59 protein-coding genes (2 of these 59 cut by a window edge) are annotated in these 57246 nt (G+C 50.3%); 14 read left to right on the top strand and 45 right to left on the bottom strand.

What is annotated here, in order from left to right:
* From FGB90_RS08490 to FGB90_RS08475, 4 genes are all read right to left on the bottom strand, one after another.
* On the bottom strand, window positions 1-580 hold the start of the coding sequence (locus tag FGB90_RS08490) for a polysaccharide biosynthesis protein (protein WP_138810396.1). Its footprint begins 1241 nt before the window's first position; the window shows 580 of its 1821 coding nt (coding positions 1-580); its start codon is at window positions 578-580; the stop codon falls past the left edge of the window.
* A gap of 401 nt (window positions 581-981) precedes the next feature.
* Window positions 982-1746: a tyrosine-protein phosphatase gene (locus FGB90_RS08485; RefSeq protein WP_138810395.1), complete on the bottom strand. Its 765-nt coding sequence runs from the start codon at window positions 1744-1746 to the stop codon at window positions 982-984.
* A 108-nt stretch (window positions 1747-1854) separates the two neighbouring features.
* Window positions 1855-2565, bottom strand: a complete 711-nt coding sequence (locus FGB90_RS08480; RefSeq protein WP_306419230.1) for a CpsD/CapB family tyrosine-protein kinase — start codon at window positions 2563-2565, stop codon at window positions 1855-1857.
* On the bottom strand, window positions 2546-3292 hold the full coding sequence (locus tag FGB90_RS08475) for a YveK family protein (RefSeq protein WP_138810393.1): 747 nt from the start codon (window positions 3290-3292) through the stop codon (window positions 2546-2548). The genes FGB90_RS08480 and FGB90_RS08475 overlap by 20 nt, the downstream gene beginning before the upstream one ends.
* 234 nt (window positions 3293-3526) lie before the next feature.
* Here FGB90_RS08475 and FGB90_RS08470 point away from each other — a divergent pair, with 234 nt between their 5' ends.
* Window positions 3527-4483 carry an LCP family glycopolymer transferase gene (locus FGB90_RS08470; protein WP_138810392.1) on the top strand — a complete coding sequence of 319 codons (957 nt, stop codon included), beginning with the start codon at window positions 3527-3529 and terminating at the stop codon, window positions 4481-4483.
* A gap of 77 nt (window positions 4484-4560) precedes the next feature.
* Here FGB90_RS08470 and FGB90_RS08465 read toward each other — a convergent pair whose 3' ends face one another.
* Window positions 4561-4833: a hypothetical protein gene (locus FGB90_RS08465; RefSeq protein ID WP_138810391.1), complete on the bottom strand. Its 273-nt coding sequence runs from the start codon at window positions 4831-4833 to the stop codon at window positions 4561-4563.
* A 284-nt stretch (window positions 4834-5117) separates the two neighbouring features.
* Here FGB90_RS08465 and FGB90_RS08460 point away from each other — a divergent pair, with 284 nt between their 5' ends.
* Entirely contained in the window at window positions 5118-5972 is an 855-nt protein-coding gene (locus tag FGB90_RS08460; RefSeq protein ID WP_138810390.1) for an SGNH/GDSL hydrolase family protein, read from the top strand.
* 149 nt (window positions 5973-6121) lie between these two features.
* Here FGB90_RS08460 and FGB90_RS08455 read toward each other — a convergent pair whose 3' ends face one another.
* From FGB90_RS08455 to pgsB (FGB90_RS08435), 5 genes are all read right to left on the bottom strand, one after another.
* Window positions 6122-6655 (bottom strand): DUF4115 domain-containing protein, encoded by a 534-nt coding sequence (locus FGB90_RS08455; RefSeq protein WP_138810389.1) that lies wholly within the window; start codon window positions 6653-6655, stop codon window positions 6122-6124.
* Window positions 6656-6665: 10 nt separating this feature from the next.
* Window positions 6666-8351, bottom strand: a complete 1686-nt coding sequence (locus FGB90_RS08450; protein ID WP_138810388.1) for a gamma-glutamyltransferase family protein — start codon at window positions 8349-8351, stop codon at window positions 6666-6668.
* Between the two features lie 6 nt (window positions 8352-8357).
* Window positions 8358-9527, bottom strand: coding sequence for a CapA family protein (locus FGB90_RS08445; RefSeq protein ID WP_138810387.1), 1170 nt, complete (start codon window positions 9525-9527; stop codon window positions 8358-8360).
* A 332-nt stretch (window positions 9528-9859) separates the two neighbouring features.
* The gene (gene pgsC / locus FGB90_RS08440) at window positions 9860-10309 is read right to left on the bottom strand and encodes a poly-gamma-glutamate biosynthesis protein PgsC (RefSeq protein WP_138810386.1); all 450 of its coding nucleotides are present in this window, start codon (window positions 10307-10309) and stop codon (window positions 9860-9862) included.
* Window positions 10310-10336: 27 nt separating this feature from the next.
* Entirely contained in the window at window positions 10337-11536 is a 1200-nt protein-coding gene (gene pgsB / locus FGB90_RS08435; protein WP_138810385.1) for a poly-gamma-glutamate synthase PgsB, read from the bottom strand.
* An 852-nt stretch (window positions 11537-12388) separates the two neighbouring features.
* Between pgsB (FGB90_RS08435) and pgsB (FGB90_RS08430) the strand changes: the two genes are divergently transcribed.
* The 4 genes from pgsB (FGB90_RS08430) (at window position 12389) to FGB90_RS08415 (ending at window position 17703) form a co-directional block, all read left to right on the top strand.
* Window positions 12389-13711, top strand: a complete 1323-nt coding sequence (gene pgsB / locus FGB90_RS08430; RefSeq protein WP_138810384.1) for a poly-gamma-glutamate synthase PgsB — start codon at window positions 12389-12391, stop codon at window positions 13709-13711.
* A 114-nt stretch (window positions 13712-13825) separates the two neighbouring features.
* A complete protein-coding gene (gene pgsC, locus FGB90_RS08425) occupies window positions 13826-14293 on the top strand; it encodes a poly-gamma-glutamate biosynthesis protein PgsC (protein ID WP_138810383.1) in 468 nt (155 codons plus the stop codon).
* A 15-nt stretch (window positions 14294-14308) separates the two neighbouring features.
* Complete coding sequence (locus FGB90_RS08420; RefSeq protein WP_138810382.1) at window positions 14309-15781, top strand: CapA family protein; 1473 nt, start codon at window positions 14309-14311, stop codon at window positions 15779-15781.
* A 5-nt stretch (window positions 15782-15786) separates the two neighbouring features.
* Window positions 15787-17703 carry a gamma-glutamyltransferase family protein gene (locus FGB90_RS08415; protein ID WP_138810381.1) on the top strand — a complete coding sequence of 639 codons (1917 nt, stop codon included), beginning with the start codon at window positions 15787-15789 and terminating at the stop codon, window positions 17701-17703.
* A gap of 162 nt (window positions 17704-17865) precedes the next feature.
* On the opposite strand, the gene FGB90_RS08410 is transcribed toward FGB90_RS08415, so the two are convergent.
* The 14 genes from FGB90_RS08410 to FGB90_RS08340 form a co-directional block, all read right to left on the bottom strand.
* A complete protein-coding gene (locus FGB90_RS08410; protein ID WP_138810380.1) occupies window positions 17866-18450 on the bottom strand; it encodes a VanZ family protein in 585 nt (194 codons plus the stop codon).
* A 259-nt stretch (window positions 18451-18709) separates the two neighbouring features.
* Window positions 18710-19759 carry a nuclease-related domain-containing protein gene (locus FGB90_RS08405; RefSeq protein ID WP_138810379.1) on the bottom strand — a complete coding sequence of 350 codons (1050 nt, stop codon included), beginning with the start codon at window positions 19757-19759 and terminating at the stop codon, window positions 18710-18712.
* A gap of 83 nt (window positions 19760-19842) precedes the next feature.
* Window positions 19843-20043 (bottom strand): hypothetical protein, encoded by a 201-nt coding sequence (locus tag FGB90_RS08400; protein ID WP_138810378.1) that lies wholly within the window; start codon window positions 20041-20043, stop codon window positions 19843-19845.
* A gap of 59 nt (window positions 20044-20102) precedes the next feature.
* The gene (locus FGB90_RS08395; RefSeq protein WP_138810377.1) at window positions 20103-20426 is read right to left on the bottom strand and encodes a gas vesicle protein; all 324 of its coding nucleotides are present in this window, start codon (window positions 20424-20426) and stop codon (window positions 20103-20105) included.
* A gap of 48 nt (window positions 20427-20474) precedes the next feature.
* A complete protein-coding gene (locus tag FGB90_RS08390; RefSeq protein WP_138810376.1) occupies window positions 20475-20792 on the bottom strand; it encodes a gas vesicle protein K in 318 nt (105 codons plus the stop codon).
* Window positions 20789-21094 (bottom strand): gas vesicle protein, encoded by a 306-nt coding sequence (locus FGB90_RS08385; protein WP_246056109.1) that lies wholly within the window; start codon window positions 21092-21094, stop codon window positions 20789-20791. Before FGB90_RS08385 ends, FGB90_RS08390 begins: the two co-directional genes overlap by 4 nt.
* A 198-nt stretch (window positions 21095-21292) precedes the next feature.
* A complete protein-coding gene (locus tag FGB90_RS08380) occupies window positions 21293-22108 on the bottom strand; it encodes a GvpL/GvpF family gas vesicle protein (RefSeq protein ID WP_138810375.1) in 816 nt (271 codons plus the stop codon).
* An 18-nt stretch (window positions 22109-22126) separates the two neighbouring features.
* Window positions 22127-22384, bottom strand: a complete 258-nt coding sequence (locus FGB90_RS08375) for a gas vesicle protein GvpG (protein WP_138810374.1) — start codon at window positions 22382-22384, stop codon at window positions 22127-22129.
* Window positions 22381-23145: a GvpL/GvpF family gas vesicle protein gene (locus tag FGB90_RS08370; protein ID WP_138810373.1), complete on the bottom strand. Its 765-nt coding sequence runs from the start codon at window positions 23143-23145 to the stop codon at window positions 22381-22383. The genes FGB90_RS08375 and FGB90_RS08370 overlap by 4 nt, the downstream gene beginning before the upstream one ends.
* Window positions 23146-23160: 15 nt before the next feature.
* Window positions 23161-24675, bottom strand: coding sequence for a gas vesicle protein GvpN (gvpN, locus tag FGB90_RS08365; RefSeq protein ID WP_138810372.1), 1515 nt, complete (start codon window positions 24673-24675; stop codon window positions 23161-23163).
* Between the two features lie 7 nt (window positions 24676-24682).
* Window positions 24683-24955 carry a gas vesicle protein GvpO gene (locus tag FGB90_RS08360; protein WP_138810371.1) on the bottom strand — a complete coding sequence of 91 codons (273 nt, stop codon included), beginning with the start codon at window positions 24953-24955 and terminating at the stop codon, window positions 24683-24685.
* Window positions 24956-25045: 90 nt separating this feature from the next.
* Complete coding sequence (gene gvpA / locus FGB90_RS08355; RefSeq protein ID WP_138810370.1) at window positions 25046-25309, bottom strand: gas vesicle structural protein GvpA; 264 nt, start codon at window positions 25307-25309, stop codon at window positions 25046-25048.
* Window positions 25310-25324: 15 nt separating this feature from the next.
* On the bottom strand, window positions 25325-26059 hold the full coding sequence (locus FGB90_RS19645; protein WP_171051757.1) for a YtxH domain-containing protein: 735 nt from the start codon (window positions 26057-26059) through the stop codon (window positions 25325-25327).
* 111 nt (window positions 26060-26170) lie between these two features.
* Window positions 26171-26824 carry a YtxH domain-containing protein gene (locus FGB90_RS08340; protein ID WP_138810367.1) on the bottom strand — a complete coding sequence of 218 codons (654 nt, stop codon included), beginning with the start codon at window positions 26822-26824 and terminating at the stop codon, window positions 26171-26173.
* Window positions 26825-27072: 248 nt separating this feature from the next.
* Here FGB90_RS08340 and FGB90_RS08335 point away from each other — a divergent pair, with 248 nt between their 5' ends.
* On the top strand, window positions 27073-27630 hold the full coding sequence (locus tag FGB90_RS08335) for a MerR family transcriptional regulator (RefSeq protein WP_138810366.1): 558 nt from the start codon (window positions 27073-27075) through the stop codon (window positions 27628-27630).
* Window positions 27631-27922: 292 nt separating this feature from the next.
* Here the strand turns inward: FGB90_RS08335 and FGB90_RS08330 are convergent, their stop codons facing one another.
* Together FGB90_RS08330 and FGB90_RS08325 are read right to left on the bottom strand one after the other, a co-directional pair.
* Window positions 27923-29569 (bottom strand): glutathione ABC transporter substrate-binding protein, encoded by a 1647-nt coding sequence (locus FGB90_RS08330; RefSeq protein WP_306419229.1) that lies wholly within the window; start codon window positions 29567-29569, stop codon window positions 27923-27925.
* Between the two features lie 235 nt (window positions 29570-29804).
* Window positions 29805-31418: a glutathione ABC transporter substrate-binding protein gene (locus FGB90_RS08325; protein WP_138810365.1), complete on the bottom strand. Its 1614-nt coding sequence runs from the start codon at window positions 31416-31418 to the stop codon at window positions 29805-29807.
* A 343-nt stretch (window positions 31419-31761) separates the two neighbouring features.
* On the opposite strand from FGB90_RS08325, the gene FGB90_RS08320 reads away from it, so the two are divergent.
* From FGB90_RS08320 to FGB90_RS08295, 6 genes are all read left to right on the top strand, one after another.
* The gene (locus FGB90_RS08320; protein ID WP_138810364.1) at window positions 31762-32661 is read left to right on the top strand and encodes an ABC transporter permease; all 900 of its coding nucleotides are present in this window, start codon (window positions 31762-31764) and stop codon (window positions 32659-32661) included.
* A gap of 18 nt (window positions 32662-32679) precedes the next feature.
* The gene (gene nikB, locus FGB90_RS08315) at window positions 32680-33603 is read left to right on the top strand and encodes a nickel ABC transporter permease (RefSeq protein ID WP_138810363.1); all 924 of its coding nucleotides are present in this window, start codon (window positions 32680-32682) and stop codon (window positions 33601-33603) included.
* 17 nt (window positions 33604-33620) lie between these two features.
* Window positions 33621-34664: an ABC transporter ATP-binding protein gene (locus tag FGB90_RS08310; protein WP_138810362.1), complete on the top strand. Its 1044-nt coding sequence runs from the start codon at window positions 33621-33623 to the stop codon at window positions 34662-34664.
* Window positions 34630-35646 carry an ABC transporter ATP-binding protein gene (locus FGB90_RS08305; RefSeq protein WP_138810361.1) on the top strand — a complete coding sequence of 339 codons (1017 nt, stop codon included), beginning with the start codon at window positions 34630-34632 and terminating at the stop codon, window positions 35644-35646. The genes FGB90_RS08310 and FGB90_RS08305 overlap by 35 nt, the downstream gene beginning before the upstream one ends.
* A 295-nt stretch (window positions 35647-35941) precedes the next feature.
* Complete coding sequence (locus FGB90_RS08300) at window positions 35942-36958, top strand: nuclease-related domain-containing protein (protein ID WP_138810360.1); 1017 nt, start codon at window positions 35942-35944, stop codon at window positions 36956-36958.
* 146 nt (window positions 36959-37104) lie between these two features.
* Window positions 37105-38283: a pyridoxal phosphate-dependent aminotransferase gene (locus tag FGB90_RS08295; protein ID WP_138810359.1), complete on the top strand. Its 1179-nt coding sequence runs from the start codon at window positions 37105-37107 to the stop codon at window positions 38281-38283.
* 49 nt (window positions 38284-38332) lie between these two features.
* On the opposite strand, the gene FGB90_RS08290 is transcribed toward FGB90_RS08295, so the two are convergent.
* The 5 genes from FGB90_RS08290 to pgsB (FGB90_RS08270) form a co-directional block, all read right to left on the bottom strand.
* Window positions 38333-38539 (bottom strand): hypothetical protein, encoded by a 207-nt coding sequence (locus FGB90_RS08290; RefSeq protein WP_138810358.1) that lies wholly within the window; start codon window positions 38537-38539, stop codon window positions 38333-38335.
* A gap of 195 nt (window positions 38540-38734) precedes the next feature.
* Window positions 38735-40645 (bottom strand): gamma-glutamyltransferase, encoded by a 1911-nt coding sequence (locus FGB90_RS08285; protein WP_138810357.1) that lies wholly within the window; start codon window positions 40643-40645, stop codon window positions 38735-38737.
* Window positions 40646-40690: 45 nt separating this feature from the next.
* Window positions 40691-41893 carry a CapA family protein gene (locus tag FGB90_RS08280; protein ID WP_138810356.1) on the bottom strand — a complete coding sequence of 401 codons (1203 nt, stop codon included), beginning with the start codon at window positions 41891-41893 and terminating at the stop codon, window positions 40691-40693.
* A 12-nt stretch (window positions 41894-41905) separates the two neighbouring features.
* Complete coding sequence (pgsC, locus tag FGB90_RS08275; protein WP_138810355.1) at window positions 41906-42355, bottom strand: poly-gamma-glutamate biosynthesis protein PgsC; 450 nt, start codon at window positions 42353-42355, stop codon at window positions 41906-41908.
* 181 nt (window positions 42356-42536) lie between these two features.
* Complete coding sequence (gene pgsB / locus FGB90_RS08270) at window positions 42537-43727, bottom strand: poly-gamma-glutamate synthase PgsB (RefSeq protein WP_138810354.1); 1191 nt, start codon at window positions 43725-43727, stop codon at window positions 42537-42539.
* 477 nt (window positions 43728-44204) lie between these two features.
* Here pgsB (FGB90_RS08270) and FGB90_RS08265 point away from each other — a divergent pair, with 477 nt between their 5' ends.
* The gene (locus FGB90_RS08265; protein ID WP_138810353.1) at window positions 44205-45200 is read left to right on the top strand and encodes a C40 family peptidase; all 996 of its coding nucleotides are present in this window, start codon (window positions 44205-44207) and stop codon (window positions 45198-45200) included.
* 370 nt (window positions 45201-45570) lie between these two features.
* On the opposite strand, the gene FGB90_RS08260 is transcribed toward FGB90_RS08265, so the two are convergent.
* The 14 genes from FGB90_RS08260 to spoIID form a co-directional block, all read right to left on the bottom strand.
* Window positions 45571-47133 carry a C40 family peptidase gene (locus FGB90_RS08260; protein WP_138810352.1) on the bottom strand — a complete coding sequence of 521 codons (1563 nt, stop codon included), beginning with the start codon at window positions 47131-47133 and terminating at the stop codon, window positions 45571-45573.
* 516 nt (window positions 47134-47649) lie between these two features.
* Entirely contained in the window at window positions 47650-47901 is a 252-nt protein-coding gene (locus tag FGB90_RS08255; protein WP_138810351.1) for a DNA primase, read from the bottom strand.
* 261 nt (window positions 47902-48162) lie between these two features.
* Window positions 48163-48318, bottom strand: coding sequence for a hypothetical protein (locus FGB90_RS19640; protein ID WP_171051756.1), 156 nt, complete (start codon window positions 48316-48318; stop codon window positions 48163-48165).
* Window positions 48319-48442: 124 nt separating this feature from the next.
* Window positions 48443-48598: a hypothetical protein gene (locus FGB90_RS19635; RefSeq protein WP_171051755.1), complete on the bottom strand. Its 156-nt coding sequence runs from the start codon at window positions 48596-48598 to the stop codon at window positions 48443-48445.
* A 188-nt stretch (window positions 48599-48786) separates the two neighbouring features.
* On the bottom strand, window positions 48787-49020 hold the full coding sequence (locus FGB90_RS08250) for a DNA primase (protein ID WP_138810350.1): 234 nt from the start codon (window positions 49018-49020) through the stop codon (window positions 48787-48789).
* A gap of 168 nt (window positions 49021-49188) precedes the next feature.
* A complete protein-coding gene (locus tag FGB90_RS08245) occupies window positions 49189-49521 on the bottom strand; it encodes a hypothetical protein (RefSeq protein ID WP_138810349.1) in 333 nt (110 codons plus the stop codon).
* A gap of 389 nt (window positions 49522-49910) precedes the next feature.
* Complete coding sequence (gene fabZ / locus FGB90_RS08240; RefSeq protein ID WP_138810348.1) at window positions 49911-50348, bottom strand: 3-hydroxyacyl-ACP dehydratase FabZ; 438 nt, start codon at window positions 50346-50348, stop codon at window positions 49911-49913.
* A 164-nt stretch (window positions 50349-50512) separates the two neighbouring features.
* A complete protein-coding gene (locus FGB90_RS08235; protein WP_246056107.1) occupies window positions 50513-50827 on the bottom strand; it encodes a DNA-directed RNA polymerase subunit beta in 315 nt (104 codons plus the stop codon).
* A 42-nt stretch (window positions 50828-50869) separates the two neighbouring features.
* Window positions 50870-51697: a flagellar hook-basal body protein gene (locus FGB90_RS08230; RefSeq protein ID WP_138810347.1), complete on the bottom strand. Its 828-nt coding sequence runs from the start codon at window positions 51695-51697 to the stop codon at window positions 50870-50872.
* Between the two features lie 109 nt (window positions 51698-51806).
* The gene (locus tag FGB90_RS08225; protein WP_138810346.1) at window positions 51807-52613 is read right to left on the bottom strand and encodes a flagellar hook-basal body protein; all 807 of its coding nucleotides are present in this window, start codon (window positions 52611-52613) and stop codon (window positions 51807-51809) included.
* 122 nt (window positions 52614-52735) lie between these two features.
* On the bottom strand, window positions 52736-53740 hold the full coding sequence (locus FGB90_RS08220) for a rod shape-determining protein (protein WP_138810345.1): 1005 nt from the start codon (window positions 53738-53740) through the stop codon (window positions 52736-52738).
* Window positions 53741-54054: 314 nt separating this feature from the next.
* Window positions 54055-54339, bottom strand: coding sequence for a sporulation transcriptional regulator SpoIIID (gene spoIIID / locus FGB90_RS08215; RefSeq protein ID WP_138810344.1), 285 nt, complete (start codon window positions 54337-54339; stop codon window positions 54055-54057).
* A gap of 819 nt (window positions 54340-55158) precedes the next feature.
* Window positions 55159-55941, bottom strand: a complete 783-nt coding sequence (gene spoIIQ, locus FGB90_RS08210) for a stage II sporulation protein SpoIIQ (RefSeq protein WP_138810343.1) — start codon at window positions 55939-55941, stop codon at window positions 55159-55161.
* Between the two features lie 447 nt (window positions 55942-56388).
* Window positions 56389-57246, bottom strand: partial view of a stage II sporulation protein D gene (gene spoIID / locus FGB90_RS08205; RefSeq protein ID WP_138810342.1) — the 3' portion only. Its footprint extends 174 nt past the window's final position; 858 of the gene's 1032 nt are visible here — the last part of the coding sequence; its start codon lies off the right edge, out of view — the gene reads right to left on this strand; it ends in the stop codon at window positions 56389-56391.

Below are 57246 nucleotides of genomic sequence, written 5' to 3'. Positions count from 1 at the left end.
GTTCGGCGATCTGTTCCGATGTGCCGAGTACCGGGCACCCCATCATTTCTAGGTGCTGTTTGGATTCGTCATCGTCCACAAACGCCACCGGCTCAAGCTCGGATGTCTCGCTGTTTTTCAACTGGCGTGCAACCATCGTGCCTCCGTTGCCGGCACCGACGATGAGCGTTCGCTTTTTGTCTGTGCGAACTTTAAGCTTCGAATCACGGTACAGACGCCACGAGAATCGGGAGGCGCCTATGAGGAGAATGTGAAGCATCCACGTAACGAGAAGTGTACGGGCATAAAAGCCCTGGTAGGCGACGAACAACAGAATTCCGACAACAACGATGGAAAGCGTAATCGCTTTAAAGATGGCACTCAGTTCCTGAATGCTCGCATACTGCCAGACCCGCTGATAGAGTTTAAAGTAATAGGCAAAAATATGATGACTGATAATCAAAGCGATGGAACTGACGAAAATAGCAGCCGGGAAAATGTCGGCACTGCCGCTGAGCATCCAGTACCCCACGTAAATCGAAAACATCACAATAATTGAATCGACCGTCATCAGTAAACCGAGCCTTTTTTTATAACTCAATGCCCTTCCTCCTTTTTAATTCTGGTCACATATGTAAAGCATAAAAGCAGTAAACAATAGATACTCCTGGTGCAGAATACATATTGGTTAACACTCTTACTTGCTTTAGGCTGTCTGACTTGTCCAACTGCATTTCTTTCAAAACACTTTTGAAATTACAAAGATAATAGAAAACCAGGCATTTAACCTGACCTCACACCCCACCGGTGACAACGAGCGTCTAAGGTTGTTCACTATTAAGAACAAACCCACAGCGTGGCCGAGTACCTCCGTTGATAAAGGTGAGGAGGCATTACCTGGATGTCATCATGTTGTAACAATTGTTTACACTCATATAACAGTTACTTAAAACGAAAGTAGTATTATAAAAAAGTAACAAGTATATAACTTGATCTCTTCCTTTAAAATAGGCCAAGGAATTTTTTCTGCTTTACTTTCTGTGGCGGTTCGATCATCACCTGACTGTTTTCTATGATCAGTTCCGCGTTTTCCTGAAATAGATAGACCATCTGGTTTCCAAATTCCTGCTCAATCCGGTCATAGGCTTCTCTCATGGCAAATCCTCTGCCCTCCATACTGTGGGCATCACTTGCGACAATGTGCGTAAGGTTGGCTTCTATGAGATCTTCGGATAGTTTCTGAATCTTCTTCCCGAAACGTCCGGCCACACTGGTTGCAGTCACCTGGGTAAGTGCGCCATTTTTCACAAGCTCATAGAGTCGCTCCGGATGCTTCATGATTTCCTGGTTCCGCTCAGGGTGAACGATGATCGGCTGCAGGCCTTCGACTTGGATATCGTAGAAAAGCTGATTGGTAAAACGGGGAATCCGGTTTGAAGGCAGTTCAACAAAAAGGTACTTGCTCTCGTTCAGAGGCAGAATCTCTCCATTTCTGAAATCCTCGATCAATTCTCCGTAGATGCGATTTTCCTGACCCGGGAGTACGTCCAATTCAATATGGTTGTCCTTCAAAACAACATTCAGCTCACGGACAGCGTCTATAATTTCAGTTCTTTCGTTGGTATATTTTCCATTTTGATGGTGTGGGGTGGCTACTATAGTCCTAATACCTTCCTGTGAAGCAGCCCGGGCCATTGCGAGGGCATCCTCCATCGTGGCGGCTCCGTCATCAACCCCGGGCAGTATATGGGAGTGGAGATCAATCACGCTGATCGTCCCCTTTCGTACATAGTAATTTCCAAATCTATCATAACACGTCCAGACAAAATATGTTTAATTTGCCTATAAATACAACAAAAGGTGCGTGTCTTTTGTCTATTTTTCTGCGTAATAGTAGGAATAGCTCTTATCTTCCATTTCTCTGTCGTTCAGGACAGCACCGATGATATGAGCGTTCGCTTTCTTCAGTGACTCCACTGCTTTTTTCGCTCCATCCACCTCGGTTTTACCGCTTCTCACTACGAGTACGACTCCATCGCACTGACTGGAAAGAATCTGGGGATCTGTCACCAGGTTTACAGGGGGCGCATCAAGGATGACGTAATCGTAGATGCCTTCCACTTTTGCAAGCAGATCCCGCATAGACTTGGAGCCGATCAGTTCACTTGGATTCGGCGGCACCGGTCCTGATGGAAGCACTTCGAGATAAGGGATCTCCGTTTCCAGGACAGCTTCCTCAAACGTGGCCTGGCGGGTGAGAACGTTCGTAAGCCCCGTCTGGTTTGGCAGCTGAAACGTAAAGTGTACCGTCGGTTTCCGGAGGTCGGAATCGATGAGGAGAACCCGTTTCTGCTGCTGGGAAAGGACGACACCAAGGTTTGCGATCGTCGTCGATTTCCCTTCCCCGGGCCCGGAGGAACTGACCATGATCTTACGGATCTCTTTATCAACGCTCGCGAACTGAATGTTTGTCCGCAGTGTCCGGTACTGCTCACTTACAGCTGATTTTGGATCCACCTGCGTAATCAGGCTTCTCTGTTTATCGGTTAACTGGTTTTTGTTTCGTTTACGCGCCAATCGAATCACGCCCTTTTTTTGCTCGAGAGTTGATGTTTGCCTGCTTCACCTGAACTTTGTCCGCATCGATCGTTGGGATCGTACCGATCACCGGCACTCCGAGAGCCTCTTCAAGATCGTCCTCTGTTTTGATCGTGTTATCGAGGAATTCAAGCAGGAATGCAAGCCCCACAGCACCCATGGCCCCTACAACAAACGCAATCGCCATGTTCAGTGGCGGATTCGGGCTGACAGGTGAAGGATTTTCTGAGAGTTCTGCTGCTGACAGGATGGAAACGTTGTCCACACTCATAATCTCCACGATTTCCTGCTGAAACGTTGTGGCGAGTGTATTGGCAATCTGAACAGCCATAGCCGGGCTTTCGTCTTCTACTCTAATCGATACAACCTGTGAATCTCCTTCACTTCCAACGGAAATCTGGTTTCTGAGGGAACTGACGGAACGCTCAAGGTTGAGTTCAGTAAGGACGGGCTCAATGATTCGCGGGGATTCAATAATGACGTTGTATGTATTGATGAGTTCCAGGTTCGTCCGGAGGTCACCCTGGGTATACTGCTGTCCTTCTTCATTGGACTGGTTCACGAGAAGCTGTGTTGAGGTCTGGTACGTAGGCGTTAGATAAAAGTATGAGATAAGTGCACTAATTAAAACAGCCGCTGCAGTAATTCCGACAATTAACGATATTCTTTTTTTCAATGTTTGTATAATTTCTTTTAAGCTGATCGTCTCTTCCATTGTTTCCTCCTGCTTCCTCTTGTATGTTCTCAAACTATCATAAGGGGAAAGGCAACTTATGTAAATGGGTTTGTGTGAAAATGTCGGAAAAAGGAAGGACGCTTTTACATGTAAGGGCTTTCTTGTGGAAATTGCAGAGATTTGGTCTGGTAATTCAAAGTTCATATTGTAGTTTCTGGAATTCCTTACTATAATCAAATTATTAGGAATTCAATGACGAGGAGATATGAAAAAATGAAAAAGTTCTTTCTAATCAGCGGACTGATCCTGCTGCTTGCCATCGGATCGGTTGCCGGTTACGGGTACTACATGTACTCAAGCGTCCAGAGTACAGTGGACAAGAAGATGCACGTGACGACCGACCGTGAGAAGTCCGAGCGACGTGAAGTGGAAGTTAATATAGAAGAAAAGGAACCACTCTCGTTTCTTCTCATGGGCGTGGATACCGGGGCCGGTAGAACCGACCGCGGGCGAACGGATACGCTTATGGTAGTGACGGTGAACCCCAACGATGAATCTATGAAAATGATGAGCATTCCCCGGGATACAAGAACGGAAATGGTGGGGCGCGGTCACGATGATAAAATCAACCACGCCTACGCGTTCGGCGGCGCTGAAATGGCTATGGCATCAGTGGAGAACTTCCTCGATATCCCGATTGATTACTTCATGACCGTTAATATGGATGGTTTTCAGGAAATGGTTGACGCTGTTGGAGGCGTCACGGTGAACAATAATTTCTCCTTCAGACAGAGCGGCTATAATTTTGATGAAGGCGAAATCTCACTTGATGGATCCCAGGCGCTTGCATATTCCAGAATGAGAAGCCAGGATCCCCAGGGGGACCTTGGCCGTAACGAACGCCAACGGCAGATCGTGGATGCCATGATTCATGAAGGAGCCCAGTTCTCTTCAATTACTAGAGCAGGCGACATTCTCGATGCTCTGGGCAATAATATTCGTACGGACCTTACTTTCGATAAGATGATGACGATTCAGAACAACTACCGCAGTGCCCGCCACAATTCCGAAACGCTGGATCTGGCAGGGTCAGGAGCGCGAATCAATAATATCTGGTACTACATTGTGGAAGAAGATGAGCGCCAGCGGGTTTCCAGTGAACTCCGGGCTCACCTTGGGCTTGAAGGGGAGCAGGTTGTCGTAAACGATGAAAATGATGAAGACTCATAATTAAAAACGAGGGTGTCCCTGTCGTGCGGGCACCCTCGTTTTATAAGTTCATAACGTATGTAGTCGATACTGTTTTATTATGTTTCAATTGTCTTCTGAATTGAAACAGGTGATTTTCTTTCACTGTATTCAAGCTGATGGGCGGAATAGCCCATGAAGCAGGTCGGACATTGGTAGGGAAACGTATTCGTATTGTCCGCTGCAGCTGTCAGGATATCCGGGCTGTCTTCCCCGTAAACACGGGTTGCCGATTCATTCCATTCAGCGGTTGTATGCGTAGCTCCGCAGCTGGTGCATGTGACATGGGTACAGGATTCAAGTTTCTTCTTTTTCAACGCCTTTAAAAACAACCTATTCACCTCATAACCGTTTTAAAACCCTCGTTTGCTAACTAGAGTTATACCCCCGATTCATCAGCAGTGAAACCCTTTACACAAAATAAGGCGGAAATTACCTACCCGAAATGTCCAATTGTACTAATTTTGGACCTACAGGCTCTGTGCCCCACCTGAATATCGCACTATTTTCTATAGAAGATCCCCCGCCCGCTTCCAAATCCTGCTGTATTATGTCGAGAGAGGTAGTATAATGGGATTCAGAAGTTTTAACAGATTGTATTAAGGGGTTTAATAGGATGATGAAACGTTGGGTATTTATTATTTTTATCGTAAGTACGATTGTGATTATTGCTCTGTCAAAATGGCAGTATGAAAGCCGGCTTGCTGCCATATCCGATCAGGCAGCGGAAGAACTGAATACGGTTATGGCTGACAACGGGGAAAGTACCGCGGATACAGGTGCAGTCGAGGAGAATGTATCGGTGGAGGACGAAGTTGGCGAGGCTGATGAAGAGTTCGTGGATATGGATGTTCATCCGTTACTCGAGGATGTGATGGAACAGGCCCTTGCTGACAGTAGACCAGTAGAGATCGTTGCTTTCGGCTCCCGTGCCCTGACCGATTACGATGACACCGGGGTAACCCCCTGGCCGGAGCTGCTTGAGGAAGCACTGGCAGCTCACTATGGAGAAGACCACTTTACAGTGAACGTATATTCCTATGGAGCACTTATGAGCTCGGAAGTTACCGAAGAAGACCATCACATTGAAGTCGCAGTATCTGGCGGAGATATCTTTCTCATTGAGCCGTTTATCTGGAATGACAACGGCAACCTTCTGATCCGGGATACCATCGTTTATGCAGAAACAATGGCGGAAGCGATCGCCGAGGAAAATCCGGATGCGGTGATTGCCCTCATGCCGTCCCAGCCGCGGGGCATTTCCCAGGCTCCCAACTACATTAACAATCAAATCGTCCCTTTCAGAGAGTTTGCCGAAGAGAGCGAATACGTTTTCCTCGATCACTGGACGAACTGGCCCGAGCTGGATGACGAAGAAATGGATGACTATTTAGACGGAGTCCTCCCCTCCCAGGATGGTCACGAAGCGTGGAGCAGCTACATTGCATCCTGGGTAATGAATGATAATTAAAGGATGTGGATGGATCTCTCCCTCATGGTTGTCCTGAACAATTAGCATAAAACCGTAAGGTTTTAAAGTGATTTTAAACATCTGCTATATCCTTCACCATCATAAAATAGCCGCCGGAATCTTCCTCCCGGCGGCTTTCTTCATTATTATTAATTTCTATTGTACGATGTCTGGTGCTGATCTCCTTCAGCACTCAGGATTACGGACAGGTCGTGTGAAGGATTATGAGCGGTATTAACAAGCATTCCGTTGATCTCCATGGCGAGCACATCGGGGTTGCCGATCCTGAAGTCCACTTCGCCGTAGCCGGAGAGGTCAATCTCCTCCTCACCGTCTGCCGGAATGATGCCGCTGTAGAGAATTTCGCCGGTGTCAGGCACCGACACTTCCAGCCACATTTCCTCTCCGTCCGCTTTTATAAGGGTGGTCACATCGTCATCCCCCCGGTAGGCAAATGTCGTAGTTTCGTTTTCAGCTGTCACTTCCTCGATTTCCGCTTCCCCGGCAAGTACTTCCTCTTCCACTTCAGCCTCCGCTGCAACGTGCTCAAGGTTTTCAAAGGCATAGGCCAAATCGCCTTCTTCTGCTTTTGAAAGGGTTGTTTCGTGTCTCAGTCCTGCAAGAACCAGGACGATGATTGTTAAAAGGGCAACCGGGTACAAACTCGTTACTGCTTTTTTCACCTTACTCCTCCTATCTGCTCTCAAAGCTTCCGTTTCTTCTCTCATCGGCGCCTCCGATGACGCGGCCGTTTTCGTGATCCGCCACAATGACGTTGACGCTTCCGAAATTAAAAGGGCTGTTTCTGGAGTGATCCACCGTGTAGCCCTTGGACCGCAGCTCTTCGACGCCCTCGTCGCTTTCCATGAGAAGCGTTTCCTCGAATACATCAAGGTAAGTCCGCGGCGCATCGATGGCGTCCTGTACGGGCTCGTGTCCCGCAACAGACCGCACGAGCGTCTGGGTGATCACGGACGGGATCCGTCTGCCGCCTGCGCTGCCGAGCCCGATCACTGGACTGCCGTTGTGGGACAGAATCGCAGGCACCATGTGGCTGTTCGGTCTTTTGCCCGGCTCTTCCCGGTTCGGAGACGACTCTGAATCTGTAAAGTTGTGCATCTGGTTGTTCATAAAAAAGCCGTGTGTATAGACGCCTGAGCCGAAGAAATTGCTCAGGGTATTTGTGACACTCACCATCGTGCCGTCTTCATCCACTACCGTGATGTGGGTCGTATTGTTGTGCTCCTCACGGTCGGCCTGAGTTTTCATTTCCGTCCGGTACTCCTCACCGAGCGAGCCGTCCGCGAGCGTTTCAGCAAGCTCCCGGCTCCTTTCCATCGAAGTGAGCATATCGTGCGGCACGTCCACAAAGGAAGGATCGCCCACGTAATCGGTGCGGTCCTTGTGGGAACGGCGGTTGATCTGCCCCATCAGATGGGCAAAAGCTGCGTCATCATCGAGATACTGCTCTGCTTCGAGCAGCTCTGCAAGCTGCAGGGACTGAATGAGCATCGTTCCGCTGGAGGCCCCGGACGGCACATGCACGTCCAGCCCGTGAAACGATCCCTGCAAAGTGGCGTGCTTCTTCACTTCGTAGCTGGCGAGGTCTTCTATGGTCAGCCCTGGAACATCCTCAGCGACCGCTTCAGCGATCTCTCCTTTGTAAAAGCTTTCAGCTCCGTGGTCGCTGATTACGCGAAGGGTATCAGCCAGCTCCTCCTGCACGAGGGTTTCTCCTGCCGAAATAGGAATTCTATTAATGAAGAAAAGCGGCAGGTCGTGAACCGGCAGGCGGTAGGCAGCGTTACTGAGCCTCCGCTCCAGGATGCCGTCGATTTCGACCCCTTCTTCAGCGAGGGTGATCGAGGGCTCGATCAGGTCTTCAAGGTCAAGCTCACCGTAGTCACCGTGCACCGTTTCCATACCGGCCACAAATCCGGGAATCCCCACTCCGTTATCGTGGGATGAACCTGAAACAGGAGCCATGGCACGGTAATCGTAGGTCACCGGTTCCGAGCCCCGCTCCTGAACGAGCATTACTCCGTCACCGCCGATCCCGGAGGCGTACGGCTCGATCGTCCCAAGGGCGTAGGAAATGGCCACCGCCGCATCGACCGCATTGCCTCCCTCCTCCAGAACGTCAAGACCGATTTCTGTGGCAAGTGGGTGATCAGACGAGACACTGTTCGGTATCGGAGCCAATTCCTCTTTTTCCGTTTCGGCTGCTTCATCATTTTCCCTGTCTTCCTGAAACGATGGTACCGCTTCACTTCCGCTCTGCAGGGAAGCCGGATACATGTACAGGGCTCCTCCGATTCCAAGAAGGATGATGATGGCCGTCACAATGACTGGTTTTTTTCCCAATGTGATGATTGGCATGATGGTTTACCTCTCGATCGTTTTAACGAGCCTGTCGTCTTCGTGCTCCCACTCGTCATTGAATCTGGATGTAAAGATCAGATCGTCTGTCATTCTGCTGAAGACCCGTTCCTTCCGATAGGTCCCGGTCACGGGGCGAGGCTGACCTTCTTTTATATAGAAGGGATGCACTTCCACTTCGATGCTGTCCTCAAACAGCCGGTACTGGAGCACCGCCGTTTCCCGGTTCATGGACCAGCCCTGGTCAAAGATAAAGTTCCCGAGGCCGTACGCCACAACCGTTCCGTCGATCTCCTCCACCGGCTGCAGCACGTGACTGCCGTGCCCGATAATCAGATCCGCACCCGCTTCGGCAATCGCTTCAGCGAGGGACCGCTGACGGGGATGGACGGAGGAATCGTATTCCTCCCCCCACTCGGCGTGCACGATCACGAAGTCGGCGTTCCCGGAAGCTTCGTGCACCATGCGAACCACTTCAGCAGGATCAGGGCTGTATACAAGGTTCGTCGCTTCTGCTTCATGATCACGAAACCCGATGCTCGCTACCGTCATGCCGTTGACTTCCTCGTAATGGGGCTTCCACCGCTCTGATTTCTCTTCCGTCAGGTAGCCGGTACCAAAGTGGGCGGTACCCGCTTCACTGAGCACATCCATCGTGCTGTGGATGCCGGCGGCTCCGTAGTCACCGATCTGGCTGTTGGCCAGGTTCAGGTGGGTGAAGCCGGCGTCGAGAATCGCTTCTGCACCTTCCTCATCTGTGTGAAGCCAGTACGATTTATCCTCGTCGCGGTTGTCCGGATGATCGGACTCTTCATTTAGGACCGGGTGGGCCAGGTTCCCTGCAGTTATGTCAGTCTCCTGCAGCAGCGGGGATGCCTCTTCAAACAGATAATCCATCCCTTTTCGGTCCGTGATCTTGCTGATGCTCCGTCCGAGCATGATATCGCCCGTCGCACTGATGGACAGCAGACTTCCGTCATCGGTCTGCTCATCCTCGCCTGCGCTGGCCGTTCCCGGTGTGACACCCTGTGAAAAAACCGAATAGAACGTAACAATAAGAACACAGATTCCGAGTGTAATCACCGAATCTCGGACAGCTGTCTTTTTATGTTTTTTGACTCGTTTTAAATGCTTCTCTCTCAGAGTAAGCGTGCGCTTTTCGTTTTGACTGCTCAAGTTCTGTAACCTCCTCACTTCTAAGGTCTGAATATATTGGACGCTCCACTTCAAGCCGTCCGTTCGCTTTCCGCGGCGGTCCGGTGAGCCTCCTCTGTGGGGTCTCACCTGGGCCCCTTCTGCCGCAGGAGTCTCACCCCCGGCGTGAAGCTGAGCATATTATCAATAGACTGATTTAATAGTTCCAGGTTTCTACTATTAAATAATAGACGCAGCGGAAGGCGGCGACTCCAGCGGGAAAAGCAAGAGCTGAAGACCCCGGAGGGCGATTTTCCCGAGGAGGCTGAAGCCTTGCCCGCGGAAAGCGTCCGCCTGCAGCGCGGGAACTTCTCTTAAAACAACTGATAAATAGTAAGTACTACGAACGTGATCCCGCTCAGCACCATGGTTGATGTAATCGTCGGGAGCACGCCCTGACGCTGAATTGTGTTGGCAATGAGTCCCGGAACGATGACACCGAGCCCCCTGAACTCCTGAATTTCAAACGGCATGACCGGATAAAAGTAGTCAAACACCATCTTCATGGCGATCCCCACCACCATCATCGCGGCGAACTTCCGCCTGCCGTACAGGGTGACGAACCGTCCGATCCCTTTCGTTACAACGAGAAATGTCAGGACACTGACGATCAGAATGACAGCCATAAAAACGGGCTGGTCAAACACCAGCGCCAGGTAACCGGGTATAATCAGACCTGCAGGCAGCATGCCGAACCTTTCCGTAAACAGTAGACTTACAAGCACCCCGATGATCAGGGCGACGTACAATTCTCCTCCAAACATGTTACTCCTCCATCGATTTCGTGTATTTTACGCGGGCTGGATCTCCGTGCCCTGTCTTTTCTCAAACTCACGGATCAGCGGTTCTGCCGCGCCGTGAATGTTTCCGATTCCGTACATAACCCGGCCTTTCATAAATGGCTCCAGTTCGGCCACGATGCTTTCCAACGAATGCCCGTCCAGGTTGATCAGGTCGTGCACTTCGATCGTCCCCTCCTGAACTGCCCTGACGATCGGATCGGTAATGCCGCCGATCAGAACAAGGTTGCTTTTCGGAAGGTACGGAAGCACGTCCCGTGCAAACTGCTCCGTCCGCTCGACCCGGTCTTCCCTGCAGTTCACAATAATGACCGGATCTTCTTCGGGGTAGCCGAGTTCCGTGATCCGGTTCCAGATGTTGATCGTTGATGTGGCGTCATTGGCTGCAAACCCGTTCACGAAAAAGGAAGGATCCTGCTGATCGCCAACCGGCAGCACTCTCATAGCACCTGGGTCGGGCCAGGCGTTGAGCATGCCTTTCTTTGCGGTATCCCGGTCAATGCCGAGGACATCAGCCACCGCAAGTCCGAGGGCGATGTTCTCTGGGAACACCATGTAGGTAAACTGTTTAATGTAGCTTTCCTGCACAGAGGAAGTATCAATGATAATGAGTTCGGTATTCCTTTCCTCTGCAATTTTGCGGAAAAACTCCACGTACGGGCTTTCATTGACGATCAGGTGGCCGTTGTACGGGATCGTCCCGCTGAACGCTTCTGCCACCTCATCGAGAGTGGGACCGAGAACATCCATATGATCGTGAAGCACGTTAACGATGAGGACGATGTCCGCCTGAAGCATCTGCTCCTGAAAAATGATCTGATAATCGGGGTTAACGGCCATGCATTCCCCCACGAAAGCATCTGCTTTGGCGTCGGTCACCTTCTTCATCACATCCCGCTGCTCCCCGATGTTCGGGCCTTCCTTCTTCCTTTTGATCGGTTCCTCTTTTCCTTCATACCAGTAGAGCATCCTGGCGTCGGTTCCGGTCGTTTTTCCGATCGTCCGGTGTCCCGCTTCATGAAGGATGCCTGTCACGAGTCTCGTGACGGTGGATTTTCCCCGGACGCCGTTAATGTTCACTTTTACCGGCACCCGGTCCAGTCTCGACTGGTGCTTCTTTTTCTCCCTGATCCCGAGAAACAAGCAGAGCGCAAAGACGACACTGATAAAGATAAACTCCGTTAACCACATGATCTGTCATTATCCTCCTGTACTGCCGGACGTCTGATTCGGGCGGGTCCGGACTGCGTGTGAAATAGGCTTTATAACGCTACATTATCCACATCCGGTGGCGGACTGTAAACAGCTGAATTCGACATTATTCGACATTTTTAAAAGACTATGGAACACCGTCAGGGCAGGTTGTGTAAAATTTCATGAAATTTCTCTTTATCCCCCATAAAAGAGTCCCGATACGGCATTTTTCGGGGCAGGACGTTCATCCCCTTCCGGTTAAAACGGCTGTATGAAAGACAGGTTGTCTGCTTCTTTAAGGTTGTAACCGCTTTAGGAACACCGGGATAAGTGACCATTCTTTTTCCTTCACCACCACTCTCTTCCTCTTTTATGTGACGATCGACGCCCGCCTGCCTTTTCGCGTACTTCTGATGACGTTTTTGTTATGAGACTATCGGATCGCTGTCCGTTGATAGGAAAATTACATTTTCCTTTGAGATTTAAGACTATTTTTTAGGGTTATCAGAAGAAAAATAATGGCAGTTTTAGATACTTTTCACCTGAATGGTTTCATATAGTACTTTCCTTCATGACATTTCTATGTGACAGTGTTTATGGGGGTTTTTCCTGTTTAGGACTTTCCTCTTTTTTGTTGTAACTTTACACGTTTACTGTCGTCTTTTGTAATTAGGAACAGGTTACAGCTTTTGTTACAGCCCTGAAATCTGAAATTCATCTTTTAGAAATGATTGAAACAGGGTAGAGGGGTATTAGCGATTAGATTCTCCCCATTCCCCTGTTTGCTGTGACGAATATTGTAAATGGCGTTTTCTACTACGGAACGAAAGAAATGGAGGTCCAGCTGACGTGCACGAACTTTTATATTTAGGTCTATTTGCCGCAGTTGTTTTGGCGCTCGGAGTGTTTGAGCACTTCCGGATTAAGCAGCGCATTAAAAAGATTCCCACCCGTATTCTGGTGAACGGAATCAGAGGAAAATCAACAGTAACCCGGCTGATTGCCGGTATTTTAAAGGAAGACGGACGGAAAGTGGCCGGAAAGACGACCGGAACTTCCGCCCGGATGTTCTACTGGGACCAGGACGATGAGGAACCGATCGTACGTGGTCTCCAGGGGCCGAACATCAGTGAACAGAAGCATATGGCGAGAAAAGTAGTAAACCGGGGAGCCGATGCTTTTGTTTCCGAATGTATGGCCGTAAATCCTGAATACCAGAAGGTGTTCCAGGAACGGCTTGTCGAGGCCAACATTACAGTTATTGCGAACGTCATCGAAGACCACCTTGACGTGATGGGGCCGACGCTGGACGATATCGCCGAAGCGTTCAGCTCCACGATTCCGCATAACGGGTACCTCGTTATTCCTGAAACGGACTACCGCCGCTTTTTTGAGCGGATTGCGCAGAAACGGAACACCGAGGTAATCGTGGCCGATGAGAGCGCCGTTGACGAGGAATATCTTAAAAAGTTTCCATTTATGATCTTCCCTCAGAACGCAGCTCTTGCTCTCGCTGTTTCAGAAGCGCTGGGGATCGAACGTGAAGTTGCGCTTCGCGGGATGCTTACAGCACCTGTGGATCCGGGAGCGATGCGTGTACACCGGTTCGGGGAGCCGGCTGCACCGAAGTACTTCTTTAACGGGTTTGCCGCTAATGATGCAACGTCGACTTTGAGCATCTGGGATCGCGTAAAAGAGCTTGACTATCCTATGGATAACGGCACAATCGTAATGAACTGCCGTGAGGACCGGATGGACCGGACGCTCCAGTTCATTTACGACGTTCTCCCCCACTTCGATGCGAAGCGCCTCGTGCTTATTGGCCGCGGTGTAACGCCGATCATGCAGGCGCACAAAGAAGGAAAGCTTCCTTTTGAAGAGATTGTGAACCTGGAGAAGCAGCCTGTTGATGAAGTACTGGCTAAACTTCAGGAGCTGCCGGGTGATTCCGTATTTTACGGGATTGGTAACATTAAAGGAGCTGGTGAGGAACTGGCTGCGGCGATTGAAGATATTCGCCTTGTTGACGAGGAACGCCTCGAAGACTACAGACTGGAAACAGAAGATGATCTCGATGAGACAAGAGAGTTTGTGCCTCGCCGGGAGCGCAAGCGCCAGCCTTCTGCCCTGTCCAGTTCACCATCGAAAATGATTCAGACACCGCTCAAGTAATAAATGCTGTTATAACCGCCGGATCAGTAGGACGGTCCGGCGGTTTTTCAGGGAAAGAATGCTTTAACCAACAGACACACTAACTAATTTTGTCGTGAAGGAGATGTCGCCGCTGTGTTCGGTACAGATTTATATATTGCGATTGTACTAGGAGTTCTGCTCAGTCTGATTTACGTGGAGAAAACGGGAATTATGCCAGCCGGGCTGATTGTGCCCGGCTATATGGCGTTGATTTTTGACCACCTGATGGCCGTGATTGTTGTTGCACTTATAAGCTTGGTTACTTACTTAGTGGTCACTCAGGGGCTTGGCCGCCTCACAGTTCTGTATGGACGGAGGAAATTTGCCGCCATGCTGGTTGTCGGGGTGTTATTGAAGATGTCGTTTGATTTTGGTTACGGGGCTCTGACAGGCGCCCAGCTCATACCCTTTGAAACCTTCGAGTTAAGGGGGATCGGGGTTATCGTTCCCGGTCTGATTGCCAATACGATTCAGAAACAGGGCGTCATCCCGACGTTCAGTTCCACGCTTGTAATTTCGTTCTTAACTTTTGCACTAGTCTCAGCCTATCACTTGTTCTAGAGAGGGATCTTAATTATGGAAAAGGAGAAACAGGATTTTAAGGAACGTATGCGGGCATGGACGATGCGCGAACGGAAAAAAGCGCTGCCCCATTCTATTATTGCACTGGCTATTGTTCTGGTAATTATTCTTACGGAACCGGTCTGGAACTCTGTGGATGTACCTGAAAACACCCGCCCGGATAATGTGGAACACCGCATTTCCATGGTCGGTGATATGATGACGGGCCGGCACGTCCAGGATGCTGCCGAACAGAGCGGCGAGCCCCTGTCACGGGTTTTCCGGTACACTGCGCCGTACTTTCATGAGTCCGATTATGTGACCGGGAACCTGGAAGTCCCGATAATGGATGATACAGATCCGGATTTCGATGATCTGGTGGATGATTATGAATTGGAAAAACTGATTCACTTATACGGTCCCCTCGGGACTATTGATGCGCTTCAGTATGCCGGATTTGATTCAGTAAACTTCGCAAACAACCATACGATCGACTACGGTGCCTTATCCTTCGATGAAACGATGCGCCATATGCATGGTACCGGCATCGAGATGGTGGGTATTGGCCACCACCTTGGCGATCGTACTGGTGAAATTATGGTCGAGGATCCGATGGAGGAAGACGGATTTGAAGACGACGGTATGGGAGAAGGTTTTGAGGATGATGATTTCGCGGACGGAGCGGAGTCTGAGGATCCCACTGCCGAAAACGATGATTCAAATGGCATGGAGGACGGGGATTCAGCCACTGGCAGCAGCCAGGATGACCGGACTCAGGACGAGCTCATTGAAGACGAGGACATGGACGCCTCACGCATTTCCTACCACGAGCTTGAAGGCGGTCCTACGCTTGCTGTGCTTGGCATCACCGATGTCTTCTATCCCGAATTCAGTGCCGGACAGAGTTTCGGGGTCTTTACGACCTCCCCTGTCGGTGAGGGTACAAGCAGTTCCGGACCGGAGCTTCTCCAGCAGCGGATCAGTGAAGCTAACGAAAACGCCGACATTGTCATGGTTCACGTCCACTGGGGCGATGAGTACCAGGTGGGACATAACCAGGAGCAGGCTCTGCTTGCCCGCCTTATGTCCAGTGCCGGAGCTGATATTATTATCGGCCACCACTCCCACGTCCTCGAGGAAGTGGAAGTAATCGAGCGTGAGATGGCTAACGGCGAAATGAACAGCACGCTTGTGATGTTCGGGCTTGGAAACTTTGTCTTTGACCAGGGCTGGACCCGGACGAAGGAATCGATCCTCGCCCAGCTTGATATTCTTGATGACGGAAGCTCACAGATGACGTTTATTCCAATGAACGTGATTGATTCCACTCCTCGGGAAACAACGGGAATTTTAAAGCCGTACCGGGACTGGCGCATCTTCCGTTCCCTTCGTAAAAATCTGGACAGAGACCTGTGGCACGTGGAAGACAGCCGTCTGATTGTGGACCTCGACCAGGCCGGCGTGCTTGACTGGGAAAGGACTGAGTAAAGCTTATGACAGCTTTGAGATTAACCAATATATTTGCTGCAATGATTTTCCTCGGACTGATCCTGTATACGATCTTCCAGGATAACATTCTCAATATCTCCGAGCCATACGTTGACGATGAGCAGGAGGAAACCCTGGAAATCGGCGGCGGAGCAGGCGGTGGAGACACTGGAGACGGTAACGGCGAGGAAGCTGTTGAACAGGACGATGAAGGCTACGTATATGGCGTCAGTGCCGCCCACCCGCTTGCAGTGGAAGCAGGTATGGAGGTGCTGCGGAACGACGGAAACGCGGTGGAAGCAGCTATCGCTGTCTCCTTTACGCTGAACGTCGTTGAGCCGTATGGTTCCGGCCTTGGAGGCGGCGGCCAGATGCTCGTTCACGAGCCTGGCGGTGAGGTAGCGAGCTATGACTACCGTGAGTCCTCTCCTGCCAGCGGTGTCTGGCCTGAACGCGGTATCGCTGTACCGGGTCTCGTTGCCGGTCTTGAAAGGCTTTACGAAGACTTTGGCGACACGTTTTCTTGGGAGGACCTGATGGCGGATGCCTACGAGCATGCCAATGAAGGTTTCCTCGTGGATACGATGCTGAGTGACCGGATTGACCGGGCCTCCCGTTATATTTTATTTGAAGACCCTGCCATTCAGGAGGAATACCTGCCTGAGGGCCGTGCAATCGAACGTCACGAAACGCTCGTTCAGAGCGGCATGGCACGGACGCTGGAACGTATCATGAATGAAGGCGCCTCAGCATTTTATGAAGGTGAAATTGCGCAGGCATTTGTTGATAATACAGAACTGACGGCCCAGGATCTGGCCGGATACGAAGTGAAGCAGTACGATCCGGTTGTGGGTGATTTCGGGGACTACACCGTTTACGGTGCCTCTGCCCCCTCCTCTGCTGCTACTACGATCCAGATGCTTCAGATGGCGGAAACCCTCGACTTGAAGGCGGTTCTTCAGGATATGCAGAACAGTGCCGGAAATGATCTGGGTCTTGGTTGGCTCGACGATATGGACGAGCTGAATCTTGGTCACCTTGTGAACGATGAGGAGTGGCTGCCGACGTACATTCACCTGATGAGTGAAATTACGAAGGCAGCTTACAATAGCCGACTCGACAGTATTGGTGATCCGGAATACAATGAAGATCTCGATGTGGCCTCTACTCTGGAGCCAAGTTATACCGAAAACATGCTTTCTCAGGATATTAATTTTGACCGCATTTCAGAAGCGCAGCAGTTTGACGAGCCGGCGGCAATCAATGACTCACGCCATACGACACACTTTGTCGTAGTTGATAAAGAGGGCCGGATGGTCTCTGCCACCCACTCTCTAGGTGAGTTCTTCGGTTCCGGCCGAAACATTGAAGGTGTGTTTCTAAACAACCAGCTGAATAACTTCAGCGGCAATACCGAGTCTCCTAACCTGTTTGAGCCAGGTAAACGTCCGCGTACGTTCGTCTCTCCGATTATACTGGCAAACAAGCCTGAATCGGCTGACGAGCTGGAAATGGCGGAACTCGGAATCGGGTCTCCTGGTGGCCGGCGTATTCCTGCCATGGTGTTCCAGACGATTATGCAGTACGCTTACGGTGTGCATGAGGATACCGGGGAACCGTTGACCTTGCAGGAAGCAATCTCCCGTGGCCGGTTCTATACGGAAGGCAACCTGATCTACTCTGAGACGGATATTGATGAGGATGTTCAGGATGTGTTCCTCAACAACATGAACTACAACTTGCAGATCCGCAACTCCCCTCTCTTCTACGGTGGAATTCAGGGGCTTGGCATTGAGTATGAGAACGGCGCCGTTCAGCGAATCTTCGGCGGGGGTGACCCTCGACGCGGCGGAACGTGGCAGCTGGGTTCCGACGAAGGTGAGCAGGAACAGCAGGACGGCAGTGATGATGAAGTAAATTAGGTTAATAGGTTTAGTGGGAAGCTCCCTTTGCTGGGGGCTTCCTTTTTTGTGGTTGGGGGCGTGATTGGGTATTCTGCGGGGGTTCCGTTTGTGAGTGACCGGGTTTGGTCACTCACATGGTCGGGGTGCGTTCTGTTCTGTTGCGCTGGTTGGCGGTTGGGGTTAGTGCGGAGGCTTGTCTGTTTTCCCTCTGCGTCTTTGTTCGAGGAGGTACCAGGAGAGGATGCCGAGGGCGCCGCCGGCCATGTCGAGGAGGACGTCTTCTATCAGGCCGGATCTGCCTGGGTGGTAGTAGTGGGTGATTTCGTCGTAGGTGGCGTAGATGGTGATGAATGCGATCGCGAGTATGGCGGTGTGTGGTGACTGGGTGGGCTTTGTGAGCCATAGTTTTGCGACGCGGTAGGCGAGTATGGCGAGTACGGCATAGACGAAGACGTGGGCGCCTTTCCGGATGAAGAACTCGGCGAATTGTTCGGTTGTGCGTGTGTCGAGTGAGACGACGCTGTTTCCGTACTGGAAGCTGACCCAGCTGAAGGTGCGCTCGATCCAGGTGAGGTCGAATGCGGCGAGGGGTGAATTCAGGCTCTGGTCGCTTGCGGGCATGGATGAGGCGTAGTGGATCATGGCGGTCCAGGCGAGTAGCGGGGTGTAGTGTGTGAGGAGGGTGTTTGATTTGGGGTTGGTGGTGGGTTGGGTGGTGGGTTTGGGTTTATTTGAGTTTGTGTTTTTGTTTTGGGAGTTGTTCATTGGTGGGGCTCCTTTGTCTGGTTCGGTTTATAGTCAGGGTTTATTATATCGGATGGGTGGCAGTTTGTGGGAGTGGTTCGGGGTTTTTACTGGGATTTCTTCATAAATCATGGTTGTTTGCGGGTTAAATAAACGTTTGTTTAAGATGCGAGGGGTGTCGGGTGGTGGGGGATTTCTGTATTTAGCGATTATTTGCTGTGATTTGGTGGTTAGTAATTTTATTTAGCTTTTATTCTTAGGAATTTGGTAATTAATTAATTTATTTGGTGATTAGGCCGGGTGATTTAGCTTTTAACGGTATTATGGAGGGTTCAAGCAGGCTGCTTAAGTCATATTTTTTCCCTTTTGTATTCCCTATGGATGGAAGGCCGAGGTTTTTTAGTATATTGGAAGCTGTCTGTGCCTCCGGGATATTCATGAATTGGCGAAAAGATGCCTGAGTCATTACCGGTCCCATGAGCAGGCAGTAGTCACGGAGTGCCGAGTGGAGTACTTCGGCGCTTCTGAATCGGATGTGACAGCGCGGGCATTGCCAGCTTCTTGATTGGCGGATGAGCAGCGTTGATGGGCATGCTGGACAGAACACGCCTCTGATGAGTTCGGGGCAGGTGATTTTGTGTTTTTTCAGGAGGTTGGGGATGAATGGTGTGTGGGCGGTGAGGATCTGGTTATCGAGGGCGTGCAGCTGGGCGTCGGTGTAGGTGTAGCCTGGGTTGGCGCGCAGGATTCTCTGGAGGCGGGATTCGAGGTGGGAAGTTTTGACGACGCGGTGGCGGTCCGGGTAGTCTTCGCTGAAGATGATTATGGGATTGGTGTTGGCCATGACGGCGAGGTGTTCGATTGGGATTGGCGGCTGGCCGGTGGTGCGCTGCCAGATGTGGAGTTTGGATTTCTGGCGGCGGGCCTGTTCCACCGGGTCGTCGTAGACTTTTTCTATGTAATCCTCTTTCGTGTCGTCCCATTTTTCCTGGATGAGCTGGCCGGAGTCGCCTTTGAAATAGAGAGATCTGCCGCCCATGTTTTTGATTTCGAGTATAATGGCGAGCTGGCGTGAGACGAGCAGGGTGTCGATCTGGACGCAGCTGCCGGGGGCGTAGGCGATGCGGGGGTTGTGGTAGACGTGGAATGGCGGGAGATCGGCGGTGTTAATGAAGAATTCGGTGTTTACTTCCCCCTGGTGGCCGGAGTCGTACATGCGGTGCTGGGTGAGGACGTCTTCTCTTCTCGGGTGGCGGTCGGGAAGGCGTCTGAGGAGTGCTTCGCCTGAGAGGAGTTCGAGTGGTGTGGTGCGGGGTTTTCGTATGATCATAGAGTCGCTTCCTTTCGGTGGGTGTGGGTATATGGACTATTTTACATTAACTGGAGGGGTTTCGGGCAAAAAAAAAAGACCCGCTAGCGGCGCGGTGGTTTGCGGGACTGCGGAAGGCCGGTGCGGGCGCGGAAGACGTAGTCGGTGCTGAGGATGCCTTTTTTGCCGCGCCCGGCGGGGTTTTTAATCTGCTTTTCTTCTGAGCGTGCGACTGTGGACTGGTCGCTGTGTTCGAGGTCTTTCAGGAGCCGGGCGATGTCGCTGAGAAAGTCTTTTTTGTTCAAATAGGATCTTCCTTTCGTTTAAGGATGCGGTCGGCTCCTGGGCTGATGGAGCCGGCAGGTCAGGATTCGGTTTCCGAAGAGATTTTCTTCACTCTTTCCTCAAGTTCCTCGAGCTGACCGCGGAGGTAGTCGTTCTCCTGCTTGAGATCGGTGGCTTTGGAGGAATAGTGTGGATCGGTTTCCCACCAGTCCATGCCGATTTCCTTGGCTTTGTCGACGGAGGCGATGAGCAGGCGGATTTTGATGGTGATGAGCTCCACATCGGCAAGGTTGATTTTGATGTCGCCGGCGATGACGACTCCTTTGTCGAGGACGGTTTCGAGTACGTCGACGAGGCTGTTGGAGTTGGTGGACTGTTTGATTTCGTTTCTCTGCTGGTCCATGGTGGTTCACTCTCCTTCATTATATGCGGCTGATTCGTGCATGTTCGTTTAGAGCAGGTTGCCGAGCGGGCCGAGGTCGATGTTCAGGTCGTCGTCGTCGAGGTTGAAGTGTTCTTTGAGTTCTTCCATTTTTTCCTCGAGGTTCATGAGGGCAACGCCGAGTTTTTCGATCTGTTCGTCGTTCAGGGTGCCGCCTTCAACGCGGCGCATGGCCTGGCGTTCAACGAGCTGTCTGAGGAGCTCGATTACGGTGAGGACGAGCTGGGCGAGTCCGTCTTCGGCTTTTTCCGGGTCGAGTGAGACGCGGCCGGTGGGCTGGCTGGTTGTCTGCGGCTGTGCGGCTGTGAGTGAGTCTGTTCGGGTCATAGTTTCTGAGCCTCCTTCATTTTTCGGTTTGTATCGTCGTGGCTGTCTTTCTGGGACGCTTCGATCAGTGTCTCGACGGATGTGAGCAGGATTCTGAGATCGAGATAGACGAGGTCGATGTCGGCGATGGAGATGGTGATGTCGCCGCGCAGCACCACGCCTTTGTCGAGGACGCAGTCGAGTATGTCGAGGAGCGAGACGTCCTGGTTTTTGAGCGCTTCGGGTTGAGAATCGGACAGTGTTTTGGGCCGGTTGCTGGGTGTGCTGGGTGTGCTGCGGGTTTGCTGCATCGCTCGTCTCATCCCTCCTTTGATTTTGGATTTGGCTTTTATTTTTGATGATTTGGTGGTTGGTAATTTTATTTAGCTTTTAATCGGCTGGATTTGGTAGTTAAATATTTTATTTAGCCTTTAATCCGCTGGATTTGGTGATTAAATCATTTATTTAGCTTTTAGCTTCCGGCTCGCCTGTGTGGCAGCGCCGTTGAGATACTCCTCCGCCTACTCCAGCGACGAGAAGTGGTATGCGGGCCACGGGCCGGTTAGTTCGAATGTGAGGCCGGCGTTTTCGGGTGCCTTGTTGGCGGCTTCGACGGCGTCGATCAGCGTGCCGGCATTTTCCGTGTCGAGCAGGTAGGCGCTGTTAAAGCACATCGATTCGGTGCGGCCGGTGACTTTGCGGTCCCAGTTTTTCTTGATTTCCTGATCGCTGCTCATCCCTGTGAGACGGTCGTGGAGCGCTTCACATTTTTCGTTGATCTCACGATCGGCCTGCTCGGATACGAACTGGTCGAGTTTACGGCGCTCGAAGAACTGTTTACCTTTGCTCATGTTTTCGATTTCGCGGTTTTTTTCCTCGATTGCCGGGCTCGTTTCGAGTACGGTCTGGTGGAACGTGTCGCGGTCGGCGTAGACTTTGACGTTCCATTCCTCCTTGCCGGCAAGGGAGGTAAAGAGCTCTTTGAGGCGTTCATGTTTTGTATGTAACGCCTGCTCGAGGCTTTCTGTTGTTTCATAGATTGTACCGAATTTGAGCGGGATGACTGTGAAATCCCGGTTCAGCCGGTTCATGGTTTCGTGGTGGTGAAAGGCTTTTTCCTGAAGCCATTCCATGTTTTCGGCGTTTTTCTTGAGTTCGTCTTCACTGAATTCACTGCTGCTGACCGGGCAGATGACCGCGGTCACCGGGCCGATTTCGTGGTAACTTAGTTTTTCATCCGGATCGATCCCCGGTTCTTCGGAGGGTTCGGCGTTGTTAAATTCGGCTGTAGGGATGAGTGCGTATAGATAAATGAGCTGGTCTGTTTTTGTCTGCATTGGGGGGTCTCCCTCCTATTACTGATCTTCCTCCACTGCTTCCCGGAGGCGCTCCTGTTCAAGCTCCTTGGCTATGCGGTAGCGCTGGAGGAGGAATTCCTCCTGCTGGTCGTAGGCTTCTTCGGAGATCTCCTCCATTTCAAGCATCATCTGCAGGTGGATAAGTTTCTGCTGGATATGCTCCAGGTCGTACAGTTCCTTGTCTGCCTCTTCCTTCACTTTCTTTCCGACCATGACGAGGGTGTCGATGGGCCAGGTGAAGAGCTTGAAGATCATGAGGCGTCTCCTGCTTTCAGTTTAATGTTGATAAAGTTGTATGCCGGCCATGGACCGGTGTATTTGAAATCGAGCTTGTCGGCCCATTCGTCGTGGATCCGGTTTACGAGTTCGTCAAATGCCTGTTCTTTGTCCCGGTCAACGAGAAAGGAGGCGTTCATGACCATCCGCTCGCTGACGGGATCGTTGTTCTTCGCAGCGTCCGCTTCTTTTGCAAGCGGCTGGAAGATTTCCTCGTCGAACCGGATCTGAAGGTCGGTCATAAACGTTCGTGCCGCTTCCCCGAGCTTGATGCGGTCGTAGTAGCCGGCCTCTTTCGTTTTGCCGGCAGTGCCGGATTTAAGGGACTGAAGCTGCGGGTTTTCCTTGACGGTGCGCTCGATCCATTCCTTTTTTCCGACGAGTTTGAGCCCGACCTCGATTTTGTTTTTGATCCGGGGGAAAATCTCTTCGAACTGCGGCTTAAGTTTTCCCATGAGCACGCTGACGTCTTCTTCTGTCTGGAGAACATTACCGAAACTCATCGGGATGACGGTATGCTTTTTCATGATGTCGGCGACCATGTCCTGGTGGGCTTTCAGGTTCTGGCGGCTCGGTTCGTATATCTGCACCGGAGCGCGGGTGACGACCATGGCCATCTCCTCATACGGAATGGTGTAGACTTTGCGGTGTTCGCCGGCCAGTTTTACTTTGCCGAATGTCTGGTCTTCTGCATCCGGGATGGCGCAGAACATGTAGATGCCTTCTGTCTCTGTAGTCATGCAGGGACTCCCCCTCTAAATCTTTTTCAGCTCTTTGGCGATTTTGTCTTTTGCTTCGGTGTCGTTTTTCTCTTCCTTCATGCACCGGTTCACGGCGTCGCTGAGGATGTCTTTGCAGAGCGTGACGAAATCCTCATCCGATGAATCGATCGGGATGTCGTTATGCCGCGCGATGTCGCCGATCATGATCGATGCGCGGAAGCTCGGTCCCTGAACCTCTTCCTTTTCACAGAAGTTGCGGATGCTTTCCACGAGTTCGATGATCGTCTCGGCTTCCTCTTTTTTGATGCCGGTCCGTTCCTGAATCATGTAGACTTCGGTTTCGCTTGATCCGCGGGAAAGCTCCAGGGTGATGAGACGGTCGCGAAGGGCGTCCTGGGACTGGTAGACACCGGCATATTCAACCGGATTGCTAGTGAAGATAATTTTGAAGTCCGGGTGTACACGGATGAACGCTTCATCCTGCTTCGTTCCGTAGAGCGGCAGGATGCCTTCCTCTATCACGCTCAGGAGAAGGTTGTTCGTTTCCGGCAGGGAGCGGGTGAATTCGTCGTACACGACGGTATAGCCGTTTTTCACTGCCTTGGCGAGCAGGCCTTCGCTACGCTTTTCGTTCAGCTCCTCCGTGTGCTTGTAGACGGTGCGGACGAAGTTATCCACGTTTTTCGTTGCTTTATAGCCGCTCGTGCCGCCGATCAGATCCACGTTTGCCATCTCATGGTTCCCCTGAAGGAAAACGACTGGCTGGTCGTACAGGCTCGCGAGATACAGGGCGAGTGATGTTTTACCGACACCTGCAGGTCCCGTAAAATGAACCGGGTATCCGGCGTTCAGATAGTGCTTTGAGCGGGCGACGATTTTTTCCACTTCATCGGTGACAACGAAGTTCTCCAGTTCGATGTTCCGGGAGCGGCGGACGGACTCACGGTCCTGCCGGTTTTCCGATGAGTCGGAGCTGGATTCGTCCCGGCCGTTTTCGTCCGACTGTCTGCTGGATTCATTGCTGGATTTTTTGCTTGATTTTGACTCGTTCTGGTTTGATTTTTCATTCGATTGGGAATTGTTTCCGGTGTTGGACTTGGACTCGTTTCCGTTTTTACTGGATTGGGATTGGTTTTCAGTGCTGGATTTTGATTCGTTTTTGCTCGTCGATTTATTCCCTGATTTGGACTGGCTGCTGGATTTTGAGCCGGATTTGGATTCTGTTGTGCCACTTCCGGTTTTTTTTCCCGAACCGGAGCTGCTGTTCCTGGATTTAGTGCTGGTTCCTGAGCTGCTGCTGTTTTTGGATCTGCTGCTGGAGCCGGAGCTGTTACTCCGGGATTTAGTGCTGGATCCGGATTTACTTTTGGCATTGCTGCCTGAATTGGATTTGCTCTCACTATTGGATTTTGTGCCGGCATTTGAATTGTTACCTTGTTTGAATTCAATGTTATTTCCTGAACCGGAAGAATCGTCTTTTGTCTGGTTTTTGCTGTTACCTTTGCTCTCGGAACCAGAACCGGGGCTGAAGATATCTTTCAGGCTCATGCTGTGCCTACCTCCCTTCTGCTTCTTCAAGTTTGTCCGTACGGTTACGGAGGCTTTTGCGGTAGAACGACTCTACTTCCAGATCCTTGTTGACGCGGGAGTGGTAAACACCAAGAAGCTGGTCGCGGCCGTATTTTTTCATGTATTCTTTTTCCTCGATCACTTCAACTTCCACGTCCCACCCTTTTTCGTCGGTGACAATGGAGGTGATGCGATAGACAGGGTAAACGTGATCTTTGAAGAATTCTTTGACTGTATCTATGACGTCTTCTATTTTCATGTTGGTGTCCCACCTTTAGCGACGGATTTTTATTCGCAGGAAAGAGAACCTGGCGCAGTGGTATGCACCAGATTCTTCACTCCTGACTGGTTAGGCAAAATTGAGTCGGCTGGAGCCTTCTTCGGATTCTTCCCCGTCGAGTTCTCCCTGGACCTCATCACGGAGCAGTCCGACAGCTTCTGCGTAACGGAGCCATGTATCAACGGATGCGATAACAACTCGGGCTTCCACGGTAATGAGCTCGATCCCGACTAGAGATACGCGAGCATAAAGGTCGATTACAACACCTTTATCGAGGATACGGTCGATCACTTCTGCTAGGCTGGATGAATCGGTACTTTTCTGAATGGCCATGCTGGACACTCTCCTTTACGGTTTTTTGATGTCGTCCGATCCTTTAATGTCAGTGGCGCTTTTGAGATCGGACGGTTTCTTAATGTCACTCGTCTTCTTGATTCCATCGTCGTCACTGCTGTCAGAGTCATCGGAGTCAGAGCCTGTGAGTTCGTTGTCTTTAACCTCTTCTTTTGCGTCCTCTGCCTGGCTTTTAATTCGGCGCTTTGCAACTTTTGCTTTGTTCTTGGCTTCTTCCGCTTTGTCCTGAAGCTTTTCTCCGGCTTCCTCCATGTTTTCCTTAACATCTTCCTTGGTTTTCCGTACCTTTTCGAACAGGTTGTAAAACTTCTTACCAACGTAAGTGGCTGCAGTCGCGTTTTTCGCTTTCGGGTGATCGTCCAGCTGCTCCTTCGCCTCATCCTTGGCTTCTTCTTTGGCGGAAGAGACCAGGCTCTTGGCTTTAGAGCGGACGTTTTTGTTAAGGAGCGCGAGGCTTCCGAGCGCTATTCCGGCACCGCCGGCAGCGAGTGCTTTTTTACCCGCACTGAATTTAGCAGTTTCCCGCTCTTCATCTTCTTGTTCATCTTCTTGTTCTTCTTCATCTTCTTGTTCTTCTTCATCTTCATCTTGTTCTTCATCTTCTTCTTGCTCTTCTTCTTGTTCTTCTTCTTGTTCTTCCTCTTGCTCTTCTTCTTGCTCTTCTTCTTGTTCTTCTTCTTGTTCTTCCTCTTGCTCTTGATCTTTTTCAGTTTCTGCATTTACTGACATAGGCAGCGCTCCTCCTCTATCGGGTTTGTGGATTTCAGAATTTTATCCAGTGCAAAAAAGAGAGACAGGCGCTCTCTTTCTCATAAACCTGAACTGGATTGAGAACCCCTGCTATTTACCGGCTTTTTCTTCTGATTCTTCTTTTTCCTCGGATTCTTGTTCCTCGGATTCTTCTTGCTGCTCGGAATTACTTTCTTCCGCCTCTTCTTCCGTATCATCTTCCGAGGACGGCTGGTCGAGAATCTTGGTGGCATCTCCCGGCTCAGTGTCTTCGTCTTCCTCGATGGTGGCGGCTACCTTGTCAGCGGAGTCACGGAGACCTTCTGCTGCTTCGTTTTTCTTTTCAGCCGTCCAGTTTGTAATGTTTTCGGTAATTTCACCGGCTTTTTCTTTCAGTTCTTCGTAACGCTTGGATGAGGTGTCTACTACGCCTGCCCATGTGTCTTTACCTTTCTGTGTAGTTTCCTCATATTTTCCAACGATGTCGTCACGGACTTCTTTTCCGCTTTTAGGGGTGGAAAGTACAGCTGCGGCCGATGCGACCAGGGCCCCGATTGCGGCTCCGGCAAAGAAACTTCCAGTTGAAAACCCGCCGGAAGGCTCCTGTACCGGTACGTTTCCGTTCTGGCTTTCAGAACGGTGATGCTGCTGCATCGGTTGATCGTTCTGCTGTGTGCTGTCCGATTGTTCCTGTGACTGGGCGCCTGACTGGTTCTGCTGCTCCTGATTTGAATAATTTTGCTGGTCTGTCTGATTGCTGGACATTTCACATTCCTCCTAAACGTGATTTCTGTGGACTATACCCGTATAGGAGTGCTCAAAACTGGAAATTACTGCTTCCCTTCATATTTAGTTATTTTGTCACATGGACCAGTATGGCGGGTTTTTCCATTCATTTTTTGTAAATTCCGTGATTCGTGCAGGATCTTTCAGGGAAATAGAGTAGGTATGAGTATGGAACAGAGATTATCCAGTGACTGACGAAACTGAAGCTAAAGAGGTGATGGTTCGTAATGGTGGAATATTATAAGATTAGTGATTTTGCAAAAGAGGTAGGAAAGCATGCGAGTACGGTGGACAGCTGGTTCCGCAAACTCGAGGAACGCGGGCTTCATTATGTGAACCGTGCTGACGAGGAACGTATTTATGATGAGCTCGATCTCGACATCGCCAGGTTTGTAAAGGAAAAGCGCGAGGACAACTGGTCGATAGATGCGATTTTCAAAAAGCTTGAGGAAGAGTTTGAGCTTCGTCCGTTTCCTGCGTCCGGTGAGGATGAGGAACAGATCGACGTCGAGGCGCTGAAGGAGGAACTTCGCCGGGAAGTGCAGGAAGAAGTGCGCAGGCAGCGTGTGCAGGATCTGGTTCTCCGCCGGCAAGTTGAGGCGGAGCTTGAAGAAGAGTCACTCCGTCACTGGGGTGAGCTGCCTGAAGGGCAGCGGATGCGCAAAGGCCGGTTCTTTTTAAAGCAGGAGGACATCGAGAAGCGTGATGAATTCGTCCGGCTCTACGTGGAGCGGCGTTTTGAGGATAAGTGCCGTGAAATGATGGAGGATAAGGAGACGGTGTAGGGGTCTGCTAAGTGGAATATGGATTTTAGGATTTACGGTTTGCACAGGGCCCCTCGGTTGAGGGGTCTTTTTGTTGCTGTGGAAGTGAAAGGGTGCTAAAAGCTGAATCAGTGGAATTAAAAGCTGAATAAAATAATTAACCATCAAATCATTTTAATTAATTGCTGAATCCTCGCAACTAACCACCAAATAATCCTTCCCCTCCCAATCAATCTTCACGCCAGCACAAAAACCCCCGGCCGCCACGCAAAGGCGTGGGCGCCGGGGGTTCCGTATTGCTCAATATTATAGATTACTGAACTGTTACTTCCTGAAGCTGGTAAAGACCGTTTGGATGCTTCCAGAAGCCGTTTACGTTTTCACCCAGACCTACAGAGTAGATGGAGTGGTAAAGGTAAAGCATTGGTGCATCGTCTACAAGAATTTCAAGAGCCTGGGAGTAAAGTTCCTCACGGGCATCTTCTTCAGTTTCACGACGTGCCTGGTCAAGGATGTCGTCGAGCTCTTCGCTGTCTGTGAACGTACGGTTACCTGCAGCTCCGTGCTGAGAAGAGTGGAACAGCGGGAACATACCGTAGTCAGCGTCACCTGTTACAGTAACCCAGCCAAGGATGAACATGTCATGCTGACCTGCAGCAGTGTCGTCGAGGTACGCGCCCCACTCCACTACTTCGATTTCAACGTCTACGCCGATTTGGCTAAGCTGATCCTGAACGATTACAGCGATGTCCTGACGCTCGGCAGAGTCGTTTGTCCAGATTGTTGTTTCAAATCCGTCTTCATACCCTGCTTCTGCAAGAAGCTCCTGCGCGCGCTCAGGGTCGTAAGGAAGTTCTTCTACAGAGTCGTCAAAACCGAATACCTGGTCGTTGATTGGACCGATAGCCGGGTTACCTTCACCCTGAAGTACACCTTCGATGATTTCTTCTTTGTTAATAGCCATTGAAAGGGCCTGACGTACTTTTGGATCGTCGTACGGCTCTTTGTCGTTGTTAAATCCGATGTACGCCGTGCTCAGGGATTCCTGCTGGTAAAGGTTAACAGCGTCACTGTTTTCCACACGGTTAATGTCAGTTGGACGGATCGGGTAGGCGATGTCGATTTCCCCTGCTTCAACAGAGTTGATCATCTGACCTTCGTCACCGATAACGCGCCATGTTACGCGGTCAACTTTTGCCTGCTCGCCCCAGTAGTTTTCGTTTTTCGCGAGAACAGTGTTGTCACCGGAAGTACGCTCTTCAAGCTCGAAGAAACCTGTACCGGCAGAGTTACGGTTAAGGTACCATCCAGGCTCCTCGCCGTCTTCCATAGCTTCGTAGTCTGCTTCGATTGCATCACCACTGATGATGGACCCTCCAGTATGAGCAAGGTGAGCCGGAAGTGGTGCGAATGGGAATTCTGTCTCAAAGCGGACAGTATACTCATCCACTGCTTCTACGTTCTCAACCATTTCGAAAAGGAACGCACGTGGAGATGCGATGTCCGGATCGAGCAGGCGGTCGAAGTTTGCTACAACAACGTCTGCGTTAAGCTCGGACCCGTCGTGGAAAGTTACGTCCTGACGAAGGGTGAATTCCCAAACGTCCGGCTCTACAGCTTCCCAGTCTTCAGCAAGAAGCGGCTCGATTTCCATATCTTCAGTCTGTGTTACGAGAGTTTCGTAAATGTTTGTCTGAACGTTACTTGATGGCACGTCGTTGGAACCGTGCGGGTCAAGGGAAACGATATCGGAGATCATACCGATTGTAAGCTCGCCGCCTTCTTCACCTGCTGCTTCCTCATCGTCGTCATCAGCGTCGCCAGTGTCTTCTGTGTCTGTGTCGCCAGTATCGCCGCCAGCGTCGCCGCCTTCATCATCAGGCTCAGTTGCACAACCCATAAGTGCCAGTGAAAGGGCTGCCGGAATAGCGATTGACTTAAGCCAAGTGCTTTTTTTCAATTGTGTTACCCCCTTGGTTGATTAAGTATCACCTATTAAAGTACATGAAGAAACGAAAAAAGACAAGTATTCTCTTAACGATAACTTAAACTATTCTAAACATTTGTCATCTTGAAAATTGCCGAATCCTTTGAAATAAAGGTAATCTGCTTGAAAAACACCGGAAAATGTTACTACATTTTTCCTGAGGAAAAATCCCTGCCGAGTCGGCCGGCAGGGACTGACAAAAGATATATTACTGTACTGTAACGTCCTGCAGCATGAATAGTCCTGTCGGATGTTTCCAGAATCCGCCAACCTGATCACCAACACCTACCAGGTAATCAGTATGATAGAGATACATCATTGGTGCTTCATCTCTCAGGAAATGAATGATCTCCGAATAGATTTCCTCACGGGCTGCTTCGTCGGTTTCACGGCGGGCTTCTTCAATTAGACTGTCCAGCTCGTCGTCTTCAATGAACGTTTTATTACCCCCGGTTCCCTGCTGGGAAGAGTGGAAAAGGGAATAGATCGCGAAATCAGCATCTCCCGTACCGGTGGACCAGCCGAGGATGAACATGTCGTGGTTACCTGCAGCCGTCTCATCCAGGTAGGCACCCCACTCGAGAACTTCAATGCTTGCGTCTACGCCGATTTCCTCAAGCTGGGACTGCACCACCACAGCGATATCCTCCCGCTCGGCGGAATCGTTCGTCCAGATGCTCGTCTCAAATCCGTCTTCATAGCCGGCTTCGGCTAAAAGCTCACGGGCTCTCTCCGGATCATAGCCCAGATCCTCAACGGAATCATCGAATCCGAATACGCTCTCACTGACCGGACCGACTGCTTTTTCGGCTGCTCCTTCAAGAACGCTGTTGATAATGACATCTTTATCGATTGCCATACTCAGTGCCTGGCGAACTTTCGGGTCGTCGTACGGTTCTTTTTTATTGTTAAAGCCGACGTAAGCCATGCTCACGGAATCCTGAACATAAAGCTCCACACCCTCGGTTCCTTCAACACGGCTCATATCGTTTGGACGGATCGGGAAAGCGATATCAATTTCCCCCGCCTCAACGGAATTCACGATCTGGCCTGCATCTCCGATCACGCGGAACGTGACGCTGTCCACTTTAGGCTGCTCACCCCAGTACTCTTCATTGCGTGCAAGAGTGGTACTGTCTCCGGACACCCGCTCCTCCAGCTCGAAAAAACCGCTTCCGGAAGAGTTACTGTTAATGTAGGAACCCGGATCTCCCCCGTCTTCCATGGCAGCGTAATCAGCTTCAATAGCTTCCTTACTGATCATCGAACCGCCTGTATGACCGAGGTGGGCGCCGAGGGCACCGAACGGGTACTCGGTTTTAATGCGGACCGTGAACTCATCCTCGACGATGACTTCTTCGATCATTTCAAAAAGGTTCGCCCGCGGGGACGCAATTTCCTCGTCGAGCACGCGTTCAAGGTTCGCTTTTACCACTTCCGCATTGAATTCGGAGCCGTCATGGAAGGTAACGTCGTCTCTCAGGTTAAATTCCCACAGATCATCTTCAAGTACTTCCCAGTCTGTTGCGAGCATCGGCTCAAGTTCCATATCTTCCGTCAGGTAGATGAGTCTGTCATAGATATTGACCTGCAGGTTACTGGACGGGATATCATTTGTCGTATGAGGGTCTACAGCGACAATATCCGACTGCATGCCGATCGTCAGTTCGCCGCCTTCCTCGCCGGCTGCTTCCTCACCTGTATCCCCGTCCTGATCTGCTGCTCCTCCGGTTTCCTGTTCCGGTTCACTGGCGCAGCCTGCAAGCATGACAGCCAGCGCAGCAGGTAATGCGGCTGAGGCAATAAAGGTACTTTTCTTCATAATGGTGTCCTCCTCTAAGATGTATGATGTATGATGTATTTCGCAATGCGAAAATACTCGCTTCTCCAAATTACACGAGAATTCGCAATTATTCAACCTTCACTTTGCTAAAGTTTTCTGATTTTGGTTAATACATAAAATATTATCACGATATAATAATTTTGAGGCCGGATAAACCTTGGTGCGATGGGGACTTCTAAGAAGAAAGCGCATTCAAACGTTGGCATGACAATAATTTCAAGTGCTGAAATCCCTTGTAATATTGTCCCTAAATGATATAATTTCTTGTGTTATTGCGAATCGGGACAACCCTGCAAAGATTCAAATAATTTGGAACAGGAGGATGAAAACATTGGCTGAAACGACACCAAATCAACCAGTCACTAAGCCGCCGTCGCCCTTTGTCGAAAACTTCAAGACTGTTATGAAGAAACTGAAGAAAAACAAAGCGGCCATGATTGGCGGGTACATGATTATTTTCTTTTTTCTCGTCTCCATCATCGGGCCATGGCTGACCGTTCACCCGGTTACCACACCTGATCTGACGAACCGTTTTGCTCCGCCGTCCACCGAGAACTGGTTCGGAACGGACAACTTTGGGCGGGATATCTTTACCCGTATTGTTCACGGAATGTCCATTACTCTTTATATCGGCTTTGCTTCTGTAGCAATCGGTGCCTTTTTTGGCGTATTAATCGGAGTGATCTCGGGTTATTATGGCAAAAAGATCGATTCTGTGCTGATGCGTATTATGGATGTTCTGCTTGCATTCCCTGGTATTCTTCTTGCCCTTGCGATCGTAACGGTACTTGGGGGAAGCCTGCAGAATGTGGTTATCGCCGTAGCGATATTCTCGATTCCTATGTTTGCCCGGATTGTCCGCGGTTCAACGCTTGCCGTACGTAAACTTGAATACGTGGATGCGGTACGTGCCCTTGGTGCGACTGACGTCCGGATTATTTTCAGGCATATCCTGCCTAACATTATGTCACCGATTATCGTTCAGGCAACGCTTCGTATAGCGACTGCCGTTCTTACAGCAAGTGCCCTTTCCTACCTCGGTCTCGGTGCCCAGCCGCCAACACCTGAGTGGGGAGCCATGCTCAGTGACGGACGAGCCTATATGTGGGACAGCCTGCATCTGACGTTGTTCCCTGGACTTGCCATTGTTGCTGTTGTTCTTGCGTTTAATATTTTCGGGGATGGTCTTCGCGACGCGCTTGACCCTAAACTGAAAGACTAACAAGAGAGGTGAAACCGAATGTTCGTATATATAGTGAGACGCTTGATGCAGACGATCCCCGTCGTGATCGGGGTTACCATACTCGTGTTCTCCATGATGCACCTTGTACCGGGTAACCCTGCACAGATCATTGCAGGGGAGAGTGCTTCTCCGACACAGGTCGCCCAGATGGAAGAACGTCTCGGTCTTAACGACCCTCTGCCTGTCCAGTATTTCAGCTATGTGGGGAATGCGGTAACAGGAGACCTGGGGAACTCGATCCGAAGCGGTAATGCCGTAACTGATGAAATATTCAGCCGGCTTCCAGTAACGATTGAACTTGCTCTGTACAGTACGTTTCTAAGTATTTTCATAGGACTGATTGCAGGAGTGATCTCTGCAACGAAAAGATACACGTTTACCGATGCTGCAATTATGATTGTCGCCCTTTTCGGTCTTTCCATGCCAAACTTCTGGCTCGGGCTCATGCTCGTACAGTATTTTTCCCTGCCGCCGCTTCAGTGGTTCCCGGTTACCGGGTGGGGAACGCCGCAGCATATTGTGCTTCCTGTGCTTACACTCGGGACAGCCGGTGCGGCAATTATCGCCCGTATGACGCGCTCCAGTATGCTTGATGTCATCAACCAGGACTACATCCGTACTGCCCGCGCCAAAGGGGTAAAAGAACGTATCATTATTTACAAGCATGCCCTTCGTAATGCGCTTATTCCTGTCGTTACCGTTGTAGGTCTCCAGTTCGGGGTTCTACTCGGGGGTACAGTTATCATCGAGCAGGTATTTGCCATTAACGGTCTCGGCCGTCTTGTAATCGAGGCCATCAGTGCCCGTGACTTCCCTGTCGTTCAGGGATCCGTTCTTGTCATTGCCCTCATGTTCGTTCTTGTAAACCTTCTTGTCGACTTGAGTTACAGATTCCTTAATAAACGTATTGAACTGGATTAAGAAAGGAGGGGACTTTCATGTCAGACAAACAAAATACCATTATTGATGTTAACGAACTGCAGACGTCATTTTTCGTGGATGGAAAAGAGGTCAAGGCTGTTGACGGTGTGACCTTTGACGTTCCAAGCGGAAAAACGCTCGGTATTGTAGGGGAGTCCGGCTCAGGAAAAAGTATCACCTCCCTTTCAATCATGCGTCTTATAAATAACCCGGGTAAAATCAAGGGCGGGGAAATCAACTTCAATGGTGAGAACCTGCTTGATAAGTCGGAAGCGCAGATGCGTAAAATCCGTGGTAACCAGATCTCAATGATCTTCCAGGAGCCGATGACGTCACTTAACCCGGTCTTTACGGTTGCAGACCAGATCGGTGAAGCAGTGATGATTCACCAGAAGCTTTCCAAGAAGAAAGCCCGTGAAAAATCACTTGAGATGCTGAAGCTTGTCGGAATTCCTTCTCCAGAGAAGCGTCTCGACAACTACCCGCACGAATTGTCCGGTGGTATGCGTCAGCGTGTCATGATCGCGATTGCCCTTGCCTGCCGTCCTGAGCTTCTTATTGCGGACGAGCCGACTACGGCTCTTGACGTAACGATTCAGGCCCAGATCCTGCGCCTGATCAGAAATCTTCAGGAAGAGCTCGGCATGAGTGTCATTCTGATTACTCACGACCTCGGTGTTGTAGCGGAGACGTGTGACTACGTCGCTGTTATGTACGCCGGTAAAATTGTGGAGTATGCGGATGTAAATACGCTGTTCCGCGATCCGAAACACCCGTACACGGTCGGGCTGCTTAAATCCCTGCCGCGTCACGATATCGATATGGAAGGTGATCTGAGCACGATCAAAGGTATGGTGCCGACACCTGATAATATGCCTAAAGGCTGCCGCTTTGCTCCGCGCTGTCCGTTTGCCCGTGACATGTGCCGTGAGAATCTGCCGCACCTTGAAGACGAAGGTGATGGAAATCAAGTCCGCTGCTGGATTCATACTGACCAGTGGGACGGTCCGGAGGTGAACGTGAAAGATGACTACGAATCTGCTGCAAGTAAACAATCTTAAACAGTACTTTCCTATTAAAGGTGGTTTCTTCGGCCGCCGCGTGAACGACGTTAAGGCGGTTGATGATATCAGCTTTGCCGTTAAGGAAGGGGAAACGCTCAGTATCGTAGGTGAGTCAGGCTGTGGTAAATCCACGACCGGCCGGGCCATCCTCCGTCTTGATGAACCGACTTCCGGGGAAGTTTCGTTTAACGGCGTGGATCTTCTTTCCCTGAACGGACGTGAAATGCGCAAGCAGCGTAAAGATCTGCAGATCATCTTCCAGGATCCTTACGCGTCCATCAACCCTCGTCAGACTGTTCGTAAAGTGCTGGACGAAGCGATGGAAATCCAGAACGTTGTTCCGAGAAAGGACCGCGCTGACCGCATGATGGAACTCATGGAAACGGTTGGTCTCGGTCGGCACCAGCTTGACCGCTTCCCCCACGAGTTCAGTGGCGGTCAGCGTCAGCGTATCGGTATCGCCCGCGCGCTGGCGGTTGATCCTAAGCTGATTGTCTGTGACGAGTCTGTATCGGCACTTGACGTATCGATTCAGGCCCAGGTTTTGAACCTTCTGAAGAAGCTTCAGAAAGATTTCAACCTGACTTATCTGTTCATCTCCCACGATCTCGGTGTGGTACGCCACATTTCCGATCGGGTCATGGTTATGTACCTCGGTAAAATCGTGGAGATCGGTGACAAGAAGAGCGTATTCGATAATCCGAAGCACCCGTACACGAAGACACTTCTGAGCGCGATTCCGGTTCCGGATCCGACAGCCGAGCGCGACCAGATCGTCCTTCGCGGCGACGTGCCTTCCCCGATCGATCCGCCGACCGGCTGCCGCTTCCACACACGCTGCCCGTTCGCAACGGACAAGTGTAAGGAAGAAGTGCCTGAGCTTCGTCAGGACGCTGACCTGATGAAAGACGGCCACAACGCAGCATGTCACTATATTGAAGAGATCGAAAGCGGCGAAATGAAGCCGAAGTATAAGTAAGCTGGATTTGGGTTTGAGGACCCCCTCCGCATGTGGTGCGGAGGGGGTTTTTGTGTGGATTGGGAGTGGTTTAGGCGGCTGATTGGGTGGTAGTTAGAATAATGGGGAAAGTAGTTAGAATAAAGGTGCAAGTAGTTAGAATTATTGCGTAAGCAGTTAGAATTATCACGGAATTAGTTATAATTATCGAGAATTCAGTAAGAAATAACCCATGCCGGAAGGATTTAGAAAAACTTTTGCCGAAAATAAAATACTGACTGAGTATAAAACAACATATAAAAAGGATTGATGCCTCTTGACCATCAGAAAGCCCCGCCCCGCCTCTCTTCAGCTGCTTACAGCTGAAGCAGCTCTCCGAAGAATCTCCTCCTCCCATCCCAAGTACCCGTTCATTGAGCTGGATCTGCGAAAAGCAAAAGCTGGTGTGAAAGGGGAAAAATCTGTCGCTCATTTCCTGTCCCTTATAAACCTCACTGACAAATTCGTTTATCACAACCTTCGTTTAAAGCGAGACGATCAGCATCATTTCGAATTGGATACACTTATAATAAGTCCCCACTACCTTCTCATCATTGAAGTAAAATACTTCTCCGGTGAATGGGTCGAACTTAGAGAATACCCTAACCAGCTGACACAGTTTACATACGAGCAGACACGAAGGACGTACGAAGACCCCATCCTTCAGGTAAAAGAACAGCGTAAAAACCTGGCCAACTGGCTGGTCCGTCGTAACCTCCCCTCGCTCCCCATTGAATATCTTGTGATCATGCCCAACTCCTCCTGCGAATTAAGATTTCATGAAAACTATAAAGAATACAAACGTGTCATCCGCCTGCCCTCTCTTGAACAAAATCTGATCAGCTTTGATACCTTTCATAAGCGATCCAGCGGAATCCCCAAATCCGACATTAACCTCCTGGACGAGCGGCTTTTAGCTGAACACTGTCCTCCAGCGAGCCATGGAATAACCCGGTATGCCTTACAGGAAGATGAGATTAAAAAAGGCATTCACTGCCCGCAGTGCAGAAGTATTCCTATGATAAGAAAAAAGTGCACCTGGCACTGCCCCTTTTGTGATTACTTCTCTTCTGCCAAAATCCCCGGCCGTGAAACACTTATGGATTACTTTCTTCTCGTTAATGACACTATTAACAACCGTCAGGTGAGAGACTTTTGCCTGGTTGATACACCACGGCAGGCAAGAAACCTTCTCCGTGGACTCAATTTGGAATACTGTGGAAGTACAAAGGGGCGTGTGTATTTGCTGCGCGGTTTGTTTGATTTGTATGATCTTCAGTCAGAGAAAGTCTAAAGGAAATAAGTTAGAATTAAATCACAAGCAGTAAGAAAAAACGGAAAAGTAGTTAGAATAAATCTGAAATCAGTTAGAATTCCGGTAACTCGCCCCATATTTATGATACGATTTCTACACTACACCATCCGGAAAGGAGTCAAATCATGCACAAATTCCAACAATCAGACTTACTGAAGCGGCTGCCGGAGCAGTTTTTTGCGAAGCTTGCAGGCAGAGTGCAGAACCTTGCGGCCGAGGGCCACGACATCATCAATCTCGGGCAGGGGAATCCTGATCTCCCCACTCCTCGCCATATCGTAAAAGAACTGCAGGACGCTGCTGAAAATCCGAAATTTCACAAATACTCGCCGTTTCCCGGTTACCCTTTCCTGAAAGAAGCGGCAGCCGAATTTTACAAGCGGGAATACGACGTTGACGTCGATCCGCACACGGAAGTTGCCGTTCTTTTCGGCGCCAAAACGGGGCTCGTGGAGATCAGCCAGTGCCTCCTTAACGCGGGGGACACGGCGCTGCTTCCGGATCCGGGCTATCCGGATTATATGAGCGGCATCGCCATGGCCGGAGCCGAAACGGAGCTTATGCCGCTGCGTCAGGAAAACGGCTTTCTGCCTGACTACAGTGAGAAAAGCGATGCCACTCTGGACCGGGCAAAACTTATGTTCCTCAATTATCCGAACAACCCCACTGCCGGGACAGCGGATGCTGCTTTTTTTGAGGAAACGATACAGACGGCAAAAAAACACGACATCTGCGTGGTGCACGATTTTGCGTACGGATCGATCGGCTTCGACGGGAAAACGCCGCGGAGTTTTCTCCAGACGCCCGGTGCTAAAGAGGTGGGTGTGGAGATGTACACCCTCTCCAAGACGTATAACATGGCAGGCTGGCGCGTTGGCTTCGCGGTCGGGAATCCGTCTGTTATTAAGGCGCTGGAGCTGATTCAGGATCATATGTATGTAAGTCTGTTCGGGGCGATTCAGAAAGCGTCGGCTCTCGCACTGACAGGGGACCAGACGCCGGTTAGGGAACTTACCGCCACCTATGAACGGCGCCGGAATGTGTTCATTCAGGGGCTTCGTGACATCGGCTGGGATGTGCCGGCGCCAAAAGGGACATTTTTCAGCTGGCTGCCGGTGCCAAAAGGGTACGGAACGAGCGAGGAGTTTGCCAATCTCCTCATTGACCGGGCCCATGTGGTGACAGCGCCCGGCGTCGGATTCGGCACCCACGGTGAAGGCTACCTGCGCGCAGGGCTTCTGGCCAGCGAGGAACGAATGATGGAAGCAGTCGAACGGATTGATAAATTAAATTTGTTCCGGTAAAACGTAAAGAACCCTCCGCTCTAACTCACTAAGCGGAGGGTTTTCTGTGTCAGCTTTCGGTTCCGGTGTCTTCTTCCGGATTGGTGGCAAGGTCGTCGTCGGTAATTGCGTCCGTTCCGACGTGGCGCTCAAAGTAGTTTTCGGTCATCCGCTCTTCGTTGTCGGTCAGTTCCACGTCGTGGCGGAAAATCGCCATGAACAGAAACACGATCGCAAGGAAGATGAATGAGCCGTACTTCCGGAGCTTATTGTTCATCGTGATGTTTCACCTCTTGGTCTGTAAAGTTTCATTGTATAGTTCGCCTCTCTTGGCGGCGATTTATTTCCTGCAACGACAGTATAGTAACACGAAGAAGGGCTCCATAGAGGTGGTAATTCCTGCATGAATTTATCAATCCTGTGCACAGGCACTCATTTGCCCGCGCGCCCACAACCCTCCGCGCTCGCTCCGCTACTCCCCTTCTTCCTCATCGATATCGTCAAATATACCGCCCGGTTCCTCCCGCCGTTCCCTTGTCGGGTCAGCGGCTTCCCACGCTCCGCCCCGCCGCGGATCCGAACCGCCGTAGACAAGGCCGTTTTCCCGGTCGATAAACATAGCCTGGATGCCGCCGAAGAACATGTCGCTTCCGTCCTCCCTGACGATCCAGCCGTCCACGTCTTCCCGGTCGTTTATCTCGCCTTCAAGATCGGCCTGCCAGTCAATCGGGAAGCGGTCGTCCACGAAAATCCCTATTTCACCGGTTCTGTTAATTCGATCGTCAAAATGAAAACGAGGCTGATTGATCGCCGCTTTCAGGCCGTAACTGAAGATGTCCTTATGGATGAGTGTCTGGGCGATCATGTTCGGGATCCGGGCGCCGCCGGGAGAGCCTATTCCGAGTACCCCCTGCTCCTCACTCACAAGGATTGTTGGGGCCATAAAGCTTCTCGGCCGTTTGCCCGGCTCGTAACGGTTGATCGACTCCGGTGACTGGTTGAAGTTGCTCAGCTGATCGTTCAGGAAAAAGCCGGCGTGATATTGCCCGGATCCAAAGAAGTTACTTAACGTATGCGTGCCGGAGATCATCCGGCCGTCCGCGTCCACGATGACAAAGTGGCTCGTGTTGTTGTGATCGTTCATGACGGCAGGTGCGTCGTCCGCCAGCAGCCGAAGCCCCGGTGACGCTGTCCCTGGACGAAGCATCCGTTTCTCTCCCCGAATATCCAGCCTTCCCATTGCTTCTTCCGCCTCCCCGGCCGGGACTGCATCCCGTACACCGGCGGCCAGCTCCTGTGCATACTCATCGGTGGTAAGCCGGTTCAGGTTGTCCAGAAACGGGTTTGTCCACCCGTCCCCCCTGTTGAAATCCGGATCGGCTATGAATTGGAGCCGATCGTTGTACGCCTCCACCTGCAGGCGGCTCAAGAGCTCGGTGTAGGTGAGGTACCAGAGTTCGGGATCGTCAAACTGTTCTTTTTCCCCCTCAAGCTCGAGGTATTCGGCGGCCTGGAGCATCGTGATCAGAGTCGGTCCGGCAAGGGGAGCGGGGGCGCTGTAGACGCTGAATCCCTGGAATGTACCCGTGGCCGGTTCAGTTTGTTTGAGCTGGTACTGCTGAAAGTCTGCGACGGTGAGGCCGGGATAGCGGGCCTCCATGGCAGGCGCCAGCTGTTCGAGAAAATAGGCGCGTGCGCCTGTTTCCTGAATCGTTCTGAGCGTTTCTGCCAGTTCCTCCTGCACGAGCATATCGCCGGACTGAATCGTTTCTGCATTGTCATAGAAATGGGGAATTTCAGCCGGGTTCATCCGGTACTGGGCGTGGTGCAGCCGTCCTGCAAGGTAGCGGTCGATTTCAAAGCCTGCCTCCGCCACGTCCACTGCCGGCTGGATCAGCTCGGAAAAACTGAAGTTTCCTGATGCGTAGCTGTCGAACATCGTGCTCATTCCGATCAGAAAACCCGGTACGCCGAAATTGCTGGCGTACTGCTCGCGGGTGCCCGCATAGAGCGGGGCTGTTTCCCGGTAGTCAAGATACTGGGGGGCAGCCCCCAGGGCAGGATCATAGTAAAGGAGCGAGCCGCCACCGCCGATGCCTGATCCGTACGGTTCCACGACGTTAAGCATAAACGAGGTGGTAATAAAGGCATCGGCTGCGTTTCCGCCGGCTTCAAGGATGTCCATCCCCGCCTGGACCGCGAGTGGGTGGGCGCCGCTGATGCCGTAGCCACCTTCGAGGTCAGCCACTTCGTCCTCTTCCGGAAGAGGTGCATCTTCCGAAAGACCCTGTTCCGGGGAAAATTCAATTTCGTTAAATCCGGCAATCAGGAAAATAATAATCAGAACAGTTCCGACAACGTTTGTAGCCAGACGAAGGCGCATCGCCCGCTCACTCCTTTCACGGTTTATTTCTTTTCGTGCCGTCTTTTAAGCTTCCTGCTCGCCGCCAATCTGCAGATACAGTCGGCCATCCTCACGCCACGTCTGGACGTCATCCCCCAGTTCTTTAGTAAGCGTGCGGAAGATTCGCTGCTTCTGAATCGTGCCGAAAGGTTCCACCGCCGGGAGCGGACGGGCTTCCCGGATCATCATCGGGGAAAAAACGAACTGCCTGCTCCCGTCTCTCATAAGCCTGAACTGGGTAATCAGAGCATCGGATGTTCGCGACCAGCCCTGGTCGGAAACAAAGTTGCCTACACTGTAAAGGATGAGGCTGTCCTCGTACACTTCCACCGGGCTGATGACGTGGGGATAGTGACCGACGATAAGATCGGCTCCGAGATCCGCGAGGTAGTGGGCGATCTCCCGCTGGCGGGAGAACACCCGGTTGTTAAAATTCTCCCCCCAGTGGGCATGGACGATGACAAAATCCGCCTGCTGTTCGGCCTGCTGGACGGCTTCGTATACGTCTGCCAGGCGCCGGGTGGTCAGTACCCCGGAACGGTCCTGGTCCACAGCGTGGTTCGGTGCGTAAACATCCGTGAAACCGACCGTGGCAACGGTCATACCGTTAAATTCGTCGATGACCGGCGTAATAGCAGCTTCCGTGTTCACCCCGGCACCTACGTAGCTGATCTCGTCGTTGTAATAATCGAAGACGTTGAGGGTGTTTCTGAATCCGAGATAGCGGTAGTCAAACTGGTTATTGTTGCCGAGGCTGACGTTTGTGAAACCTTCGTCAATGAGCGCTTCCACCGCTTCAAAAGTGGTACTGAAGTTCATCGGTTTATTCGGGTTCTCGGTTATGTTGGTAATCGTGTCCCCGTTGAAGTTTTCCATTGCCTCAGGCGGCATATCGATGATCGTCTGCTTAAAGTTCCCGCTTACGTAATCGGACGCTTCAAAGTAGGGACGGGCATAATCAAACAGGGGTGAAAACCCGTAACGGCCGGTCACCTGCGAGACGTGGCGGCCGAGCATAATATCGCCCACGACGGTCCCGGTAACGGCCGCTTCATCGTCTCCGGCCACCTCTGGTACCTGGGCAAAACTGACGAATTGCCCGGCTCCTATCAGAACGGCAAGGGCAATGAAAAACACAAGAGCATGCCGGTCAGCCCGTTCTTTGTGACGTTTGGTCATCGCCAGAAGCTTTTCTTTTTTTGTTAAGTACCGTTTTTTCGTGGTCATAATTAACCCGCCTTAAAACATGTAGTAAACCGTCATTATTACGAACGTCAGGCCGCTGAGTACCATCGTGCTTGTAACGGTAATGTAGACACCCTGCTTTTCAAATGAGTTGGCTATAAGCCCGGGAACGATGACCCCGATGCCCCGGAGTTCATAGATTTCAAACGGAAATACCGGGTAAAAAAAGTCGAAGGCCAGCTTCAGCACCACGCCCGTAAGCAGCATGGCGGCGAATTTACGGCGGCCGTACAGAATCGTAAACCGCGAAAACACGTGAACAACGAGAAAATAGATCATGCAGCTGATAATGAAGATGGACATGAGAAAGAACGGCTGGTCGTAAATGAGTGCCAGATAGCCCGGGACGATAATTCCCGCCGGGAGTGCCCCTGCTTTTTCGGCATAGATGAGACTTAGTACGATTCCGACGACGAGCGTGATGTATAAGTCGGCTCCAAACAAAGTGGATGCACCTCCTTTTTAAGGTGAATTCTGTGCCTTTATTGTCCTTAGGGTGAACTTAATTGTCCTTGTTTCATTTTTACTGTCCTTAGTCCGGCGTTTATTGTCCTTAACCTGAACTTATTGTCCTTAGCAGGCACTTTCCCGGACCTGGCGTTGGCAGATTATCGCACTATATTGATTACGTTTCTGCTTCTTCCGACTCGTGCTTTTCGTTATGTTCCTTCTGGATCCGTTCTACGAGCGGTTCGGCGGCGCCGTGGATGTTGCCGACTCCGAAAACAGAGGATCGGTTCATTTTTTCATGAAGCGCATCGTAAATCTCTTCGGTGCCGCGTCCTTCCAGGTTTATGAACTCCTCTGCTTCTATCGTGCCGTCCCGGTAGGCCTGCTCGATTGGCGAGGTGAGGTCTCCGATGACGACGAGAGTACCGATATCGAGATTCGGCAGCACGTCCCTGGCAAACTGTTCGGAGCGATCCACCCGGTCCTTACGGCAGTTCATAATGACGATCGGATGCTCGGACGGAAACCCGAGTTCTTTTACCCGCTTCCAGATGTTCAGTGTCGATGAAGCGTCGTTTGCCGCAAACCCGTTGAAAAAATATGACGGGCTTTCCGGATTTCCGGTTTTTAGAATTTTCATGGCTCCCGGGTCCGGCGGCGCGTTAAGCATGCCTTTGAGGGCCGTTTCCCTGTCGATACCCATGGCCTGGGCAACCGCCAGCGGCAGCGCCGCATTATCGGGAAACATCATATATTCAAATTTCCGCAGGTAGTCTTCTGTTACGGTCGACGTGTCAGCTACGATCATCTCGGTGTTACGCTCTTCGGCAATCTTCCTGAAATAGTCCTTGTAGGGGCCGTCGTTCACAATAAGGTGCCCGTTATACGGAATGGTGGCGGTAAAGGATTGGGCCACGTCATCAATAGTAGGTCCGAGTACATCCATGTGATCTTCTAGAACATTTACGATGACGCCTATATTTGCCTGAAGCATAATATTCTGAAAAACTTTCTGATAATCGGGATTCACCGCCATGCACTCGCTTACCAATACTTCGATTTTGTCATCGGACACGCTTTTCATGACTTTCAGCTGCTCCTTGATATTCGGGCCTTCCGGATCCCTGATGATCGGATCCTCACGGTCGCTGTAAATCATGCGTGCCTGGGTACCTGTTGTTTTCCCCACCGTTTTGAAGCCGGCTTCCATCATAATGCCGGTAATCAGCCGGGTAACGGTTGATTTTCCCCGGACACCGTTAATGTTGATCCGGTTTGGAATGCTCTCGACGTTACGCTGGTGACGCTTACGTTCGAGGATCCCGAGGGTAAACAGCAGGACGAATGAGAGTGGAATTAACAGCATTATGCTTCTCCTCTCCGGTTGAGGTTTCTTGTAGTATGTCCTGGAATGTCCGGAATTAGGACATGTTTCTGGCGACTTTTCTATTTTCAGGGGTTTATGTGACTTTTGAGATATAGTATTAGACCGAAAGTAGGGGTTCACTCATTTTTATACAGGGGAGAAAATAGTAATTATTTCCGGAAATATGCCGGGAAAAAAGATGACGGATTTTTTGGGGTGCCGTCGAATGACAAAATCGACTTACAGTAGAAAGGGAATTAACCGGGACTATTTTACTGTTCGAGGAGAAAAACGGGCTCATTTTGTCGCCTTTTTCTTCGCTAATGTTACAAATTTTACAGAGTGTTTAACGTTACATTTCTAATGGTCAAATAGTATTGTACGATTCTGAAAGCTCTTGTAAACTTACAAATATGATAAACAGACAGAAATTTCATGTAAAAACAAATAAAAGAGAATTTAAGGGGAGAGAGAAATATGAAAAAGGTCGTAGTTAGTGCAGCAATTGCCGGTGGTGTTCTGCTTGCTCCGCAGGTTGCGGATGCAGCTCTCGGGGATCAGACACTTCGTGAGGGTATGAGACACGGGGATGTACAGGAGCTTCAGGACTGGCTGAAAGATGAGGGTCATTTTTCACAGAGTACTACATCAACGGGTTATTTCGGAACAATTACACGACAGGCTGTTCGTGACTTCCAGCGCAGTGAAGGGCTTACAGTAGACGGCATTGCAGGTCCACAGACGTTCGGTGCGATGGGTGTATCCGGCGGAAACTCCGGTTCATCTGCGACAACTTCAGGTTCATCAAGCGCCAATTCCGGCTCCGGTAACTGGATTTCGTTTAACGGTACACTTCGTTCCGGTTCAAGAGGCAGCAGTGTTTCAAGCCTCCAGGATGCGCTCAATTCTCTTGGCTATGACGCAGGGAACCAGGGTATCTTTGGACCGAAAACGGCATCAGCTGTCCGCAGCTTCCAGCGCAGTGCAGGAATCGGTGTTGACGGTATTGCAGGACCGCAGACATACCGCGCCCTTAACGGTGAGTCTGTTGTAAAATCAAGTTCTTCAGGCAGCTCAAATAACAGCGGGACAAGCAATGCCAGCTCAGGCAGCAGCTCGTCTTCAGTGGACAGCCTGATTTCCACTGCCCGCAGCGTTGAAGGGTCTCCTTATGTATGGGGTGGAACGTCACCTTCAGGATTTGACTGCAGCGGATTCATTAATTATGTATTCAGCCAGAACGGAAAATCTCTGCCTCGTACAGTGGCACAGCTCTGGAACCAGCGCACACCGGTTTCCAGCCCATCCCGCGGTGACCTTGTGTTCTTCGAGACAAGAACAGGTCCGTCCCATGCAGGGATCTATCTTGGAAACGGTCAGTTCATTCATTCCGGTTCTTCTACCGGCGTAACTGTATCAAGCATGAGCAACAGCTACTGGGGTCCACGTTACCTCGGTGCCGGCCGCTTCTAGAGTCTACTGATTTACAATTACACTTTGTTATTTACCCTACCCTTAATAAACTCAACTTAAACAAAAAATACCTGCAGACATCATGTCTGCGGGTATTTTCTTATTGCAGGGCTATCCAGGATTTTTTCTACATAAAAAAATAGGCGCCCGTGGTCCAGACGGGCGCCATATAAATGGGAGAAGAGAAAAAGAGGAAGGTCAAACCTCTCCTGCTCTTGCTACTATATTAGACGGGGGAGCAGAAAAAAGGTTTCAGATTTTCTCAAATTATCTTCATTTATTTCCATTTAATGATCTTTTACAGAAATGGCCCGCAAAAATGCTCCCCCGCCGGCGCTGATTGGCGCTGACGGTGGAGCGGTTTTATCTCCTAGTGAAGTCTTTTTGCCCCTAAGTATCGGGAGCTCCAGTAGTTTGTATTTAAATTTGCAATCGTCACGCCTGTTGATGATCCGGCATGGATAAACTGGTTGTTTCCGATGTAAATCCCGTTATGGGAGGGGCCGGAAGTATAGGTCTCAAAAAATACTACATCCCCTACCCGCGGGGAAGTGACACTTTTGCCAAAATGAAACTGCTGGGCTGCGGTTCTTGGGACGGTTTTGCCGTTCTGCTTGAATACATACTGAATGAAGCCGCTGCAGTCAAAACCGGATGGTGATGCACCTCCCCAGACATAAGGGGTGCCGATAAAGCCGGAAGCATCGGCGATCAGGTCCATGACTTCAAAACTTCCGGAACCCGAGTTGCCGCCGGAACCGCCGCTCTCCGCTTCCTTACGGTGTACGTCAGCTGCCTGGCTTATTTTCTCGATCGTGGCTTTTGTTGCAATGCCGTCAGAAGTGAGGTTCCACTGCTGCTGGAACGTTTTCACAGACTGCTTCGTTATTGAACCATAGTAGCCGGTAGGCTCCACGTTAAAAAGACCGAGCGTTTTAAGTTCGTTCTGAAGCTCCGTTACTGCAGACCCTTCTGAACCGACTTTCAGGAGAGAACCGCCGCCTGAGTCTGCACCGCTTTCTCCCGATCCACTTTTCGACTCTTCGCCGGTGGTTCCGGAACCCGAGGAGGATCCGTTCCAGTTTTTAAGAGCATTAAACGTCTGGGGACCGGCAATACCATCTACAGAAATTCCGGCTTCCCGCTGGAAGTTACGGACCGCTTCCCGGGTGATTGTACCGTATGTACCTGTTATATTGAAGGAGTAATAGCCGTATTCTTTCAAGTGAATCTGCAGTGCCTCAACGTCACTTCCCCGGTCGTTCAGTCTGAGCACTTTGTTAGCCGGGAGTGAAGGAGTTCCGTTGCCGGAGTCTGATCCACTGTTTTCCGAAGAGTTTTCAGGACTATGAGGCTTACTGTTTCCACTGTTCAGGTGGCCGATTGTCTGCGGACCGGCAATACCATCTGTCTGAAGGTTATTGCTGCGCTGATATGTACGAACAGCTTCCACCGTTTCGGAACGATAACGCCCATTCACCGAAGAAGTATAATATCCGAGTTCTTTCAGCTTTTCCTGAAGAAGTGTAACTGCTGTTCCCGAGGACCCGTTACGAAGGAGTTCCCCGTCAGGTATTTTAGTCTGTGCCGGAGGCTGTGATGATTCTTCACTGCTTTCGCTGCCTGTACCGTTGGATAAAGCTCCAAACGTCTGGGGGCCGGCAATGCCGTCCACTTGAAGGCCGTGATGATCCTGAAAATCCTTCACTGCTTTTCGTGTCACTTCCCCGAAATAGCCTGTTGCTGTGTGATAGCTGAAAAAACCTTCTTCTTTCAATTTTTCCTGAAGGACCTTTACATCATTATTACTCATACCAAAGGACAGTGTTCGTTCTCCAAAAGATGCTTCCACGCCTGACGGTGAGGCAAATACAACTCCCGCAAGTGCGACTGAAGCAGTCATGACCGTTTTTTTAGGTGACAACAGTGTCATTCCTTACCCCGCCCCTTCTCCCTTAAAATCTGGTTAATTTTTCTTTTGTCATTTAATCCTAGTTTACTTTCGGAATTTTTCATTTTCAACAAATTTCGTCCCAATTTTGAAAGAAGCGTAATAAGTCACGATCATCCTGTCAAAACATAGGTCTTATTCATTTTTCGACAGAAACAGGTTTAGTCCTAATCAGTCTGGGTATGGGATTTCCGGGCAACTAAAGAGGATTTAAACACCACATATAAATCCAGGACTTTTCCATAAAAAAGAAGACCAGGAGGGTTAGGCCTGGTCTTCTGTCACGTTCATCTCTTATATCCAAATAAGGGGGAATTGGGAGAGAAACAGGGTGAACGTGGGTTGTCTGCACGTATGCAGTAAGGGTTTTTACCTGCCCCGGATGATCGAGGAGGGTTGGGCCTCGGTACACCCAGGGTCAGGAAAGTTATGAGTGGGTTAAGGGTTTTTAAAAAGGGTTTGGGTTAAATCTGTAATTACAGGTGGGTTAGTCCTGAATTACATGTCTTCTTCGTCTTCATCGTCGATGTCGAATTCGTCATCTTCCATGTCGTCATCCATGTCATCTTCGAATTCGTCATCTCCCATGTCGTCATCCATGCCGTCGTCTTCGTAATCATCTTCCATTTCAGTGTCCTGATCCATGTCGCCGTCTTCCATGCCTGGATCCTCTTCAGCGCCTCCACATGCTGCGAGAACTCCTACAGTTAGTACTCCTGATAATACTGAAAGCATAAGCTTTTTCTTCATGATGAAATTACCTCCTGTTGTACCGGCTGTTTTTTGACCGGTAATTTTGTAGTTGGGATATTACAGAATCCCCTGGTTGATTGAATTGCTGAAGCCTGTTTGTTCGGCTTCGGTGATAATGATACCGCGACTGCTTGAACATTGACAACAGATCTAACAGGTTTTTTGCACTCTTTGAGACTTTCCCAAATTGGCCGGTTCATGGAAAGATGCGGGGATTTCTCCCCACATCCCGGCGATCAGACAGCTTTAAGCAGAAGCTTAATAACCGTCGTCGTCCATACCATCGTCATCCATGCCGTCGTCTTCCATCCCAGGGTCATCCTGCATTGGATCCTCTTCCACGTCACCACATGCAGCCAGAACGCCTACAGACAGAACACCAGCCAGCAAAGAAAGCAATACTTTCTTTTTCATGCCATTTCCCTCCTTCTTTTGATGTCTCATTCATGATGGTTAGTTCTTCGAATAAAGGGTTATGGGGAAAGTCCCCTGCTTCATTGTGTGAAAATGAGGGAGAGTAAGGTGAACTTCGGGTTAATTATCCGTCCATCTCACCATCGTCACCGTCTACATCCTGATCCATTTCCATTTCAGTATCCGTATCCATATCCGGATCGTCAACGTCACCACAAGCTGCAAGTACACCTACAGACATTAGGCCTGCCAGGATACCATAAAGAACTTTTTTACTCATCGCGAATTCCTCCTCGAAAGAATTTTTGATGTTTAAAAATAAGCCTGCACGGTCGGCAGGAAAGTTTCCTGCTGCCGATGCTCATACGTTCCGGGTCCCCTGCAAGGAGAACCGTCAGGACAGTCGGATTTGAATGCGTGAAAGGAAATGTGCTTTTAGTTTAAGCAATTTCCATCACTATCATCCGTCTATTCGTCCATTTCGTCGTCGTCGCCCATATCGTCGTCCATGTCGTCGTCCATGTCGTCGTCCATACCATCGTCATCCATGCCGTCATCGTCCATGTCGCCACCGTCGTCCATTTCAGTGTCGTCCATTGGATCGTCGTCCATGCCTGGATCGTCTTCTGCGTCTCCGCACGCTCCTAGTACACTAAGTGCCATTGCTCCGGAAAGAACTGACAAAAACAGTTTCTTCTTCATAATCTAATTCCTCCTTGGTATTTAACGCATATTTTTTATTCCGTCTGCAAGTTCATGATGTCCACAAAAACCAGGGTAACGGCCACCATTTATAAGGAATAATCGATAATTGCAAAGGCTTCAGGTGGACTGAAGCTGCAGCCAGAATGAAAGGCGTTTACCGATTAATTACTCGTCTTCGTCGTCTGTATCGACTTCAACGTCTCCATCTTCACCGTCATCGGCGTCTGCATCTGCATCACCATCTGCATCGCCATCTGCATCACCGTCTGCATCTGCATCAGTGTCTACATCTACTTCGGTGTCACCGTTGTCATCGTCTTCTTCAATACCATCGTCGTCCATACCGTCATCGTCGGTATCCATGTCGCCGCCGTCATCCTGCTCTACGCCATCGTCTGTATCCTCCACATCAACATCCTGATCGGCGTCACCGCACGCTGCAAGAATCCCTGTTGCCAAAATACCTGTTGCGACTGTTAGATAAGCTTTACGTTTCATAATATATAGCCTCCTGTTATCCATTAGTAAGTTTTTTGAATGTAAAACAGGTGCTGCAATCGATGCCCCAGCTGTTTCAGTGATTCTATGGTGGATATATCACCGTTTGTCCACTTCAAAACATCAGAAGCTGACTTTTTACATTCTCACACAATTGAACAGACTGTTCATAGAAAGGCTGATGTCACGTCCTCACAGGGTTCGGGCTGGTTCGTCACCACTTTTCCGGCAGTAAAAAAATATTTTGCGGAATGTGGATATAAAGGCTTATTTGTGACGATTGCAAAGAAGTTAAATAAACGTTTAATTAAAAAGATGGGATGTGACACAGGCTTACAAAAAAAGAAAGCTTTCCTCATAACTGAAGAAAACTTCCCCGAAAAAAAGATTTATTTATCTTCTTTGTCCCCAAGGGCAAACATCATTTCCATCTCCGCCACAGTCTGTCCGTCAACCGAAGCCGTCGCTTTTCCTTTCCCGATGCTCCCGCGAAGGCGGGTCATTTCCACTTCGAGACGAAGCTGATCCCCCGGCGTGACCTGGCCCTTAAATCTGCACTTATCGATACCGGCAAAGAAAGCGAGTCTGCCTCGGTTCTCTTCCTTTTTCAGAATAGCTACGGCGCCAACCTGAGCCAGTGCCTCCACAATCAGTACGCCCGGCATAACCGGGTAATCCGGAAAGTGTCCGTTAAAAAACTCTTCGTTTGCCGTTACGTTCTTAATTCCAACTGCCCGCTGCCCTTCATCAACTTCAAGGATCCGGTCCACTAGCAGAAACGGATAACGGTGAGGAATGATTTCCTTAATCTGTTCTGTATTCAGCATATATTAGTACCTCCTCATAGGTGCTGGTTATAGATATTAGTGTATCCTTTTTTCCCCGGTTTGTAAAAAAGAATCAGTACCGCTGCAATAACACTGTAAGAAGCAGAAAACGCCTGCCCTGCTCTTTAAATATGAGAAGGACAGGCGTTAAATGTTATATGAAATTAGTTAATACCGTAATAAATGAGGTCATAGATGTGCCCCCACGTTTCGCGCTGGAAAATATCCATTGGCTGACCGTCGCCGATGACGCCGTAGCCGATCATGGCACCGAGGACGATACTGACCCCGAGGAAGAAAACAACCAGAATAAGACGGAGCCATATTGGGATCAGACGAACCCGGCCGCGTTCCTTTTTCGGCTTCTTTTCTTCTTCCTGGCGGGCTTTAGCCTGCTCTTTTTCTTCGAGTTTCCGCTTGCGGATCTCTTCCCTGGACATTGGCTGCGTTTCATCGGTCTGCTTATTACTCATGCTCATGATTAGCTCCTTGTTATGACAGTGCTTTTTTCCATTGTAGCTTTAACGGAGGCCGTTTACAAGCCCTCGCATTTCATCGCCAATGGAGATGGCGCGTGAATGAAACTGGAAGTTCCGCTGTGTCTGAAGCATGTCATTCATTTCTTTTGCCATATCAACGTTGGACTGCTCGAGACTGCCCTGCATAAAGATATCTGTACCGGCAGCCCCGTTCAATACGTCTTCTTCATCGAGGTTCAGCTCATCAGGAGCCGGCAGGGTAAAGACGTTTCCGCCTGATGATTCCAGAACCTGAGGCTTCGTTACTTGAACGAGCTGAAGTTGGCCGGCTTCCTCCACGGTTCCGTCCTGCATGGTAACAGTTACCATACCCGCTTCAGTTACATTTATGGCCTGATAATCAGCCGGGATTGTTACGGGCTGCCCATCAGCTCCCAGCACAGATTCCCCGTTCTGATTAACGAGACTGTTTCCCCCGGCAGCCGGCCCGGGAGTCAGATAAAATGCTCCGTCTCTCGTCAGACGGCGATTGCCGTCCTCACCTTCTGCAAGCTCAAAGAAGTAGCCCGGTTCAGTCAGGGCTATATCAAGATCACGCCCGGTTCTGTTCAACGCCCCCTGTTCAAAACGGACAGCGGTCTGGGCCACGGCTCCGCCGGTTCCGACACGAATGCCCCCGGGAGTCATGCGGCCGATCTCCTGTTCCGCTGCCGGCTGATTGTGGATCTGCTGTGAGAGCAGACTCGAAAAGGTAACATCGCGGCGGTTATAGCCTGTTGTATTGAGGTTTGCCAGATTGTTTGAGGTCGTATCCATCTTGTGCTGAAGCTGGCCAAGCGTCACCGCTGAATTGATCATCGACTGGTTCATCGTTATCCTGCCTCCTGGCTCGTCCTGTCAAAGAATTATGTAATAAAACTGCCGCTTTGCTGACTATTTACTGCTCCCTGGCTATGGGAAAAACCGACTTTCCCGGCGGCTATCCGATTCGGCCTACGTCGTTCACGGTCCGCTCAAGGCTCCTGTCGTATGACTGGAGAATTTTCTGATTAGCCTCAAACGAACGGAGGGCAGCCATCATTTCCGTCATCGTGCGGCTGGCATCCACGTTTGAGCGTTCCAGAAACCCCTGTTCGATTCTGTAGGTGACTTCGTCATTACCGGCAGCAGGTAAAAGATCGGCTTCATCTCCTTCGTACCGGAGGAGCCCTTCTTCCTCATGGACCAGCTGTGCGGGGTCTTCAGCGAGAATGACGCCGAGCCGGGCAATTTCCTCTTCCCCCTCAGCCCCTTCCACGAATACACTTCCCTCTTCGTTTATTCGGAACTGTTCGCTGCCTGTCTGGATCCGCTCTCCTTCTGTATCAAGAATGTAGCGGCCGCCGGCTGTCGTGAGAAATCCTTCCCCGTCTACAGTAAAACTGCCGTTTCGGGTAAGGCGTCCGGTGCCGTCATCCCCTTCCACGGCAAAAAACAGCATCGCTCCCTCGGGAACACTGCTCTGAAGAAGCGCCAGGTCGGCTGCATTCCCTGTCTCCATGAGATCTCCCTGTGCAAAATGCGGAATGCGCTCCTGCATATAGACACCGGTGGCAAGTTCGCCTATATGGCCCCCACGGACTCCCTGCCCCGCTGCCTGTATGAGCATGTTCGGGAAGGCGCGAAGCGACGCCTGGTCGGCTTTATGTCCGGGAGTATTCATATTGTTTAAGTTGTCAGTGAGCATTTCCTGGCGGCGCTGCTGGGCGATCATCCCGGCAGCTGCGCCGTTTAGTCCTCTCATCATAACCATTTCCCCTTTGCGGCGGTCACAGGCTGAGGTCTGCTGCGAGGCGCCGGTGATTCTCTCACTTGCTGCTGTTTTCCCGCTCGTGTTGGACGGTTCTGATCGGCAGGCGGGAGCGGACGCTAGACTTTTGCAGCGCGCCGGGCGAGGCGGTCCAGGTTTTTAAGGAGGACGCCAGTGCCGTTGACGACGCAGTTCATTGGCTCTTCGGCTACGACTACAGGCACCTTGAGCTCTTCGGCGAGGAGCTGGTCAACGCCGTGGAGGTAGGCTCCTCCGCCAGTGAGAATTACGCCGCGGTCGATGATGTCCGCTGACAGCTCAGGCGGTGTCTGTTCGAGCACGGTTTTGGAAGCCTGGACGATGTGATACACCGATTCTTCAAGTGCTTCCTGAACTTCTTTCGATGTGACGCTGATGGTACGCGGGAGTCCGCTCACCATGTCGCGGCCACGGATTTCCAGTTCTTCGTCCCGGCCTTCCGGTGCTACGGTTCCGACGCTGATTTTAATCTGTTCAGCAGTACGTTCACCGATCAGGAGCTTGTACTTCTTTTTTATATAATTCAGGATATCCTGGTCAAAACGATCACCTGCTACTTTAATGGAGGAAGCGGTCACGATGTCGCCCATGGAAAGGACGGCCACGTCGGTTGTGCCTCCGCCGATGTCAACGACCATGTTGCCGCTCGGCTGGTAAATATCCATGCCGGCTCCGATGGCTGCGACTTTCGGTTCTTCTTCTATAAAGATGGATTTACCGCCGCTTTTCTCGGCTGCTTCGCGAATGGCTTTCTGCTCGACGGAAGTAATGTTTGTCGGACAGCAGATCAGAATGCGCGGTTTTGAAAAGAAGTTGCGCATTTTGATTTTATCGAGAAAGTGCTTAAGCATTGATTCTGTCATTTCAAAGTCGGCGATGACGCCGTCTTTCATCGGGCGCAGCGCCACAATGTTGCCCGGTGTCCGTCCCACCATACGGAACGCTTCGTCTCCTACGGCAAGCACCCTTTTTGTATTTGTATCAATGGCAACGACTGATGGTTCATTGAGGACGATTCCCCGTCCTTTTACGTGGATGAGTACGTTCGCTGTACCCAGATCAATTCCTATATCTCTGCCAAACATCTTCTTTTCCTCCCTGCAGAATAATGCGTTGGACCCGTTTATCTTCCGTACTTTGGTTACATTGTATCCAATGTTCTATTTTATCACATTTTGTAAGAAGAAGGTGGAAGGAAATGAAAGATTTTTCAGTATTTCGTCGGGTATCCGGGTGCGAACGGCTGCCTTTTGGGTCACAGCCCGCTGCGTCTGCACAACGATAAAAAAGCGAGGCGCTTTCGGCTCTTATACGTGCTGCCGCAGGCACCTCCCTTTGTTATCCTAATATCCGCGCGTGGTTATTTTCCGTTCGTTCGGTCGTGGGTGTCACCCGGGGACTACGCTTTCGTTTCAGCCATTTTTTTTGCCGTGGTCTGGGTTTTGCGGTATTTCACTTTCGTAGCCTCGCCGCCCCGGAGATGGCGGATGGATTTGTGGTACTCGAGGATTTCCTTCACTTCGTTGGCCAGTTCCTGGTTAATTTCCGGAAGTCGTTCGGTCAGATCCTTATGAACCGTACTTTTGGAAACGCCGAATTCCTTTGCGATCGTTCTCACTGTCTTTCTCGTCTCGACGATGTACCTTCCGATCTTGATTGTCCTCTCTTTGATGTAATCGTGCACACCTCTCGCCTCCCTAATGTTTCTAGGTTCAAAAAGACGGAGAAAAAGACAGCCACCCTAAGTTGTCTGTTCATGCTGCTGGCTGGTGGTTGCGTTCCCAAGTACAAACAGGCTGCCTGTCAACACTCGCTATCTCCTTGAACGACCTTTTCGATATTGTGGTAAGGTTTGTTAAATTTTATTAAGGTGTTTGCACATATATGCACAAAAAGTTCACAAGCCCTGCAGGACAAGGGTTCAGGGAGGGAGGATCGCTTCACGATTTCCGACTTTTGGGCTTATTCAGCAGCAGTTGGATGAGATTTCGGTATTTGAAAAATAATTTCCGGAAGGCTGTTTTAGGAAAGATTGTTGTTTTTCTACGCTACAGACCGACGCTTTCCGCGGGCAACACCTCAGCCTCCTCGGGAAAATCTCCCTGCGGTGTCTTCGGCTGTTGCTTTTCCCGCTGGAATCGCGGCCTTTCGCTCCGAAATTAATAATACCAATAGCAACAATCTTTACGAAAAGACCTTTCCGGAAAACTGCAGGTAAAAGGAAAGCCAGCCCCCGGACGCGGTGGGAGCTGGCTTTGTTCCCTGCTCAGGTATTGAAGGTACCCGAGTAGAGCTGGTGCTTAAGTTGGAATTAAATGTTCATCGTCGTTAAGTTTCTGTTTCCCTGCTGCAACTGTAAAGCCTGGTTTTGTTTAATCTTTGGTGCTTCATTTGCAAAAGTGATATTCACTTGACTGACTGTCTTTTCCTTACTTACACCGGCCTCCGTTTAACGTCCGGCTGCCGAAGACGAGTGCTGTATTCCGCTGAATGTTAAAGGATATTATCCTTCAAGGTGATCAACGGGTGCTTCAGGAGCATCTTCGCTTCCGGAAGCTTGGTCTTCATCGACTTCCGGCAGGGATGTTAGCGGCTGCTCCATGTACTCGAGCGGGTTGACCGGCACATCGTTTTTGCGGATTTCGAAATGAAGGTGTACGCCTGCTTCACTGTTAAAGAGGTTACGACCGGCACGGGCCATTACATCCCCCTGCTTCACTGTCTGTCCCTCTTCTACAAGAACGCCTTCAAGACTCTGGTAGATGGACAGAATGTCATCGTCGTGTTCAACGTGAACGACCTGGCCAAACAGGGCGTCTTCTTCGGCTTTCACGACTGTTCCGCTCATTGCAGCGGAAACGTCAAAGCTTTCACCGTTATCAGATGCTAAATCGACACCTTTATTCTGGTAGTAGTAGTTATTGTACTGAATTAAGGCCTCGACCTGCTCTTCGGCGGAATCTTCATTTGAGTAGAAGTTTCCTACTACACTGACTTCTGATTCATCAAGCACAGGCATTTCAAACACTTCGTTCTGAACAGCTACCGGTACGGCGTCGTCTTCCTCATGTCCTTCACCTGACTCGCTCACATCGAACTCGGAGTCTTCAGTATAGTCTTCCTGAGACAGATCCTCACTCGTTGTAGTGAGCCAGATAAAACCAGTAAGTACGACTGCAGCAAGCGTAAGATAGAGCGCCGGAACTGCCCAGCGTTTTTTCATTAGGCGTTTGATATTCGCCTTAAGCTGGTCCACTTTGGAACCTTGTTTTTCTTCTTGATTCATTTGATCATCACCTCAGCAACCATTCTGATCAAATTGCGAGGATTATATACATTTTTCAAAATATTTTATTTGGTGTGGGAAAATGCCGCTGTGGCGGGGGGTTCATTGATGAAAAAGGTGAACGCAGGGGGGCCTAAAAACTGAATCAATTTATTTACGTGGAAATTATCGTTGCTAAATACCAAATAAAATTATTAACCACTAAATCTTCGCCGCTTAATACCAAATAAAATTATAAACCACTAAATCTTCACCGCTTAATACCAAATAAAATTATTAACCACTAAATCTTCACCGCTTAATACCAAATAAAATTATTAACCACTAAATCTTCACCGCTTATCACCAAATAAAATATATGATCCCTCAAAATGACTGTTTGAAGCTCGCAGCAGCCAGAAAAACAGGCAGGTTCGATGCTGCTGCACCCGCCTGCCTGCTGATAAACTACTCATTTCCCGCCATTGCCACACCGATCACATCGTCCGTGTCTTCAATTTCCACGTTATGATAGTAATGATGAATAATCTGTTCGTACGTTTTTCCTTCCCGGGCCATACCGTCCGCACCGAACTGGCTCATGCCAACCCCGTGGCCCCAGCCTCTCGTTTTAAAGAGTATATCGCCGCCATGGCGTTCCCAGGAAAAATCGCTCGAATCGAGCCCAAGGAGATCGCGTATTTCCCGACCGGTAAATTCCTTGTCACCGAAGCGGACTTTAGCCACACGCCCGCCGGTCGTCCTCTCCACAATTTCCCCAATGCCGCCTTCTCCCGCTATCGTCACACCCAGTTTTTCAGCCATATCGCCTGGCGATACGATCTTCTCTCCGTCATATCGTGGTGATTCTTTATCCCATGGGCTCTCCACGCTTCGCAGGTAGGGAATTTCATTTTCCCAGTATTCTTCGGAGTTTTCCGTGTAACCGTTGCTCGTTGAAAAAAATGTGGCGGTAATCGGTCTTCCATCGTAGGTAATTACCTGGCCCCTGGTCGCTGCGACAGCTTCATGGATCCTTCCCATCATATCATCGTAATCAGCACCAAACCGCTGACGCAGTTCCTCTTCACTTTGATAAACCTGGTGCATGACAGTGTCAGTCACATCGGCCCCGTCCGGTACGTGAATATCGCTTGGTGACATCAACTGGCGGACGATATAGGTTCTCGCTGTAAGGGCCTGGGCTTTCAGTGCTTCCATCTCGTAGGAAGCAGGCATTTCAGAGGCTACTACCCCCGCTACGTACGTTTCAAAATCCACATGCTCCACTATTTCATTCTGTGAACGGTAAACTGCGACGAGTGG

Origin of the sequence: Alteribacter natronophilus, from assembly GCF_006007885.1 — a bacterium.
Lineage (GTDB): Bacteria > Bacillota > Bacilli > Bacillales > Salisediminibacteriaceae > Alteribacter > Alteribacter natronophilus.
The sequence above is the reverse complement of the archived record's forward strand: the minus strand, read 5'-3'. Positions and strand labels throughout refer to the sequence as shown.

Excerpts from the sequence above, each read along its gene's own strand:
- FGB90_RS08475 (WP_138810393.1), bottom strand. The coding sequence starts at position 3,292 with ATGGAAGAGACGATCAGCTTAAAAGAAATTATACAAACATTGAAAAAA.
- FGB90_RS08470 (WP_138810392.1), top strand. The coding sequence starts at position 3,527 with ATGAAAAAGTTCTTTCTAATCAGCGGACTGATCCTGCTGCTTGCCATC.
- FGB90_RS08460 (WP_138810390.1), top strand. The coding sequence starts at position 5,118 with ATGATGAAACGTTGGGTATTTATTATTTTTATCGTAAGTACGATTGTG.
- FGB90_RS08450 (WP_138810388.1), bottom strand. The coding sequence starts at position 8,351 with ATGCCAATCATCACATTGGGAAAAAAACCAGTCATTGTGACGGCCATC.
- pgsC (WP_138810386.1), bottom strand. The coding sequence starts at position 10,309 with ATGTTTGGAGGAGAATTGTACGTCGCCCTGATCATCGGGGTGCTTGTA.
- pgsB (WP_138810385.1), bottom strand. The coding sequence starts at position 11,536 with ATGTGGTTAACGGAGTTTATCTTTATCAGTGTCGTCTTTGCGCTCTGC.
- FGB90_RS08420 (WP_138810382.1), top strand. The coding sequence starts at position 14,309 with ATGGAAAAGGAGAAACAGGATTTTAAGGAACGTATGCGGGCATGGACG.
- FGB90_RS08415 (WP_138810381.1), top strand. The coding sequence starts at position 15,787 with ATGACAGCTTTGAGATTAACCAATATATTTGCTGCAATGATTTTCCTC.
- FGB90_RS08410 (WP_138810380.1), bottom strand. The coding sequence starts at position 18,450 with ATGAACAACTCCCAAAACAAAAACACAAACTCAAATAAACCCAAACCC.
- FGB90_RS08405 (WP_138810379.1), bottom strand. The coding sequence starts at position 19,759 with ATGATCATACGAAAACCCCGCACCACACCACTCGAACTCCTCTCAGGC.
- FGB90_RS08395 (WP_138810377.1), bottom strand. The coding sequence starts at position 20,426 with ATGGACCAGCAGAGAAACGAAATCAAACAGTCCACCAACTCCAACAGC.
- FGB90_RS08390 (WP_138810376.1), bottom strand. The coding sequence starts at position 20,792 with ATGACCCGAACAGACTCACTCACAGCCGCACAGCCGCAGACAACCAGC.
- FGB90_RS08385 (WP_246056109.1), bottom strand. The coding sequence starts at position 21,094 with ATGAGACGAGCGATGCAGCAAACCCGCAGCACACCCAGCACACCCAGC.
- FGB90_RS08380 (WP_138810375.1), bottom strand. The coding sequence starts at position 22,108 with ATGCAGACAAAAACAGACCAGCTCATTTATCTATACGCACTCATCCCT.
- FGB90_RS08375 (WP_138810374.1), bottom strand. The coding sequence starts at position 22,384 with ATGATCTTCAAGCTCTTCACCTGGCCCATCGACACCCTCGTCATGGTC.
- FGB90_RS08370 (WP_138810373.1), bottom strand. The coding sequence starts at position 23,145 with ATGACTACAGAGACAGAAGGCATCTACATGTTCTGCGCCATCCCGGAT.
- gvpN (WP_138810372.1), bottom strand. The coding sequence starts at position 24,675 with ATGAGCCTGAAAGATATCTTCAGCCCCGGTTCTGGTTCCGAGAGCAAA.
- FGB90_RS08360 (WP_138810371.1), bottom strand. The coding sequence starts at position 24,955 with ATGAAAATAGAAGACGTCATAGATACAGTCAAAGAATTCTTCAAAGAT.
- gvpA (WP_138810370.1), bottom strand. The coding sequence starts at position 25,309 with ATGGCCATTCAGAAAAGTACCGATTCATCCAGCCTAGCAGAAGTGATC.
- FGB90_RS19645 (WP_171051757.1), bottom strand. The coding sequence starts at position 26,059 with ATGTCAGTAAATGCAGAAACTGAAAAAGATCAAGAGCAAGAGGAAGAA.
- FGB90_RS08340 (WP_138810367.1), bottom strand. The coding sequence starts at position 26,824 with ATGTCCAGCAATCAGACAGACCAGCAAAATTATTCAAATCAGGAGCAG.
- FGB90_RS08335 (WP_138810366.1), top strand. The coding sequence starts at position 27,073 with ATGGTGGAATATTATAAGATTAGTGATTTTGCAAAAGAGGTAGGAAAG.
- FGB90_RS08325 (WP_138810365.1), bottom strand. The coding sequence starts at position 31,418 with ATGAAGAAAAGTACCTTTATTGCCTCAGCCGCATTACCTGCTGCGCTG.
- FGB90_RS08320 (WP_138810364.1), top strand. The coding sequence starts at position 31,762 with ATGAAAACATTGGCTGAAACGACACCAAATCAACCAGTCACTAAGCCG.
- nikB (WP_138810363.1), top strand. The coding sequence starts at position 32,680 with ATGTTCGTATATATAGTGAGACGCTTGATGCAGACGATCCCCGTCGTG.
- FGB90_RS08310 (WP_138810362.1), top strand. The coding sequence starts at position 33,621 with ATGTCAGACAAACAAAATACCATTATTGATGTTAACGAACTGCAGACG.
- FGB90_RS08305 (WP_138810361.1), top strand. The coding sequence starts at position 34,630 with ATGACTACGAATCTGCTGCAAGTAAACAATCTTAAACAGTACTTTCCT.
- FGB90_RS08295 (WP_138810359.1), top strand. The coding sequence starts at position 37,105 with ATGCACAAATTCCAACAATCAGACTTACTGAAGCGGCTGCCGGAGCAG.
- FGB90_RS08290 (WP_138810358.1), bottom strand. The coding sequence starts at position 38,539 with ATGAACAATAAGCTCCGGAAGTACGGCTCATTCATCTTCCTTGCGATC.
- FGB90_RS08285 (WP_138810357.1), bottom strand. The coding sequence starts at position 40,645 with ATGCGCCTTCGTCTGGCTACAAACGTTGTCGGAACTGTTCTGATTATT.
- FGB90_RS08280 (WP_138810356.1), bottom strand. The coding sequence starts at position 41,893 with ATGACCACGAAAAAACGGTACTTAACAAAAAAAGAAAAGCTTCTGGCG.
- pgsB (WP_138810354.1), bottom strand. The coding sequence starts at position 43,727 with ATGCTGTTAATTCCACTCTCATTCGTCCTGCTGTTTACCCTCGGGATC.
- FGB90_RS08265 (WP_138810353.1), top strand. The coding sequence starts at position 44,205 with ATGAAAAAGGTCGTAGTTAGTGCAGCAATTGCCGGTGGTGTTCTGCTT.
- FGB90_RS08260 (WP_138810352.1), bottom strand. The coding sequence starts at position 47,133 with ATGACACTGTTGTCACCTAAAAAAACGGTCATGACTGCTTCAGTCGCA.
- FGB90_RS08255 (WP_138810351.1), bottom strand. The coding sequence starts at position 47,901 with ATGAAGAAAAAGCTTATGCTTTCAGTATTATCAGGAGTACTAACTGTA.
- FGB90_RS19640 (WP_171051756.1), bottom strand. The coding sequence starts at position 48,318 with ATGAAAAAGAAAGTATTGCTTTCTTTGCTGGCTGGTGTTCTGTCTGTA.
- FGB90_RS19635 (WP_171051755.1), bottom strand. The coding sequence starts at position 48,598 with ATGAGTAAAAAAGTTCTTTATGGTATCCTGGCAGGCCTAATGTCTGTA.
- FGB90_RS08250 (WP_138810350.1), bottom strand. The coding sequence starts at position 49,020 with ATGAAGAAGAAACTGTTTTTGTCAGTTCTTTCCGGAGCAATGGCACTT.
- FGB90_RS08245 (WP_138810349.1), bottom strand. The coding sequence starts at position 49,521 with ATGAAACGTAAAGCTTATCTAACAGTCGCAACAGGTATTTTGGCAACA.
- fabZ (WP_138810348.1), bottom strand. The coding sequence starts at position 50,348 with ATGCTGAATACAGAACAGATTAAGGAAATCATTCCTCACCGTTATCCG.
- FGB90_RS08235 (WP_246056107.1), bottom strand. The coding sequence starts at position 50,827 with ATGAGCATGAGTAATAAGCAGACCGATGAAACGCAGCCAATGTCCAGG.
- FGB90_RS08230 (WP_138810347.1), bottom strand. The coding sequence starts at position 51,697 with ATGAACCAGTCGATGATCAATTCAGCGGTGACGCTTGGCCAGCTTCAG.
- FGB90_RS08225 (WP_138810346.1), bottom strand. The coding sequence starts at position 52,613 with ATGATGAGAGGACTAAACGGCGCAGCTGCCGGGATGATCGCCCAGCAG.
- FGB90_RS08220 (WP_138810345.1), bottom strand. The coding sequence starts at position 53,740 with ATGTTTGGCAGAGATATAGGAATTGATCTGGGTACAGCGAACGTACTC.
- spoIIQ (WP_138810343.1), bottom strand. The coding sequence starts at position 55,941 with ATGAATCAAGAAGAAAAACAAGGTTCCAAAGTGGACCAGCTTAAGGCG.